This window comes from Blattabacterium cuenoti (genome assembly GCF_014251755.1).
GTDB lineage: Bacteria > Bacteroidota > Bacteroidia > Flavobacteriales > Blattabacteriaceae > Blattabacterium > Blattabacterium cuenoti_AN.
Window position 1 is genome coordinate 440,937 of the sequence record NZ_CP059200.1, and the last position, 57,671, is coordinate 498,607.

General features: G+C 26.2%; 50 protein-coding genes and 8 tRNA genes (2 of these 58 cut by a window edge). 21 read left to right on the top strand and 37 right to left on the bottom strand.

Annotation, left to right across the window (positions count from 1 at the left end):
* Positions 1-370, bottom strand: partial view of a DUF3276 family protein gene (locus H0H57_RS02175; RefSeq protein WP_185863668.1) — the 5' portion only. Its footprint begins 26 nt before the window's first position; 370 of the gene's 396 nt are visible here — the first part of the coding sequence; its start codon is at positions 368-370; the stop codon falls past the left edge of the window.
* A gap of 95 nt (positions 371-465) precedes the next feature.
* Positions 466-2,217 (bottom strand): ABC transporter ATP-binding protein, encoded by a 1,752-nt coding sequence (locus H0H57_RS02180; protein WP_185863669.1) that lies wholly within the window; start codon positions 2,215-2,217, stop codon positions 466-468.
* A gap of 107 nt (positions 2,218-2,324) precedes the next feature.
* On the opposite strand from H0H57_RS02180, the gene H0H57_RS02185 reads away from it, so the two are divergent.
* The 4 genes from H0H57_RS02185 (at position 2,325) to H0H57_RS02200 (ending at position 4,395) form a co-directional block, all read left to right on the top strand.
* Positions 2,325-3,260, top strand: a complete 936-nt coding sequence (locus H0H57_RS02185; RefSeq protein WP_185863670.1) for a transcription antitermination protein NusB — start codon at positions 2,325-2,327, stop codon at positions 3,258-3,260.
* Between the two features lie 120 nt (positions 3,261-3,380).
* Positions 3,381-3,617, top strand: a complete 237-nt coding sequence (yajC, locus tag H0H57_RS02190; protein WP_394798850.1) for a preprotein translocase subunit YajC — start codon at positions 3,381-3,383, stop codon at positions 3,615-3,617.
* A complete protein-coding gene (coaE, locus tag H0H57_RS02195) occupies positions 3,614-4,246 on the top strand; it encodes a dephospho-CoA kinase (RefSeq protein WP_185863672.1) in 633 nt (210 codons plus the stop codon). Before yajC ends, coaE begins: the two co-directional genes overlap by 4 nt.
* A 2-nt stretch (positions 4,247-4,248) precedes the next feature.
* Positions 4,249-4,395, top strand: coding sequence for a 30S ribosomal protein THX (locus H0H57_RS02200; protein ID WP_185863673.1), 147 nt, complete (start codon positions 4,249-4,251; stop codon positions 4,393-4,395).
* On the opposite strand, the gene H0H57_RS02205 is transcribed toward H0H57_RS02200, so the two are convergent.
* Complete coding sequence (locus tag H0H57_RS02205) at positions 4,345-5,055, bottom strand: zinc metallopeptidase (protein ID WP_185863674.1); 711 nt, start codon at positions 5,053-5,055, stop codon at positions 4,345-4,347. The genes H0H57_RS02200 and H0H57_RS02205 overlap by 51 nt on opposite strands.
* A gap of 84 nt (positions 5,056-5,139) precedes the next feature.
* Here H0H57_RS02205 and H0H57_RS02210 point away from each other — a divergent pair, with 84 nt between their 5' ends.
* The gene (locus tag H0H57_RS02210) at positions 5,140-6,426 is read left to right on the top strand and encodes an NAD(P)/FAD-dependent oxidoreductase (RefSeq protein WP_185863675.1); all 1,287 of its coding nucleotides are present in this window, start codon (positions 5,140-5,142) and stop codon (positions 6,424-6,426) included.
* On the opposite strand, the gene H0H57_RS02215 is transcribed toward H0H57_RS02210, so the two are convergent.
* Together H0H57_RS02215 and H0H57_RS02220 are read right to left on the bottom strand one after the other, a co-directional pair.
* A complete protein-coding gene (locus H0H57_RS02215) occupies positions 6,419-7,468 on the bottom strand; it encodes a chorismate-binding protein (RefSeq protein ID WP_185863676.1) in 1,050 nt (349 codons plus the stop codon). The genes H0H57_RS02210 and H0H57_RS02215 overlap by 8 nt on opposite strands.
* Positions 7,469-7,471: 3 nt before the next feature.
* Positions 7,472-7,978, bottom strand: a complete 507-nt coding sequence (locus H0H57_RS02220; protein ID WP_238784305.1) for a hotdog fold thioesterase — start codon at positions 7,976-7,978, stop codon at positions 7,472-7,474.
* A gap of 38 nt (positions 7,979-8,016) precedes the next feature.
* On the opposite strand from H0H57_RS02220, the gene H0H57_RS02225 reads away from it, so the two are divergent.
* The 7 genes from H0H57_RS02225 (at position 8,017) to miaA (ending at position 15,229) form a co-directional block, all read left to right on the top strand.
* Positions 8,017-8,577 (top strand): isopentenyl-diphosphate Delta-isomerase, encoded by a 561-nt coding sequence (locus tag H0H57_RS02225; protein WP_185863677.1) that lies wholly within the window; start codon positions 8,017-8,019, stop codon positions 8,575-8,577.
* The gene (locus H0H57_RS02230; protein WP_185863678.1) at positions 8,558-8,968 is read left to right on the top strand and encodes a 6-pyruvoyl trahydropterin synthase family protein; all 411 of its coding nucleotides are present in this window, start codon (positions 8,558-8,560) and stop codon (positions 8,966-8,968) included. The genes H0H57_RS02225 and H0H57_RS02230 overlap by 20 nt, the downstream gene beginning before the upstream one ends.
* Positions 8,955-10,076, top strand: coding sequence for a glycine cleavage system aminomethyltransferase GcvT (gene gcvT / locus H0H57_RS02235; RefSeq protein ID WP_185863679.1), 1,122 nt, complete (start codon positions 8,955-8,957; stop codon positions 10,074-10,076). Before H0H57_RS02230 ends, gcvT begins: the two co-directional genes overlap by 14 nt.
* Positions 10,077-10,233: 157 nt before the next feature.
* Positions 10,234-11,469: an MATE family efflux transporter gene (locus H0H57_RS02240; RefSeq protein WP_238784342.1), complete on the top strand. Its 1,236-nt coding sequence runs from the start codon at positions 10,234-10,236 to the stop codon at positions 11,467-11,469.
* 121 nt (positions 11,470-11,590) lie between these two features.
* On the top strand, positions 11,591-13,198 hold the full coding sequence (locus H0H57_RS02245) for a DEAD/DEAH box helicase (protein ID WP_185863680.1): 1,608 nt from the start codon (positions 11,591-11,593) through the stop codon (positions 13,196-13,198).
* Between the two features lie 7 nt (positions 13,199-13,205).
* Positions 13,206-14,294 (top strand): chorismate synthase, encoded by a 1,089-nt coding sequence (aroC, locus tag H0H57_RS02250; protein ID WP_185863681.1) that lies wholly within the window; start codon positions 13,206-13,208, stop codon positions 14,292-14,294.
* A complete protein-coding gene (miaA, locus tag H0H57_RS02255; protein WP_185864094.1) occupies positions 14,291-15,229 on the top strand; it encodes a tRNA (adenosine(37)-N6)-dimethylallyltransferase MiaA in 939 nt (312 codons plus the stop codon). Before aroC ends, miaA begins: the two co-directional genes overlap by 4 nt.
* Here the strand turns inward: miaA and H0H57_RS02260 are convergent.
* A tRNA-Val gene (locus H0H57_RS02260) sits at positions 15,189-15,264 on the bottom strand. The two genes, miaA and H0H57_RS02260, sit on opposite strands and share 41 nt — an antisense overlap.
* The gene (locus tag H0H57_RS02265) at positions 15,255-16,538 is read right to left on the bottom strand and encodes a bifunctional folylpolyglutamate synthase/dihydrofolate synthase (RefSeq protein ID WP_185863682.1); all 1,284 of its coding nucleotides are present in this window, start codon (positions 16,536-16,538) and stop codon (positions 15,255-15,257) included. Before H0H57_RS02265 ends, H0H57_RS02260 begins: the two co-directional genes overlap by 10 nt.
* 112 nt (positions 16,539-16,650) lie before the next feature.
* Between H0H57_RS02265 and glnS the strand changes: the two genes are divergently transcribed.
* Entirely contained in the window at positions 16,651-18,318 is a 1,668-nt protein-coding gene (glnS, locus tag H0H57_RS02270; RefSeq protein ID WP_185864095.1) for a glutamine--tRNA ligase, read from the top strand.
* Positions 18,319-18,330: 12 nt separating this feature from the next.
* Here glnS and rpoC read toward each other — a convergent pair whose 3' ends face one another.
* The 17 genes from rpoC to ileS all read right to left on the bottom strand — a co-directional run bounded on the left by rpoC (position 18,331) and on the right by ileS (position 35,622).
* Positions 18,331-22,560 carry a DNA-directed RNA polymerase subunit beta' gene (rpoC, locus tag H0H57_RS02275; protein ID WP_185863683.1) on the bottom strand — a complete coding sequence of 1,410 codons (4,230 nt, stop codon included), beginning with the start codon at positions 22,558-22,560 and terminating at the stop codon, positions 18,331-18,333.
* A gap of 41 nt (positions 22,561-22,601) precedes the next feature.
* The gene (rpoB, locus tag H0H57_RS02280; RefSeq protein WP_185863684.1) at positions 22,602-26,411 is read right to left on the bottom strand and encodes a DNA-directed RNA polymerase subunit beta; all 3,810 of its coding nucleotides are present in this window, start codon (positions 26,409-26,411) and stop codon (positions 22,602-22,604) included.
* Positions 26,412-26,439: 28 nt separating this feature from the next.
* Complete coding sequence (gene rplL / locus H0H57_RS02285; RefSeq protein ID WP_185863685.1) at positions 26,440-26,820, bottom strand: 50S ribosomal protein L7/L12; 381 nt, start codon at positions 26,818-26,820, stop codon at positions 26,440-26,442.
* 45 nt (positions 26,821-26,865) lie between these two features.
* Complete coding sequence (rplJ, locus tag H0H57_RS02290) at positions 26,866-27,408, bottom strand: 50S ribosomal protein L10 (protein WP_185863686.1); 543 nt, start codon at positions 27,406-27,408, stop codon at positions 26,866-26,868.
* Entirely contained in the window at positions 27,405-28,103 is a 699-nt protein-coding gene (rplA, locus tag H0H57_RS02295) for a 50S ribosomal protein L1 (RefSeq protein WP_185863687.1), read from the bottom strand. Before rplA ends, rplJ begins: the two co-directional genes overlap by 4 nt.
* A 27-nt stretch (positions 28,104-28,130) precedes the next feature.
* On the bottom strand, positions 28,131-28,568 hold the full coding sequence (gene rplK / locus H0H57_RS02300) for a 50S ribosomal protein L11 (RefSeq protein ID WP_185863688.1): 438 nt from the start codon (positions 28,566-28,568) through the stop codon (positions 28,131-28,133).
* 3 nt (positions 28,569-28,571) lie between these two features.
* A complete protein-coding gene (nusG, locus tag H0H57_RS02305; RefSeq protein WP_185863689.1) occupies positions 28,572-29,126 on the bottom strand; it encodes a transcription termination/antitermination protein NusG in 555 nt (184 codons plus the stop codon).
* 12 nt (positions 29,127-29,138) lie between these two features.
* Entirely contained in the window at positions 29,139-29,324 is a 186-nt protein-coding gene (secE, locus tag H0H57_RS02310) for a preprotein translocase subunit SecE (protein ID WP_185863690.1), read from the bottom strand.
* 18 nt (positions 29,325-29,342) lie between these two features.
* A tRNA-Trp gene (locus H0H57_RS02315) sits at positions 29,343-29,415 on the bottom strand.
* 14 nt (positions 29,416-29,429) lie between these two features.
* Entirely contained in the window at positions 29,430-30,617 is a 1,188-nt protein-coding gene (gene tuf, locus H0H57_RS02320) for an elongation factor Tu (protein WP_185863691.1), read from the bottom strand.
* 35 nt (positions 30,618-30,652) lie between these two features.
* Positions 30,653-30,724: transfer RNA gene (locus tag H0H57_RS02325), tRNA-Thr, on the bottom strand.
* Between the two features lie 34 nt (positions 30,725-30,758).
* Positions 30,759-30,831, bottom strand: a tRNA-Gly gene (locus H0H57_RS02330).
* A 24-nt stretch (positions 30,832-30,855) separates the two neighbouring features.
* Positions 30,856-30,939 (bottom strand) — tRNA-Tyr (locus H0H57_RS02335).
* Positions 30,940-30,947: 8 nt separating this feature from the next.
* Positions 30,948-31,021 (bottom strand) — tRNA-Thr (locus H0H57_RS02340).
* Positions 31,022-31,108: 87 nt separating this feature from the next.
* Complete coding sequence (locus H0H57_RS02345) at positions 31,109-31,765, bottom strand: lipoprotein signal peptidase (protein ID WP_185863692.1); 657 nt, start codon at positions 31,763-31,765, stop codon at positions 31,109-31,111.
* A 6-nt stretch (positions 31,766-31,771) separates the two neighbouring features.
* Entirely contained in the window at positions 31,772-32,167 is a 396-nt protein-coding gene (locus tag H0H57_RS02350) for a TraR/DksA family transcriptional regulator (protein WP_185863693.1), read from the bottom strand.
* A complete protein-coding gene (gene ileS, locus H0H57_RS02355; RefSeq protein ID WP_185863694.1) occupies positions 32,164-35,622 on the bottom strand; it encodes an isoleucine--tRNA ligase in 3,459 nt (1,152 codons plus the stop codon). The genes H0H57_RS02350 and ileS overlap by 4 nt, the downstream gene beginning before the upstream one ends.
* A gap of 52 nt (positions 35,623-35,674) precedes the next feature.
* Between ileS and mutS the strand changes: the two genes are divergently transcribed.
* From mutS to H0H57_RS02370, 3 genes are all read left to right on the top strand, one after another.
* A complete protein-coding gene (gene mutS / locus H0H57_RS02360; RefSeq protein ID WP_185863695.1) occupies positions 35,675-38,242 on the top strand; it encodes a DNA mismatch repair protein MutS in 2,568 nt (855 codons plus the stop codon).
* A gap of 50 nt (positions 38,243-38,292) precedes the next feature.
* A tRNA-Gly gene (locus tag H0H57_RS02365) sits at positions 38,293-38,365 on the top strand.
* Between the two features lie 16 nt (positions 38,366-38,381).
* Positions 38,382-38,466, top strand: a tRNA-Leu gene (locus tag H0H57_RS02370).
* 4 nt (positions 38,467-38,470) lie between these two features.
* Here the strand turns inward: H0H57_RS02370 and guaB are convergent.
* The gene (guaB, locus tag H0H57_RS02375) at positions 38,471-39,937 is read right to left on the bottom strand and encodes an IMP dehydrogenase (RefSeq protein ID WP_185863696.1); all 1,467 of its coding nucleotides are present in this window, start codon (positions 39,935-39,937) and stop codon (positions 38,471-38,473) included.
* A gap of 195 nt (positions 39,938-40,132) precedes the next feature.
* On the opposite strand from guaB, the gene H0H57_RS02380 reads away from it, so the two are divergent.
* Complete coding sequence (locus H0H57_RS02380) at positions 40,133-40,408, top strand: hypothetical protein (RefSeq protein ID WP_185863697.1); 276 nt, start codon at positions 40,133-40,135, stop codon at positions 40,406-40,408.
* 46 nt (positions 40,409-40,454) lie between these two features.
* Here H0H57_RS02380 and rplS read toward each other — a convergent pair whose 3' ends face one another.
* The 9 genes from rplS to H0H57_RS02425 form a co-directional block, all read right to left on the bottom strand.
* Entirely contained in the window at positions 40,455-40,799 is a 345-nt protein-coding gene (gene rplS, locus H0H57_RS02385; RefSeq protein WP_185863698.1) for a 50S ribosomal protein L19, read from the bottom strand.
* Between the two features lie 14 nt (positions 40,800-40,813).
* Positions 40,814-42,217 carry a phosphoglucosamine mutase gene (gene glmM, locus H0H57_RS02390; RefSeq protein WP_185863699.1) on the bottom strand — a complete coding sequence of 468 codons (1,404 nt, stop codon included), beginning with the start codon at positions 42,215-42,217 and terminating at the stop codon, positions 40,814-40,816.
* Between the two features lie 54 nt (positions 42,218-42,271).
* Positions 42,272-43,498, bottom strand: a complete 1,227-nt coding sequence (locus H0H57_RS02395) for an ABC transporter permease (protein ID WP_185863700.1) — start codon at positions 43,496-43,498, stop codon at positions 42,272-42,274.
* Between the two features lie 15 nt (positions 43,499-43,513).
* A complete protein-coding gene (gene dnaB, locus H0H57_RS02400) occupies positions 43,514-45,085 on the bottom strand; it encodes a replicative DNA helicase (protein WP_185863701.1) in 1,572 nt (523 codons plus the stop codon).
* A gap of 87 nt (positions 45,086-45,172) precedes the next feature.
* Positions 45,173-46,129 (bottom strand): acetyl-CoA carboxylase carboxyltransferase subunit alpha, encoded by a 957-nt coding sequence (locus H0H57_RS02405; RefSeq protein ID WP_185863702.1) that lies wholly within the window; start codon positions 46,127-46,129, stop codon positions 45,173-45,175.
* Positions 46,130-46,145: 16 nt separating this feature from the next.
* Positions 46,146-46,898 carry a succinate dehydrogenase/fumarate reductase iron-sulfur subunit gene (locus tag H0H57_RS02410; protein ID WP_185863703.1) on the bottom strand — a complete coding sequence of 251 codons (753 nt, stop codon included), beginning with the start codon at positions 46,896-46,898 and terminating at the stop codon, positions 46,146-46,148.
* Positions 46,899-46,925: 27 nt separating this feature from the next.
* On the bottom strand, positions 46,926-48,950 hold the full coding sequence (locus H0H57_RS02415; RefSeq protein WP_185863704.1) for a fumarate reductase/succinate dehydrogenase flavoprotein subunit: 2,025 nt from the start codon (positions 48,948-48,950) through the stop codon (positions 46,926-46,928).
* An 11-nt stretch (positions 48,951-48,961) separates the two neighbouring features.
* Positions 48,962-49,615 carry a succinate dehydrogenase cytochrome b subunit gene (locus H0H57_RS02420; RefSeq protein ID WP_185863705.1) on the bottom strand — a complete coding sequence of 218 codons (654 nt, stop codon included), beginning with the start codon at positions 49,613-49,615 and terminating at the stop codon, positions 48,962-48,964.
* A 71-nt stretch (positions 49,616-49,686) separates the two neighbouring features.
* The gene (locus tag H0H57_RS02425) at positions 49,687-50,841 is read right to left on the bottom strand and encodes a cysteine desulfurase family protein (protein ID WP_185863706.1); all 1,155 of its coding nucleotides are present in this window, start codon (positions 50,839-50,841) and stop codon (positions 49,687-49,689) included.
* A gap of 240 nt (positions 50,842-51,081) precedes the next feature.
* Here H0H57_RS02425 and rny point away from each other — a divergent pair, with 240 nt between their 5' ends.
* Genes rny through lpdA form a run of 3 tightly spaced genes read left to right on the top strand, consistent with a single transcriptional unit; the run spans position 51,082 to position 55,096 of the window.
* Entirely contained in the window at positions 51,082-52,653 is a 1,572-nt protein-coding gene (gene rny, locus H0H57_RS02430) for a ribonuclease Y (protein WP_185863707.1), read from the top strand.
* Positions 52,654-52,668: 15 nt separating this feature from the next.
* Positions 52,669-53,643 (top strand): deoxyhypusine synthase family protein, encoded by a 975-nt coding sequence (locus H0H57_RS02435; RefSeq protein ID WP_185863708.1) that lies wholly within the window; start codon positions 52,669-52,671, stop codon positions 53,641-53,643.
* 31 nt (positions 53,644-53,674) lie between these two features.
* Positions 53,675-55,096, top strand: a complete 1,422-nt coding sequence (lpdA, locus tag H0H57_RS02440; RefSeq protein ID WP_185863709.1) for a dihydrolipoyl dehydrogenase — start codon at positions 53,675-53,677, stop codon at positions 55,094-55,096.
* Positions 55,097-55,102: 6 nt separating this feature from the next.
* Here lpdA and ung read toward each other — a convergent pair whose 3' ends face one another.
* Together ung and H0H57_RS02450 are read right to left on the bottom strand one after the other, a co-directional pair.
* The gene (gene ung, locus H0H57_RS02445) at positions 55,103-55,807 is read right to left on the bottom strand and encodes a uracil-DNA glycosylase (RefSeq protein ID WP_238784306.1); all 705 of its coding nucleotides are present in this window, start codon (positions 55,805-55,807) and stop codon (positions 55,103-55,105) included.
* A gap of 9 nt (positions 55,808-55,816) precedes the next feature.
* Entirely contained in the window at positions 55,817-56,158 is a 342-nt protein-coding gene (locus tag H0H57_RS02450; protein WP_185863710.1) for a 4Fe-4S dicluster domain-containing protein, read from the bottom strand.
* Between the two features lie 24 nt (positions 56,159-56,182).
* Here H0H57_RS02450 and H0H57_RS02455 point away from each other — a divergent pair, with 24 nt between their 5' ends.
* Positions 56,183-57,226, top strand: a complete 1,044-nt coding sequence (locus H0H57_RS02455) for an acyl-CoA reductase (protein WP_185863711.1) — start codon at positions 56,183-56,185, stop codon at positions 57,224-57,226.
* Here H0H57_RS02455 and ribD read toward each other — a convergent pair.
* On the bottom strand, positions 57,215-57,671 hold the end of the coding sequence (ribD, locus tag H0H57_RS02460) for a bifunctional diaminohydroxyphosphoribosylaminopyrimidine deaminase/5-amino-6-(5-phosphoribosylamino)uracil reductase RibD (protein ID WP_185864097.1). It continues 575 nt past the right edge of the window; only the last 457 of its 1,032 coding nucleotides appear in the window; its start codon lies beyond the right edge, outside the window; its stop codon occupies positions 57,215-57,217. The two genes, H0H57_RS02455 and ribD, sit on opposite strands and share 12 nt — an antisense overlap.

Sequence of the window (57,671 nt, forward strand, 5' to 3'; positions counted from 1 at the left end):
TAAAATTTTTTATTTCTGATGTTTTTTTTTGAACTTCTTTAGTTTCTTGATTGTATGTAGTATGATGATTTTTAAAATCTTTTTGATGACGTTCTGAAATGACCTCTCTTCCTTTTTCATTAATAATAAATCGAATCATATCATCAAGTATACTTTGAAATTTTGAAAAATCTTCTTTATACAAATAAATTTTGTGTTTTTTATAAGTTACTTCTCCCGTATCAGAAAAATTTTTCTTACTTTCGGTTATTGTCAAATAATAATCACCAGCTCTTGTTTCTCTTGCATCAAAAAAATAAGTTCTACTACCAGTTTTTAGAGTTCGTGAACAAATTTCATTTCTTTCTTTGATATTTTCTTTTTCGTCCATTTCAAAAAATATTATAATCCTAACTCAGCAAATCTAAACAAAAAAAATGGGTCATCCTATTTTTTTATCATAATTATTTAATTAAAATGAATTTTTCATAAAAAAATAGGATGATTTTCTATTTTTGATATTTTTCCGTTTTTTAAAACAATAAATAAATCAAAATCGGAAATAAAAGAAGTATCATGAGTTATAATAATAATAGTGCTATATTTCATTTTTTCTTTAACATAATGAATAATTCGTTTTCTTGTTTTTTGATCTATAGCAGAAAAACTATCATCAAATATAAGAATTTTTGGATTTCTGATAACAGCTCTAGCTATACATATTCTTTGTTTTTGTCCTCCAGATAAAGTAATTCCTCTTTCTCCTATAATAGTTTCATATCCATTTTTAAAATTTAAAATATCATTTTCTATCATAGCTATCCTAGCTGCATCATATACTTTACATGGAGTTATTTTTTTTACACTTCCTAAAGCTATATTATTGTAAATAGAATCTGAAAAAAGGAAAGATTCTTGAGGAACATAACCAATGTTTTTTCTAAAATCATACAAATTGTGATCTTTTAAAGATAAATTATCTATTAATATTTCTCCTTTATGAGGATCATATAAACGGGATATTAATCTTCCTATAGTTGTTTTTCCTGATCCTGTTTCTCCCGTTAAAATTAACGTTTTTCCTTTCATTAAAGTAAAGTTTATTCTACTAACTGTATGATTTTTTTTATGATATTGTTTTGGATTACATTCATTCTTTTGATTACAATAAAAAAAACTTACATTTTTAAATTGAACTTTTCCAAAAATTTTTGTTTTTATTAAATTTTTATTCAAAATTTCAGGTTTTACTTTCAAAAATTCACTAATACGAATTAATGATACTTTAGCTCTTTCTGATATGGAAACAACCCATCCTAATATAATAAAAGGAAAAATTAAAACATTTACATACGTAAAAAATTCAGCTATGGTTCCAATCTCTTTAATTTCTCCTTCAAAATATTTTTTTCCTCCAAAAAACAAAATTAATAAATGACAAATTCCTATGAAAAATATAATAACAGAAGATAGTATAGTGTCAATTTTGGCTAATTCTATATTTTTTTTTTTATATTTTAATATAATTTTTCTATGTTTTTCTTGAAAAAAAGATTCTGATACAAAAGATTTGATAATGTGAATTCCTGAAAAAGTTTCTTGTATAAAAGAACAGATAATAGATTGAAAATTTTGAACTTTTTTGCTTCTATTGGTAACAGAAATACTGATACAGTATATAGAAATAAAAAGAATAGGAATGGGTAAAATAACATAAAAAGTCAGGATCTTATTAATCCGTAACATTTGCATAAGAACCATAAAAAAAAGAATTATAAGATTCAAAAAATACATTATTCCAGGACCTATATATTGTCTTACAAAAGAAACGTCTTCTGTAAGACGGTTCATTAAATCACCTGTAGAATTTTTTTTATAAAAAGACAAACTTAATTTTTGATAATGTGAAAAAATTTCATTTTTTATATCAAATTCTATCATTCTAGACGTGGTAATTATACATTGTCGCATATGATATTTTACAAATCCACCTATAATTGGAACTATTAATATAATACTAGCATAAATACAAATGTCTTTTTTTAAAAAAAAAGAGATAGAATCTGATGAATTTGAAAAATTGATAAATAGATTTTTTATGGTATTAACAGATTTTCCGATATAAGGAATAGGAAATAAAGTTAAAATATTTGATACTAAAATTAATAAAAACCCTATACACAAACGAAATTTGTACTTTCTACAATATCTTTTGCTAAAAGCAAATAAACCACTCATATAACATACAAAAATACAAACTTTTTAAGTTTTGATTTTTTATATTTATATAATTATTGTACAAAAATTTTGTTGTGCATAAAACATCAACATTATTATAATAAAAAATGTCAGTAAGACGACACTTTAGAATAAGAAGTTTACAGTTTTTATATGCTCAACATTTATCAAAAATGGATTCAAATAAAGTTGAAGAAAATATGCTTAGAAGTATTGAATCGTTACATCATCTTTATATTTTTCTTCTTTATTTAATTTTAAAAATTAGAGAAAATGCTATGAAAAAAAAACTCTGTAATCAGAATCATAAAACAGATTTTATTCAAAAATTTGCATACAATTCAGTAATAAAAATACTATCTAAAAATAAATATTTAATAGAGGAATATCGTTCTACAAAAAATTCAGAAAAAATTTTGTGGAACCAACAATACGAATATATTTTTATATTTTTGCAAAAAATGCAAAAATCAAATTTTTGCAAAAAATATTCTATAAAATCCTTTTCTTCTTTTGAAGAGGAAAAAAGATTTATAATAAAATATTATAAAAAGTTTGTTATTCCAAATAAAAAATTAATAGAATATATAGAAGATTTATATTATTTTCATGGAGAAGAGGATTTATACATTGCTCATACTATGGTATGTAAAACTTTACAATTTATCAATTATTCCACTCCTAAAAATTTTAAATTATACAATATTTACAAAAATGATGAAAATAAAAAATTTGTTATTAATTTATATCGAAATACAATTTTTCATAAGGAAGAATTTAATCGTTTAATTAACGATATATCATGTAATTGGGATATCAAAAGAATAGCAATTATAGATTTAATTATATTGCAAATGGCTACTTGCGAATTTTTATATTTTCCAAATATTCCTCCTAAAGCAACTATGAATGAGTATATAGAAATTACGAAAATATTTTGTATGGAAAAAAGCAAAATTTTTATTAATGGTATTTTAGATCAAATATTTAAATTTTTATATAAAAAAAATAGAATATTTAAAATAGGAAAAGGACTCATATAAGTAGTAAGTTTATAATAATTTTACTTAAAATATTATATTATGTTTTTTTCATTACAACAAAATTCTATTACAAACACCATTGTGATGTTTGTATTAATCTTCATCATATTTTATTTTTTCATGATACGTCCTCAAATCAAAAGACAAAAACTTGAAAAAAAATTTCAGGAACATTTAAAAATAGGAAATTTTATTGTAACAAATTCAGGAATACATGGTAAAATCATAGATATTACAAATTATTTTTGTATACTAGAAACTATCACAGGAAAAATAAAACTTGAAAAAAATACAATTTCAAAAGAATTAACCCAATTACGTTATAGTAATAATAATACTAATAAACAAAAATCATGAATGTAATAAAAAAAATAAAATTGATAGGAATAACGGGAAAAATGGGATCTGGAAAAAGTTTATTTTCTTTTTTTTTAAAAAAAAAAGGAATTTCTGTTTATTCTTCAGATCAAAGAGGAAAAATATTAATGAATCAAGTAAAAATTATAAAACAAAATATTATAAAATATTTTGGTAAAGATTCTTATAGAAAAAATAAAATAAATAAAACTTATTTATCTGAAATTGTATTCAAAAATCCTACAGCATTAAAATTATTATGTACAATCGTACATCCATGGATATCACTAGATTTTAAACAATGGATATCATCTATTAAAATACAAAAAAAAACTTTATATGTTATAAAGGAATCAGCTGTATTATTTGAAAGTAATAGTTATAAGGAATGTGATTTTATCATAACTATTACTTCACCTAAAAAAAATATGATCCAAAGAATAATAAAAAGAGATAATATAAATGAAAATCAAATCATAGATAGATTGAAAAATCAAATATCTAATCGACAAAGAGAAAAAAAATCCAATTTCATAATTAAAAATTATTCATACACATACTATCTACAAAAAGAAGCAGATAGAATACATAAACTATTAGAAAAATTAATTACACAAAAAAATCAATAAATATGGGAAAAGGAGATAAAAAAACTAGGAGAGGAAAAATAAGAAATAAAACCTATGGAAACCTTCGTTTAAATCCAAGAAATAAAAGAAAAAAGAAATTAAAAATTATCACATTTTCTGGTACTACTATCACCGGTAAAAACCGATAAAAAATAGATCAATTGAGCTAAACAACCCAAAGCTGAAACAACGTAAGTCATAGCTGCCAAATTTAATGATTCTTTTGCTTTATGATATTCTTGATAATTCACCACATTTTTATTTTTTAACCAAGTCAAAGCTCTATTACTTGCATCAAATTCTATAGGTAATGTGATAAAAGAAAAAATCACAACTAAAAAGAATAATCCTATTCCTAATTTTAAAATCAAAGAATCATTTCCTCCTGAATTATAAAAAATCGTTAATCCAGATATTATCGCTATATTAGTAAATTTAGAACTTAAATTCAAAATAGGAATTAAATGATTCCGTAATTTTAGTAAATTATAACCTAATTGATGTTGCAAAGCATGACCACATTCATGAGACGCCACTGCAATTGAAGCTGCGGTCCTATCATTGTAAACTTTTTCACTCAAATTAATTGTTTTATTCATGGGATTATAATGATCAGTCAATTCTCCTTCTATAGAAATAACATTCACATCATTGATTCCATGGTCTGCTAACATCTTTTCTGCTATTTCCTTTCCACTCATACATGAATGCAAATATAGTTTAGAATAATCTCTAAACTTTTTTTTCAATATTGAATTTACAATAATACTCACCAAAACAGTGATACCTACAATAAAATAGTAAGTCATAAAAATCTATTTTCAAACAAAATTATTAATTTATTGAATAAAATAAAAATATATATAAATTAGCTTGATGTCAAATTTTTGACTATGAATATACCAAGAGTCAACAACCTAAAAAGAGTCGTTATTATTGGTGCTGGATTTGCAGGATTACAAGTAGCAAAAAAATTAAGGAGAGATAAATTCCAAGTGGTTCTTATAGATAAAAATAATTATCATACTTTTCAACCTCTATTGTATCAAGTAGCTACAGCAGGATTAGAACCAGATTCTATCGCACATTCTATTAGAAATATTATAAAAAAAACAAAAAACTTTTTCTTTAGATTGACTATTGTTCATTATATCAATACAAAAAAACAAAAAATATATACAAATGTAGGAAATTTATCTTACGACTACTTAATTATGGCAACAGGATCTGTAACCAATTATTTTGGAAATAAAAATATAGAATCTTTTGCCTTACCCATGAAATCTATTCCAGAAGCTTTAAATTTAAGAAGTCTTATTTTACAAGACTTTGAGTCATCTTTATTAACAAAAGATGAAAAAAAGAAAGTGAGACTTATGACTTTCGTCATTGTAGGAGGGGGTCCTACTGGGGTAGAACTAGCTGGAGCTTTAGCTGAAATGAAAAAATACGTATTACCACATGATTATCCTGATTTAGATATTCAATATATGAATATTCATTTATTACAAGCTACTTCTAGATTATTAGATGGAATGTCTGAGGAATCAGCTAAACAAGCTTATAAAAATTTGAAAGAGTTAGGTGTTATTATTTGGTTAAATTCTTTAGTAAAAGATTATAACGGAGAAATAGTTTTTATGGAAAACAATCAAAAAATAGAATCTTCTAACGTGATATGGGCCGCAGGAGTAAAAGGTGCTATTATTAAGGGTTTTTTAAAAGAAGACATAAAAGGAAATAGAATTTTAGTTGACAATAATCTTAGGACCATAAGATATAAAAATATTTTTGCTATTGGAGATATTGCTTTTATAAATACAAATCGACATTATCCTAATGGTCATCCTATGACAGCTCAACCTGCTATACAACAAGGAAATTGTTTAGCTAGAAATTTGAATTGTTTTTTAGATAATATTGAAATGAAACCTTTTATTTACAAAAACTTAGGTTCAATGGCGACTATTGGAAGAAATAAGGCCGTATGTGATTTTTCCTATATAAAACTAAAAGGCTTTTTAGCATGGATTGTTTGGATGTTTGTTCATTTAGTCAGTTTAGTAGGTTTTAGAAATAGAGTCATAGCTCTAACAAATTGGATTATTCAATATTTCCATTATAATAAAAGTGTACGTCTAATTATAAGACCATTTCATAGAAAAAAAAAAATTATTTAAAAACAAGTTGAGAAAGAATATTTTTTATTTTATTTTCTGTTTCCACATATTCTTGATGGATATTGCTATCCACAGTAATTCCGCTACCAGCATATAAAATCATTTCTTTTTTATCTTTTTTTATTTTTACACATCTTAAATTCAAATATAATTCCATGTTAGTTTTATGAACTATTCCAAGAAATCCTGTATAAAATTGTCTTTCGTATCCTTCATTTTTATGAATAAAATCTAATGACTTTTTTTTAGGGTATCCACATATAGAAGGAGTAGGATGTAACCCATTTAATATTTCATAATAATTAGGTTTTTCATAAAATGAAAAAAGAATTGGAGTTTCTAAATGTTTTAAATGACCTATTTTTATAATTTTTGTATTTTTTATATGAATAGAACCTTTATAAGATTTTAATAAATGAAGAATATATCTTATTACAATTTTATGTTCTTCTGTTTCTTTTTTTGTCCATTTTTTAGATCCCCAAATAGTTCCTGCTAAAGCTGATATGTTTAATTTTTTATTATGACATTCCATTAACAATTCAGGAGAACATCCCATCCAAAATCCATAATGAAAATTATACCAAAGACTAACCAAAGCATTGGGATAAGCATGAATTAATTTTATAAATGTATTTTTGAAATAAAAATTTCGAAAAGAAATTTTTATAAATCTGGATAAAACAACTTTTTTTAGAAATCCTTTTTTTATATTTTCAATAGCATTTTTTATTAATTTTTTATATTTGTAAGAATCTGTTAAAAAAGAAGAGTTTTTTTCCCAAAAAGAAGGAAATATATTTGTCTTGTTATAAAAATTTTGTATATCTACACAATAGATATTTTTTGGATATATTTTTATGGTCTGATCGTGTTTAAAATTTTGAATTAAAAAAAAATTTACGCCAAAAGAATAATCATAGTGGGAATAAAAAAATATTTTTTTATCATAGGGTTTTCTAAAAACAACAAAACTATTATGGTTATAATAATTTTTTAGAATTTTTTTATATAAAGAAAAAACACTAATTTCTATTGACATACTTTATTTTTTCGGAATTATAATATTAGTTAATTTACAAAAACTAATAATATTTTTTTCTTCATCAGAAACATGAACTTGAATAAAATGTAAAATATTTCCTTTATGAAAAATTTTTGCTTTGGCAAACAGAATTCCTTTTTTTATTTTTATGGATCGAATATGATTTGTAGAAATTTCAATACTAAAAACTTTAAAATTGTTTTTTTTTTCATTTATAATATTGATAAAAGAAATAGAACTTCCAACACTTTCAGCTAAAATTATAGTTGCTCCTCCATGTAAAAAACCAAAAGGTTGAAATATTTTAGAATTTATAGGCATTTTTGCTATCAGTGTATCTAAATGATTTGATAAAAAAATAAATTGAATTTGCATTATGTTTATCAATGTATTTTTTTTCAAATCATTTAACTTATTTAATAATTCTTGAGTTCTTTCTCTCATACATACAACATAAAAAAAAACAATCTTAAAACAAGATTGATTATTCTTGTTTATATAAACCAATTTACATTATTATATAAAATCAAAAAAAATTAGTGAATATGAAAAAAAAACAAGATTCTGAAGATCTTATTCCTTTAATAGGAATGGATAATCAAATTATAGGATTTGAAAAAAAAGAAAAAATTCATATAAAAGGATTACGACATAGTGCTGTTTCTGTTTTCATTTTTAATCTAGAAAACGATTTAATGTTGCAAAAAAGATCTTCAAAAAAATATCATTCTTCTTCACTTTGGACGAATACTTGTTGCAGTCATCCTAAAAAAAACGAATCTGTTTTAACAGCAGCACATCGTTGTTTGATAGAAGAAATGGGGTTCGATTGTTTTTTAGAACAAAAATTTAGCTTTACTTATCATGAATTTTTTAGTAATGGATTAATAGAAAATGAACTAGATCATGTTTTTGTCGGTTTGTATGAACAATATCCAATTCTAAATTTTAAAGAAGTGGATAATTGGAGATGGATTTCATTAAATGAATTAATTGAAAATATTCATACTTATCCAGATTCTTATACCATTTGGTTAAAAATTATTATTAAAAATCATTTAAATCAATTAAAATATATAAAAAAATATGATAGCTACTATAAATAGAAAAGGATATTTTAGCGCAGCGCATAGGCTCTATAATAATCATTGGGATTATAAAAAAAATATTGAAATGTTTGGAAAATGTGCACATCTCAACTATCATGGACATAATTACAAATATATTGTAAGCATTACAGGAGAGATAAATCCTGAAACGGGATTTGTTTTCAATTTACAGAAATTGAAATGCATTCTTTCTGATGAAATAGAAAAACTTTTTGATCATAAAAATATTAATTTGGATATTATAGAATTTTCATCTATAAATCCCACTATAGAAAATATGGTTATTTTCATATGGAATCGAATAAAGAAAAAAATATATTCTAATTTTAAATTAGGGATAACTTTGTACGAAACAGAAAATAATTTTGTTGAATATGACGGAAAATAAAAAAAATATTATCAAAAAGACAATCTTGTATGATAATCACATCCGTTTAGGAGCTAAAATGGTTAACTATTCCGGGTTTTATATGCCACTTCAATATACTTCTTCTTTAACGGAACATATGCATGTAAGAAATGATGCTGGAATTTTTGATGTCAGTCATATGGGAAAATTTATCTTAGAAGGAAAAGATTCTGAAGATCTCATTCAATATTTAACCACGAATGATATCTCTAAAATAAGAATTGGACAAGCTCAATACACTTGTTTAATTAATGATAAAGGAGGAATTATAGACGATTTAGTCATTTATAAAATTTCAGAACAAAAATTTTTACTTATAGTGAATGCTGTTAATATTGAAAAAAATAAAAAATGGATCAATGATTATATAAAAAAATATGAATATAGCAATATAGTATTGATAGATACTTCTTTAGAATATTCTCTTTTAGCTATTCAAGGTCCATTATCTTTATTTTATACTCAAAAATTAACAAATATTTCATTAAATAAAATTTCTTTTTATCATTTTGAAATAGGAGAATTTTTAGGAATAAAAAATGTATTAATTTCTAGGACAGGATATACAGGATCTAAAGGAATAGAAGTTTATGTTTCCAATGAAAATGCAAAAAAAATATGGAATGAAATTTTAAAAATAGAAAAAAACAAAATAATTCCTTGTGGAATAGCAAGCAGAAATTCATTGAGATTAGAAATGGGATATCGATTATATGGACAAGATCTTTCTGAAAAAATAACTCCTATAGAAGCCAATTTATCTTGGATAATTAAATTTGAAAAAAAATTTATAGCCAAAAAAATATTACAAAGACAAAAAAAAGAAGGAACATATAAAATGTTTATATCTTTTCTTGTTAAAGAAGAAAAAACAATTCCAAGACAAGGGCAATTATTAATAAATGAAAATGAAAATCCTATTGGTTATGTAACTTCTGGTGTTTATTCTCCAGTTCTAAAAAAAGGTATTGGAATAGGATATCTAACAACAAATCAAAAAAAAGAAAACTCTGTATTTGTTCTTATGAGAAAAAAAAAAATACCCGTTAAAATGGTTAAATTACCTTTTATAAAAATTCAAAGTTGAATAGTTGATTTTATCAAATTATAAAAAAATCATAGTTTTATTAAGAAAAAAAAACAGAATCATATATATAAAACATATTCAAAAAAATTTTTTGTTAGCTATTCCTGTATTTTTTACCCAGTTAGGTATAATATGTATAGGTTTATCTGACAATATAATGGTTGGTTTTTTAGGAAAAAAAGCTTTAGCTTCAGTTTCATTATCTAATGCTGTTTTTTTTATTATGATCATTTTTGGTCTTGGAATATCTACAGCTATTTCTGCTATAATTGCATCTATAGATGCAAAACAAGAGTATAGAAAGGGAGCTATCATTTTTTATCATGGATTAGTTTTAAATTTTTTTTTATCTGTATTAATGTATGGATTAATACAAATTTTTTGCTATATTTTTCCTTATTTAGGACAACCTAAAGAAATATTGAATGAAACTATTTCTTTTTTGAAAGTAGTATCCATTTCTTTCATACCTTGGATGATATTTGAAGTTTTTAGAAAATTTTCAGAAGGATTATCTTTGGTATTTCCTGGTTTAATTGTTACTTGGATTTCCGCTTTTATTAATATTATATTAAATTATATATTTATTCACGGAAGCTATGGTTTTCCGAAATTGGGTATTGTTGGCGTTGCTTATGCTACTCTAATATCTAGAACAACGATGTTGATCGGAATTTTGATTTTATTGTATCAACACAAAAAAATACATAATTATTATAAACAATTCCAATATTTTTTTTTAAAAAAAAAATATTTAAAAAAAATATTAAAAATCGGAATTCCTTCTGGATTACATATGTTCTTTGAAATGAGTGCTTTTTCCATTTCTTCCTTTATATCAGGAAGATGTGGAATCAAAGTATTAGCCGCTCATCAAATAGTTATGAGTTTAGTTTCTTCCACTTTTCTTCTTAGTACAGGTCTATCTGTGGCTGCTACAATAAGAATAGGAAATCAACTAGCTCTAAAAAATTATTTAGAATTAAAAAGAATAGGAATCTCTATTTTTTTTATGGGAATTATTTTTATGTTGATCTGTAGTTTTTTATTTTTTTTCTTTCGAAGTTTCATTCCTTCTATTTATATCAAAAATGATGAAGAAGTGATTAAAATTGCAAAAAAAATGATAGTTATTGCTAGTATTTTTCAATTATCTGATGGATTACAAGGAATTATTCTTGGAGCATTAAGAGGTTTACAAGATGTTCATATTCCCATGTGGATTAGTTTTTTTTCTTATTGGATTATTGCTATACCTACAGCATGGTTTTTGTCTATTAAAATGGGAGGAATAGGAGTATGGATTGGATTGGGTTTTGGTTTAACAATATCATCTATGTTACTTTTTATAAGATATAAAACTATACTTAAAAAAATAATACAGATGAAATAAACATTTCATATTCAAACAAATAATTCATCATAATAATATTATAGTTCGTGTTAAATATATATATTTGTTGTTATACATATGTATAAAATTAAAATTTTAATAGCATTTTTATCATTTTTTCATGAAAACATTTCAAGAATACGATTTTTTTGACGATAATATCATTCAAGCCATAGAAGATATTGGATTTAAATATCCAACACCAATACAAGAAAAAGTGATTCCTTTTTTATTGTCTTCAGAAAAAGATATTATAGCATTAGCCCAAACGGGTACAGGAAAAACAGCTGCTTTTGGACTTCCAATTATTCAAAAAATGAATTTGAAATACACTTTTCCTAAAGCTTTAATTTTATGCCCTACAAGAGAATTATGTATACAAATAACACGTGATCTTTGCCGGTTTTCGAAATTTTCATCATTTATAAAAATTGTTTCTTTATATGGAGGAGCAAACATTAATTCACAAATCCAATCTTTGAAAAAAAAAACTCATATTATAGTAGGAACTCCAGGAAGAATTATTGATTTAATAAAAAGAAAAAAATTATACTTTAATGAAATTCAATATTTAGTACTTGATGAAGCGGATGAAATGCTAAATATGGGATTTAAAGAAGAATTAGATTCTATAATAGAAAAATTACCAAAAAAAAGACAAAGTTTATTGTTTTCGGCAACAATGTCTAGATATATGAATGTTATAGCTCACAAATATTTAATAGATCCTGTAGAAATTGTAACGGGGAAAAAAAATATAGGTTCCGATGATGTAAAACACGTCTATTATATAATAGAAAAATTGAATAAAAAATATTTAGCTTTGAAAAGAATTTTGGATATAAATCCTGATATTTATAGTATTATATTTTGTGGAACTAAAAAAGAAACTAAAGAAATAGCCGAATTTTTAATCAAAGATGGTTATAATGCTGATGCTTTATATGGAGATCTTTCACAAGCACAACGTGAATCCGTTATGAACAGATTCAGAAATAAAAATTTACAATTTCTTGTAGCGACAGATGTCGCCGCTCGTGGATTAGATGTAAATAATATAACTCATGTTATTAATTACAATCTTCCAAAAGAAAGTGAAAGTTATGTCCATAGAAGTGGACGTACGGGAAGAGCTGGAAATACGGGTATTTCTGCTTGTATTATTCAAACCAAAGAAATTAGAAATTTAAAGGATTTTGAAAAAAAAATTGGAAAAAATTTTTACCGTGTTATGGTTCCTACTGGAGAAGAAATATGTGAAAAACAACTATTCTATTTTATAGAAAAAATAAAAAAAGTAGTCGTAAATGATAAATTGATGAAAAAATTTCTTCCTGAAATACAAAAAAATTTAGAATTCTTTGACAAAGAAGAATTAATAAAACGTTTTTCATGGATTGGATTTAATCACTTCATAAATTATTATAAAAATTCTAAAGATCTAAATCCTGTTTTTTATAAACAAAATTATAGTTCCTCGTACAAAAAAAAAAAAACTTTTTCAAAACTATTTTTAAATATAGGATATAAAGATAATCTAACAAAATTAGGATTAATAAACTTAATCAACCAATCAGTTGATAATTTAAATATTTATATTGGTCATATAAAAATTTTATCAAATTTTTCATTGTTTGAAGTAGAAAAACGTTATAGGAACAAAATATTAATAGGAATGAGCAGGATTAATCATTTAGGAAGACCTATTTCGATCGAAATAAAAAACTAGTTTCGTAATGGCAGGAAATATTTTTGGAAATTTGTTCAGAGTTAGTACTTTTGGAGAAAGTCATGGAATCGCATTAGGTGGAATTATTGATGGATGTCCAGCAGGAATAGAATTAAATTTTAAAGAAATTCAATATGAATTAAATAGAAGAAAACCTGGACAATCATCTATAGTAACTCAAAGAAATGAACCCGATAAAGTAATTTTTTTATCTGGAATTTTTGATAATAAAACGACAGGAACACCCATTGGATTTGTCATTTATAACAAAGATCATAAATCATATGATTACCATCATATTCGAGAAGTTTATCGTCCGTCACATTCAGATTTTACATATGAAAAAAAATATGGAATCAGAGATTACAGAGGAGGAGGACGTTCTTCTGCAAGAGAAACAACATGCCGAGTTGTAGCTGGTGCTATTGCTAAACAATTAATCAAAGATATTACAATTGCATCTTATGTTTCTTCTGTAGGTGATATATCTATAAATAAATCTTATAAAGAATTAGATTTGTCCAGAAAATCAATAGAAAAAAATCCTATAAGATGTCCCGATACGGATACTGCGGAAAAAATGATATCCAAAATTCAAGAAATAAAAAATAAAGGAGACACTATAGGAGGTATTATTACTTGTGTGATTAAAAACATTCCAATAGGAATTGGAGAACCTGTTTTTGAAAAATTACATGCTGAAATAGGAAAAGCTATGCTATCAATTAATGCTGTAAAAGGGTTTGAATATGGAAGTGGATTTGATGGAACTAAGATAACTGGTTCTCAACATAATGATTTATTTAAACAAGATGGAACAACCAAAACAAATTTATCAGGAGGTATACAAGGAGGAATTTCAAATGGAATGGATATTTATTTTAGAATAGCATTTAAACCTATAGCTACGATAATGCAAAAACAAAAAACTATAGATAAACATGGGAATGTTGTCCTTATGAAAGGAAAAGGAAGACATGATCCTTGTGTTTTACCTCGTGCTATTCCTATTGTTGAATCTATGACCGCTTTAGTTTTAGCAGATTATTGGATGTATACTAAATTATCTAAATATTCTTCAATAAAAAAAAATTGAATCAAAAACTTATCATTTTTATTGTAGGCCCTACTTGTGTAGGAAAAACTTCTCTTTCCTTATTTTTAGCTGAAAAATTTCATACTGAAATTTTATCTTGTGATTCTAGACAATTTTATAAGGAATTAAAAATAGGAACATCTATGCCTACTATAGAAGAACTATCTCGTATTCCTCATCATTTTATTGGACATTTAAGTATTCATCAGACATACAATGCAAAATTATTTGAAATAGATTCCTTAAAAAAAATTTCAAAATTATTCACTAAACATTCTGTATTAATTATGGTAGGAGGATCTAGTTTGTATGAAAAAGCAGTAACAGAAGGGTTATCAGAATTTCCTAAAATCAATTTTAATATTAGAAATAATTTGATTTATCATTTTAAAAAAAAAGGAATTTCCTTTTTGCAGGAAACATTTTTTAAATTCAAAAAACCAGGCGAATCAATAGATATTGATAACCCTATACGTTTAATTCGATATTTAGAAATAGTTCAGTCTACAGGAAAAAATCCTTCTTTTTTTTACAATACAAAAAAAAAAAGAAATTTTATAATTTTGAAGATAGGATTAACAATGCCAAGATATAAGATTTATTCTAGAATCAATAATAGAGTAGATCATATGATGAAAATAGGTCTATTAGATGAAGCTAGACTCTATTATAATTATAAAAATTTAAATAGTTTACAAACTATTGGTTATCAAGAAATTTTTGAATTTTTTTCAGGAAAAAAAAATGATTTGAATAAAAGTATAGAAAAAATAAAAAGAAACACTAGAAGATATGCCAAAAGACAATTGACCTGGTATAGAAAAGACTCATCAGTTGTATGGTTTGATTCGAAGGAAGAAAATAAAATCTTAGATTTTATTCTAAAAAAAACAGTGGGCAATACTGGATTCGAACCAGTGACCCCCTGCTTGTAAAACAGATGCTCTAAACCAAACTGAGCTAATTGCCCTGTTTACTCAAATGTAAGAAAAAATTTTTATAATATAACAAGATTTCGGATACAACAAACGTACTTCCACTTATTAAAATCAAATCATTTTTATTAGCTTTACTTTTAGCAAATAAAAAAGCCTTCTTTACAGAAGAAAAAAATTTTATTTTTTCATGATTTTTAAATATATTACTGACTAATATTGACAAATCATGTACAGAATATTTTCTATCTATAGAAGGTTGACAAAAATAATAAAAAGATTCAATAGGAAAATATTTTAACAATTGATCTACTTTTTTTTCTTTTACAAAACCCAAAACTAAATGTAATTTTTCATATGATTCTTTTTTTAATTGATTACTAATCATATATATACCTTCTTCATTATGAGCTATATCACAAATAATTTTTGGATTTTTTTCTTGTAAAATATGCCATCTACCTTTGAAATTAGTATTTTTTATTACATTTTCCAATCCTTTTTTTATTGATTGATTAGATACTATGATATTTTTTCTGTAATGTAAAATACTTATAGTTTTTAATACAAGACTTCGATTAAAATTTTGATAATCAGCTTTAAAAGGCATTTTATATTGAAAATCTTTTTTAGTTTTTACGGAAAAATAAATGGGGGAATTTTTTTTTAGGGCTTCTTGAAGAAAAAGAAATCTAACTTTTTTCGATATTTTTCTTCCTATTATTACTGATACGTTTTTTTTTATAATTCCAGCTTTTTCCAAAGCAATTTTAAATTGATTATTTCCAAGTGTTTCTGTGTGATCTAGACTAATATTTGTAATTATAGATATTTTTGGAATTATCAAATTAGTAGAATCCAATCTTCCCCCCATCCCTACTTCAATAATTGCTATATCTACTTTTTTTTCTTTAAAATATTGAAAAGCTAAAGCTGTGTTCATTTCAAAAAATGAAACTTTTTCTTTTTCTAGAAATTTTTTATTTTCATTTACAAAATTTACAATAAAACCTTTTTCTATCAAAACACCGTTATAGGTTATTCTTTCTCTAAAATCTATTAAATGAGGAGAAGTAAATATTCCTATTTTATATTTTTCTTCTTGTAAAATAGAAGACAACATATGTACTGTAGATCCTTTTCCATTTGTTCCTCCCACATGTATACTTGGAAAATAATTTTGGGGATTTCCTAAATGAGAACAAAAATTTTGTATTCTATTTAAACCAGGTTTATATGATTTCAATCCTGTTTTCTGATAGATTGGAAGACGTTTAAAAATCCATTGAACTGTTTCTGTATAATTCAAATATTAACCCTATTAAAATAACATAGTACAAAAATATATTTCTTTTCAAGAAAAAAATTGATTATAATTGATTATATTCGTTCTATAATTAGTTTATAATTCTTTTTTTAAAATAAAGTCACATCTACATTTTATTGAAAAAATTATAGAGGAAGATATAAAAAACGGATTTCCTATAAAAAAAATAAAATTTCGTTTTCCTCCTGAGCCTAATGGTTTTCTTCATATTGGACATATAAAAGCTATATGTTTGAATTTTGAGTTAAGTCAAAAATATAAATCTTCAATCAATTTAAGATTTGATGACACTAATCCTATAGGAGAAAATAAAAATTTTATAGATTCTATAAAAGAAGATATTCTTTTTTTAGGATTTCATTGGGACCATGAAAGTTATGCTTCAGATTATTTTCCTCAACTTTATAAATGGGCAATAAAATTAATTAAAGAAAACAAAGCTTATGTAGATGATCAATCTCAAAATATAATCCAATTTCAAAGAAAAAATCCTTTTGAAATAGGGATTGACAGCAATTATAGAAATAGATCTATAGAAGAAAACCTGTTTCTTTTCGAAAAAATGAAAAACGGATTTTTTGAAGAAGGATCTTGTGTTTTAAGAGCTAAAATTAATATGAGTTCTTCAAATATGAATATGCGAGATCCAATTATGTATAGAATTTTACGAAAAAAACATCATAGAACTAGATACCAATGGTGTATTTATCCTACTTATGATTGGACACATGGATTATGTGATTATATAGAACAAATATCTCATTCTTTATGTTCCTTGGAATTTGAAAATAGACGTCCATTATATAACTGGTATTTAGATCAAATTTATATTGATAATAAAGAAAAAATCAGACCTAAACAAATAGAATTTTCAAGATTAAATTTAAGTCATACTATAACTAGTAAAAGAAAAATTCAATATTTAATTGAAAAAAAAGTTATTCAATCTTGGGATGATCCACGTATCTTAACAATATCTGGATTAAGAAGAAAAGGATATACTTCTGTTGCTTTAAAAAATTTTATTCATCAAATAGGGATTACTAAAAGAAATAATATCATAGATATATCTTTTCTTGAATTTTGGGGAAGAAAACATTTAAACAAAATAGCTTACAGAGTTATGGTAGTATTACATCCAATTCAATTAATTATTGACAATTATGCAGAAGATACTACTGAATGGGTTGAAGTAGAAAATAATCCAGAAAATTCTAATTTTGGAAATAGAAAAATTCCTTTTTCCAAATTTCTATATATAGAAAAAGATGATTTTTTGGAAAAAGAAAAAAAAAATTTTTTTCGTCTTTGTATTGGAAAAGAAGTAAGACTTAAAAATGCTTATATCATAAAAGCAAATTCTGTAATAAAAAATAATAAAGGAAAAATAAAAAAAATACATTGTACTTATGATCCTAAAAGTCAATATGAAAAAAAAACTAAAATTGAAGAAAAAGGAAGAGTAAAAAGCACTTTACACTGGGTATCTATAAAACACTCTTTTCCTATAAATATAAATTTATATAACCCTCTTTTTTTAAAGAAAAATCCAGATATAGATTTTTATAAAAATATTAATCCTAAATCAAAATATAAAATTATAGGTTATGCAGAACCTTCCTTAAAAAAAGCAAAAAAAGGAGAACATTTTCAATTTCAAAGAATTGGATATTTTTATGTGGATAGTAAAATTAAAAATGATCAAATCATTTTCAATAAAACGGTATCTATAAAAAACAAATGGAAAAAAAATGAAAAATAATTTTTCGTCTATTTATTCCAAAATATCTGGAAATATGTTTTCGTATTCTCTTAATCCAGTTCCTGCAGGAATTTTGTGTCCTACGATTACATTTTCCTTTAATCCATGTAAATAATCTATTTTACTACTTATAGCTGCTTCACTTAAAACCTTTGTTGTTTCCTGAAATGAAGCGGCAGATATAAAAGATTTAGTTTGTAATGCTGCTTTTGTTATTCCTTGTAATATAGGTCTTGCTGTAGCAGGAATTGCATTTCGGGTTTTTATTAATTTTTTCTTTTTATATTTCAAAACTGCATTTTCATTTCTTAAATCCCTATAACTAATAATCTCTCCATTTTTAATGATTTCAGAATCTCCGGAATCTTCAACTACTCTCATTTGAGAAATTCTATCATTTTCTTCTATAAAATCATCCTTATATTCTATATTTCCTTCCAAAAATTTTGTATCTCCTATCTCTATAACTTCTACCTTTCTCATCATTTGTAAAACAATAACTTCAAAATGTTTATCATTAATTTTCACACCTTGCAAACGATATACATCTTGTATTTCTTTTATTAAATATTCTTGTACAGCTCTAGTTCCTCTTATATTTAAAATATCATTAGGAGTAACAGCTCCATCTGATAAAGGCATTCCTGCTTTGACATAATCATTTTCCTGAACAAGAATTTGATTGGATAATTTTACAAGATATTTTCTAATTTCTCCTGTTTTGGATTCCACTATAATTTCTCTACTTCCTCTTTTTATTTTTCCATGACTTACTATTCCATCCATTTCTGATACTACAGCTGGATTAGATGGATTACGTGCTTCGAACAATTCAGATAAACGAGGTAATCCTCCTGTGATGTCTCCTGATTTAGCTGTTTTTCTTGGAACTTTTACTAATATTTTTCCTATGTCTATTTGTTCTTCATTTTCTACCATTAAATGAGCACCTACCGGTAGATTATATATTTTTAACTCTTCATCTTTTTCATTAAGAATTTTTAATGTTGGTATGAAATTCTTGTTTCTAACTTCCGTTATTACTTTTTCTTGAAATCCAGTTTGTTCATCAATTTCTACTTGAAAAGTCACACCTTGTTCTAGATATTGATAAGATATTATACCAGAAAATTCTGCAACAATCACTGCATTATAAAGATCCCATTTGCAAATCATATCTCCAGATTTTAATTTATCTCCATGTTTTACATATAAAGAAGCACCATAAGGGATATTATTAACCATTAAAATGGATGATTTTTCTAAATCGAAAAGTTTCATTTCTGTAGTTCTAGAAACTACAATTCCTATCCGATTAAAATCTTGTTTTGTTTTTACAAATTTTAAATCTTCAAACTCTACAATTCCATTATATTTTGCTTTTATTTGTGAAGATTCTGTAATATTTCCTGCTGTACCTCCAACATGAAAAGTACGTAAAGTTAACTGAGTTCCAGGTTCTCCAATGGATTGTGCCGCAATAACTCCGACTGCTTCTCCTTTTTGAACAATCTTTCCTGTAGATAGATTACGACCATAACATTTAGAACAAATCCCCATTTTTGCTTCACAAGTCAAAGGAGATCTAACTTCTACGATTTCAATTCCAGATTTATCAATAATTTCTGCTATTTTTTCATCAATCATCTCTCCTGAATAAATTATCAATCTATCATTTTGATAAATATCATTTAAAGAAATACGTCCTAAAATTCTGTCAAATAAAGTTTCTACAATTTCTTCATTTTTCTTTAATGCAGAAATTTCTAATCCTCGTAAAGTTTTGCAATCTTCTATTTTTATAATAACATCTTGAGATGCATCAACTAAACGTCTTGTAAGATATCCAGCATCTGCTGTTTTTAATGCCGTATCTGCTAATCCTTTTCTAGCTCCATGAGTTGATATAAAATATTCTAATATAGAAAGTCCTTCTCTAAAATTGGATAAAATTGGATTTTCAATGATTTCTCCTCCAGAAGATCCTGCTTTTTGAGGTTTAGCCATTAAACCACGCATTCCTGAAAGCTGACGTATTTGTTCTTTAGAACCTCTTGCTCCAGAATCTAGCATCATGTATACAGGATTAAATCCTTTTCTATCTTCACGCATATATTTCATGACTTTTTCCGTAAGCATAGCATTGGTATTTGTCCATATATCAATTACTTGGTTATAACGTTCATTATTCGTGATCAATCCCATGTTATAATTCATTTTTACATTATCTACTTGTTTAATAGCATTATGTACCATTTTTTTCTTATTATCAGGAATGATAATATCACCCAATCCAAAAGATAAACCACCTTTAAATGCGTTATAAAAACCTAATTCTTTAATATCATCTAGAAAATTAGCAGTAGTAGGGACATCTGTAATATGTAATATTTTCCCTATAATTTCTCTCAAAGACTTTTTTGTAAGAGATTCATTAATAAATCCTACTTTTTTAGGTACTACTTGATTAAACAACACTCTACCTACAGTTGTTTCTATGATTTTATTCAAAAATTTTCCTTTTTCACGAAGAAAAACTTTAACTTTAATTAAAGCATGTAGATCTACTACACCTTGGTTATATGCTATTTCAACTTCTTCCGGAGAATAAAATACAAGTCCTTCTCCTTTTACTTTTTTTTCGATATCTGAAATTAAAGGTTTAGTCATATAATATAAACCCAATACCATATCTTGAGAAGGAACTGTAATAGGAGATCCATTAGCTGGGTTTAATATATTTTGAGAAGCTAACATCAAAAGTTGAGCTTCCAATATAGCTCCATGAGATAAAGGTAAGTGTACCGCCATTTGATCTCCATCAAAATCCGCATTAAAGGCAGCACAAACTAAAGGATGCAATTGAATCGCTTTTCCTTCTATCAATTTAGGTTGAAAAGCTTGAATTCCTAATCTATGTAATGTAGGAGCCCGATTTAATAATACGGGATGGCCTTTTAAAACATTTTCTAAAATATCCCATATCATAGGATTTCTTTTATCAATAATTCTTTTTGAAGATTTTACTGTTTTTACTATTCCTCTTTCAATTAATTTTCGTATAACAAAAGGTTTATAAAGTTCTGCCGCCATATCTTTAGGTAAACCACATTCATGTAATTTCAAATGGGGCCCTACCACAATAACAGATCTTGCTGAATAATCTACTCTTTTTCCAAGAAGATTCTGTCTAAAACGACCTTGTTTTCCTTTTAATGCATCAGATAAAGATTTTAAAGGACGATTAGCTTCTGATTTTACAGCAGAAACTTTTCTTGAATTATCAAAAAGAGAATCCACTGCTTCTTGAAGCATTCTTTTTTCATTTCGTAAAATGACTTCAGGGGCTTTAATTTCTATAAGTCTTTTTAAACGATTATTTCTGATAAGGACACGACGATATAAATCAGTCATATCAGAAGCAGCATAACGTCCTCCATCCAGAGGAACTAAAGGACGCAATTCGGGAGGAATAACAGCTAATACATGAATGATCATCCAAGAAGGATTTCCTCCATTTTTATTTCCTTCTCTAAAAGATTCAACAACTTGTAAACGTTTTAATGCTTCAATTCGTCTTTGTTTAGAAGTTTCATTATGTACTTGATTTTTTAATTCCATAGACAAAATATTCAAATCTACTCGATTTAAAAGATCCTCTATACATTCCGCTCCCATTTTAGCAATAAACTTATTTGGGTCAGAATCTTCTAATTGTTGATTTCCTTTTGGAAGGTTGTTTAAAACTTGTAAATATTCTTCTTCAGTCAGAAAATCTCCTTTTTGAAAAGAAAATCCATCTAAACGTACCCCAAAACCTCCTTGAATCACAACATATCGTTCATAATAAATAATCATTTCAAGTTTTTTAGAAGAAAAACCTAACAAATATCCAATTTTATTAGGAGAAGATCTAAAACACCAAATATGAACAACAGGAACTACAAGACTTATATGTCCCATACGCTCTCTTCTTACTTTTTTTTCAGTGACTTCAACTCCACATCTATCACAAACAATACTTTTATAACGAATTCTTTTATATTTTCCACAAGCACATTCATAATCTTTTACTGGACCAAAAATTCGTTCACAAAAAAGTCCATCTCTTTCTGGTTTATGAGTCCGATAATTAATGGTTTCTGGTTTTAATACTTCTCCATGAGATTCTTTCAATATAATTTCTGGAGAAGCTAATCGAATAGTGATTTTATTGAATCTATTTCTTTTTTTTCTATTCATTTTTGGATTTTATCATAATATAAAAATTTGGAACAAAAAATTTATTCTTCTAAACGGATATCTAATCCTAACCCTTTCAATTCATAACAAAGAACATTAAAAGATTCTGGATTTTTAGGTTCAGGCATTGGTTCTCCTTTTACTATAGATTCATAAGTTTTAGCTCTTCCAGAAACATCATCTGATTTAACAGTTAAAATTTCACGTAAGATATTGGAAGCACCAAAAGCTTCCAAAGCCCACACTTCCATTTCTCCAAAACGTTGTCCTCCAAATTGAGCTTTCCCTCCTAAAGGTTGTTGAGTAATTAAAGAATAAGGTCCTATAGAACGAGCATGCATTTTATCATCTACCATATGACCTAACTTTAACATATATATTATCCCTACAGTAGCAGGTTGATCAAACCTTTCTCCTGTACCTCCATCAAATAAATAAGTAGTTCCGAAACGAGGAATTTTAGCTTTATCTGTATATTTACAAATTTCTTTGATAGTCGCTCCGTCAAATATAGGAGTTGAAAATTTCATGTTTAATTTCTGTCCTGCCCATCCTAATACAGTTTCATATATTTGTCCTATATTCATTCTAGAGGGAACTCCCAAAGGATTTAAAACAATATCTACAGGACTTCCATCTTCTAAAAAAGGCATATCTTCTTCTCTTAAAATTCTAGCCACTACCCCTTTATTTCCATGTCTTCCTGCCATTTTATCTCCTACCTTTAATTTTCTTTTTTTAGCAATATATACTTTTGCCATTTTAATAATACCTGAAGGTAATTCATCTCCAACAGTAATAGAAAATTTTTTATGTTTAAAAATACCATTTAAATCATTTACCGATATTTTATAATTATGTAAAATTTCTGATATCAAATTATTGATTTGAACATCATCAGTCCAATTACTAGAATCGATTTCTATATAATTCTGTATATTATTCAATATTTTTATAGTAAATTTTTTTCCTTTTTTTATTATTTCCTGTTTCTTTTCATTCAAAACAGAATTATGACATAATTTTTCATTTAAAATAGATTGCAATTTATTAATCAATAAATTTCTGATAACTGAAAATTTTTTTTCATATTCTTTTTCTAAACGTGATATTTTAATTTTATCCTGAATTCTAGATGTTTTATCTTTTATACTTCTAGTAAATAGTTTTGTATCTATAACTACTCCAAATAATGATGGTTCAGCTCTTAAAGAAGCGTCTTTAACATTTCCTGCTTTATCTCCAAAAATAGCTCTTAATAATTTTTCTTCTGGTGTAGGATCAGATTCTCCTTTTGGAGTTATTTTTCCGATAAGAATATCACCAGGTTTTACTTCAGCTCCTACTCTTATAATTCCATTTTCATCTAAATCTTTAGTAGCCTCTTCACTGACGTTAGGAATATCGTTGGTAAATTCTTCCATGCCTAATTTTGTATCACGAACATCTAAAGAATATTCATCTATATGTATAGAAGTAAACCAATCTTCACTTACAACTTTTTCGGAAATTAAAACAGCATCTTCAAAATTATACCCGTTACATGGAATAAAAGCTGCTTTTAAATTTTTTCCTAAAGCCAATTCTCCATTTTCTGTGGCATACCCTTCGCATAAAATTTGTCCTTGAGTCACCCTCATCCCTTTTCTTACAATAGGTTTCAAAGTTATACATGTATTTTGATTTGTTTTTCTAAATTTTATCAAATTATAAACCTGAACTTCAGAATCAAAACTCACTAAAATTTCTTTTTCTGTTTTATCAGAACGAATCACTATTTTTCTTGCATCAACATATTCTACAAATCCGTTTTTTTTGGCATTAATCAATATACGAGAATCTATCGCTACTTGTTCCTCTAATCCAGTTCCTACAATAGGAGCGTCAGGCTTCAATAATGGAACCGCTTGACGCATCATGTTAGAACCCATCAAAGCTCTATTTGCATCATCATGTTCTAAAAAAGGAATTAGAGAAGCGGATATAGAAGCTATTTGATTTGGAGCTACATCTATATAATCTACTTGATTTGATTTTACTATAGGAAAATCTCCATCTTCACGAGCTATAATTCTATCAGATAAAAAATTACCATATTGATCAATCGCATTGGCTTGTGCTATAATTTTTCCTTCTTCTTCTTCTGCGCTTAAATATTTGACTTCATATTTTAAATTTACTTTTTGATTAGAAACAACTCTATAAGGAGTTTCAACGAATCCCATATGATTTATTTTTGCAAAAACAGAAAGAGAAGAAATTAATCCTATATTAGGACCTTCTGGAGTTTCTATTGGACATAATCTTCCATAATGAGAATAATTTACATCTCTAACTTCAAATCCTGCTCTTTCTCTAGACAATCCGCCAGGACCTAATGCGGAAAGCCTTCTTTTATGAGTGATTTCAGACAAAGGATTTGTTTGATCCATAAATTGAGATAATTGATTTGTTCCAAAAAAAGTATTTATAACGGATGATAAAGTCTTAGCATTAATAAGATCTACAGGCATAAAAACTTCATTATCACGAACATTCATTCTTTCTCTTATAGTTCTAGCCATCCTAGCTAAACCAATACTGAATTGGGTATAAAGTTGTTCTCCTACTGTTCTTACTCGTCTATTAGATAAATGATCAATATCATCTACTTCTCTTTTAGAGTTAAATAATGCATTCAAATGTTCTACTATTGCAATAATATCTTTTTTAGTTAAAACTAAATAATTAGAATCTATATTTAAACCAAGACGTTTATTTAAACGATATCTTCCTACAGGTCCTAAACTATATCTAGTATCAGAAAAAAAAAGTTTCTCTATAACTCCTCTAGCCGTTTCTTCATCTGGAGGTTCAGTATTTCTGAGTTGTCTGTAAATATATTCGACTGCTTCTTTTTCAGAATTAGTTGGATCCTTATGTAAAGTATTATAAATAATAGAATAATCTTTTTTTCTTTCTCCTTCTTTATGCAATAAAATCGTTTTTATTTCATGATGAATCATAAGATCAAGATGTTCTTCTTTCAAGAGTACATTTCTATCTATAAGAATCTCATTTTTTTCTACAGATAAAACTTCTCCTGTATCTTCATCAACAAAATCCTCATGCCAAATTTTCAATACTCTAGCTGCTAAAGTTCTATTTAAAATATTTTTTCCGTTTCCTTTGATTTCCATTTCTTCAGCTAAATCAAATATTTCCAATATATCTTTATCTCTTTCATATCCTATTGCACGTAATAAAGTTGTCATAGGTAATTTTTTCTTTCTATCAATATAGGCATACATTACATTGTTAATATCTGTAGCAAACTCAATCCATGATCCTTTAAATGGAATGATTCTAGCGGAATAAAGTTTAGTTCCATTAGCATGATGAGACTGACCAAAAAAAACACCAGGAGAACGATGTAATTGAGATACAATGACTCTTTCTGATCCATTAAAAATAAAAGAACCGGATGGAGTCATATAAGGATATGTTCCTAAATAAACATATTGATATACAGTTTCAAAATCTTCATGATCTGGATCAGTACAATATAATTTTAATTTAGCTTTTAAAGGAACACTATAAGTCAGACCTCTTTCTATACACTCTTCTATTGAATATCTAGGAGAATCTATAGAATAACCTTTAAATTCTAAAACAAAAGAATTTCTGGCATCAGAAATAGGAAAATTTTCTGTAAAAGCTTTGAATAATCCTTCGTTTTTTCTATTTTCTGGTTTTGCATCTAATTGAAAAAATTCTTTAAATGATTTAATTTGAATATCCAAAAAATCCGGATATTTTACTTGTTTTGCTACTGAGGCAAAAGTGATTCTTTTTTTTTCTGTATACACCAATTTTGGACAATTTAAAAAATGAAAATTCTTATTTTAATTCCACTTCAGCACCTATTTTTTCAAACTTATTCTTCAAATCTTCTGCTTCTTTTTTATTTACAGATTCTTTAAGAACACTGGGAATATTATCTACTATATCTTTAGATTCCTTAAGTCCTTTTCCAGTAATTTCTTTAACCAATTTTACGACAGATAATTTAGAATTTCCTGAGGATTTCAAAATGATGTTAAAAATACTTTTTTCCTTTTTTTCAGATGTTTTTTCTTTTTGAAGTGAAGTATTTTCCACATTTTCCACTTTGACTGAAGTAGATGGTTTTATTCCATATTTTTTTTTTAAAAGAGTAGCTAATTCCGTAACTTGTTTTACGGTTAAATTAACTAATTGTTCGGCTAACTTTTTTATCATTTTATTATTTATATTTTTTTTTAAAAAATAGGATATTGATATTTTTTATTTTTTAGATAGGGTTTCTAAAATTTTACCTATTTTATTATATGTTGAATTTAAAAGAGATAAAATAATCTCCTTTATAGAAAATTGAAGTATATTGAAAATTTCAATAATGAGATCTTCTTTAGATTTAAGATGGAGCAAAATATTTAAATCTTTGTTTCCACCACCAAAATAAAAAGATTCTTGAGCATAAGCCCCTTTTAAATAGGGTTTATTAGTCTTATATCGAACATGAAAACTTTTTATAATTTTTGAAGTAATATTTGTTACATTCAAATTTGAAAATAATACAGTTGTATTTCCATTTAAAATAGGAAAAAAAGAAATCCATTTTTGATTATTTATTTTATTCATCGCTTTCTTCAACAAAGTATTTTTCACTACTTTCATTTTAATACTATGTTCATAAAAGCTTTTTCTAAGAATAGATATTTGATTAGAATTTAAATCGGATATATCAACCAAATATATTGTGATATTATTAGATAATATAGAAACTAATTCCGATAGTTCTTTTTTTTTACTTTTTTTATTCTTCATTTATTCACAAAACTTTTTAAATCTAATGGTACACCATAACTCATGGTACTAGATAAATAAATACTCTTGATATAAGATCCTTTAGATGAAGAAGGTTTATTTCGAATAATTATTTTCATAAATTCTCCGATATTTTCTAATAAATATTGATTTGAAAATGAAACTTTTCCTATCGCAGCATGAACAATTCCATAACGATCTGCTTTAAAAGTGATTCTTCCAGATTTAATTTCTTTTATAGTTTCTTCTGGATTTACGGAAACAGTTCCCATTTTAGGATTAGGCATTAATCCTTTAGGACCCAATATTTTACCTATATCACCCAATTGATTCATAACAGAAGGAGTAGCTACTATAATATCAAACTCTGTCCAACCAGATTGAATTTTTTCAATATAATTTAATCCCACATAATTAGCACCTGCTTTTTTAGATTCTGTTTCTTTATCTTTAGAAACTAAAGCTAAAATACAAATATTTTTACCCGTACCATGTGGTAACAAAACGGATCCTCTTACCATTTGATTAGGAATACGAACATCTATACCAAGATGGACTGAAATATCCATAGATGCATCAAATTTTACAAAATTAATTTCTTTCACAAGAACTATTGCTTCTTCTAAAAAATACTTTTTTTTAGTAGAAATTTTTTCTAAAATTTTCTTTTTATTTTTAGTTAATTTTTTTGACATATTGTGGTGAAACAAATGAAATTTTTATTATTTATCAATTTCTATTCCCATAGATCTAGCAGTACCGGAAATCATAGATATAGCAGATTCAATCGAAAAACAATTTAAATCTTCCATTTTATTCTTTGCAATGGTTTTCATTTCATTAAAACTTATTTTTCCTATTTTAGAACGATTAGATTCTTTAGACCCTTTATCTTTTTTTACTACATTTAACAACTGAATAGAAACCGGAGTTTTCTTGATCAAAAAAGAAAATGATTTATCTTCATATACAGTTATTACGACTGGACATATTTCTCCTATTTTATTTTGAGTAACAAAATTATATTGTTTACAAAATTCCATAATATTAACTCCAGCACTTCCCAAAATAGGACCAATGGGAGGAGCTGGACTTGCTTTTCCTCCATATATTTTCTGTATTTTAATTTTTTTTACTGATTTTTTTCTGATTTCAACCATGATTTAAATCTTTTCTATCTGTGTAAAGTTCAATTCTAACGGAGTTTTTCTTCCAAAAATTAAAACGGCTAATTCTAATTTTCTTTTTTCTTCATTGATTTTTTCAATTGTTCCATTAAATCCTGTAAAAGGTCCATCTATAACTTTGATTGTTTCTCCTACTACAAAAGGAATATTAATACTTTCATAATTTTCAGAGAGTTGATCTATTTTTCCTAACATCTTATTTACTTCTTCTTTTCTCATAGGAATAGGAATAGCGGAAGCTCCTTTTCCTTCACTTAAAAAATTGATAACACCCGGAACATGTTTTATCGCATGAACAGCTTCTCCTTCTAAATTTGCTTCTATCATGACATATCCAGGATAATGAACTTTGTCTCTATGAATTTTTTTTCCTTTTCTCATTTGTATAACTTTTTCAACAGGAACTAATACTTTTCCTATATATTCTTGAAACCCATTATCTCTAACTTCATTTTCAATATATGATTTTACCTTGTTCTCTTGTCCACTCATGGTTTTTATTACATACCATTTTCTTTCCAAATCACTCATTAATATATAATTTTATAAAGAAAATAATCTTTTAATTAAACAAATAAAAAAACCATCTATTCCATATAAAAATATGGATAGAAATATGGAAAAAAAAAACACAATCATCGTTTGATATTGTAAATCATTCCATTTAGGCCATGTAATACAATGAAAAAATTCGTGATAAATTTCTAAAAAAAAATGATTTTTTTTCATGTATATACGAAATTAATGCACGGATGGTAAGAATCGAACTTACGACCTTCGGTTTTGGAGACCGATGCTCTCCCAACTAAGCTACATCCGTTTTTGAATTTTTATTCAATCCATTATATGTATTACTTGTCCCGCCCCTACTGTTTTTCCTCCTTCACGAATAGCAAAACGTAAATTTTCACTTAATGCTATAGGTTGATGTAATTCAACCTCCATAGAAACATTATCTCCAGGCATAACCATTTCTGTTCCATCCGGAAGATGAATTTCCCCTGTAACATCCGTCGTTCTTAAATAAAACTGAGGACGATATTTATTATGAAAAGGAGTGTGTCTTCCCCCTTCTTCTTTTGTAAGAATATACACTTCCGCCTTAAATTTTTTATGAGGTTGTACAGATCCTGGTTTCCCAACTACCATTCCTCTTTTAATATCTTTTTTTTCTATTCCACGTAACAATAACCCTACATTATCTCCTGCTTGACCTTTATCCAATATTTTTCTAAACATCTCAACTCCTGTTACGGTAGATGATAATTTATTTTCTCCCATTCCAATGATATCTACTAAATCTCCTGTATTAATAATTCCACTTTCAATACGACCTGTGGCTACTGTCCCTCTTCCTGTTATAGTAAAAACATCTTCTATAGGCATCAAAAATGGTTTTTCCATTTCACGAATTGGTTCAGGAATATAATCATCCAATACTTTCATCAAATCTTTTATTCTTTCTATCCATATTTTTTCTCCATTTAAAGCGCCTAAAGCGGATCCTTGTATAATAGGAATATTTTCTCCATCATATTCATACTTAGAAAGTAACTCTCTAATTTCCATTTCTACTAACTCTAATAATTCTGGATCATCTACTTGATCTACTTTATTCATAAATACCACAATTTTGGGAACTCCTACTTGACGAGATAATAGTATATGTTCTCTAGTTTGAGGCATGGGTCCATCTGTAGCAGCTACAACTAAAATTGCCCCATCCATTTGAGCCGCTCCTGTTATCATATTTTTTACATAATCTGCATGTCCAGGACAATCAACATGAGCGTAATGTCTATTTTTTGTTTCATATTCTACATGAGATGTATTAATAGTAATTCCTCTTTCCTTTTCTTCAGGAGCATTATCTATTGCATCAAAACTTTTTTCTTCTGCCAATCCAAATTCTGATAAAACTTTTGTAATTGCAGCAGTTAGAGTCGTTTTTCCATGGTCTACATGACCTGTGGTTCCTATATTTACATGTGGTTTGTCTCTTTTAAATTTTTCTTTTGCCATGATAAAATTATTAAAAAATACTGATTCAAAAAAAAAGCCAACGGCGGGAATTGAACCCGTTCCCTCTTCCTTACCAAGGAAGTGCTCTACCACTGAGCTACATTGGCCATATCATATTATTCTATTCTCATTTCTTAATAGAGCGGAAGACGGGATTCGAACCCGCGACATTCAACTTGGAAGGCTGATGCTCTACCAACTGAGCTACTTCCGCTATTATTATGATACTATTATTATATGGGGAGAGCAGGATTCGAACCTGCGAAGGCATAGCCAACAGATTTACAGTCTGTCCTCGTTAACCAGACTTGAGTACCTCCCCTAAAAAAAAGCCGATGGAGGGATTCGAACCCACGACCCCGAGATTACAAATCACGTGCTCTGACCAACTGAGCTACACCGGCAATTTCAATTATTTTATTCGTAATAATGAAAATCAGTTCAATACAAATCTATAGAGATTTTTATAATTCTCAAAAAAATAATAAATGTTATAAAATTTTTACATTTTTAATTTTACGATGAAATACGAATAATGAAAATACACCAATGAATATTACTACATCAGATAAATTAAAAACGGGTTTAAAAAATTGAAAATGAAAACCTCCAAAAAATGGAATCCAATGAGGAAAATAAGTATTCATTATAGGAAAATAAAACATATCTACAACACACCCTTCCATAAAAGAAGCATATCCTATGAAATGATTTTTTTGAAAAAAATCGAAATTTATTTTCGATATTCCAAAATAAGGAATCCATTTTTTGGATTCTATACTATAAATTGTTCCTGTATTAAATAACAATCCATATAGAGCACTATCCAAAAAATTACCCATAGCTCCCGAAAAAATTAAACTGATAGGAATAGTCAAATATTTAGAAGCTCCTTTTTTTATATTTATGCAAAAAAAAATAAAAATGAAACAAACCAAAATAAACCGGAAAATACTTAGCAGGATTTTTCCATGATATCCAAATCCAAAATTAACACCATAAGCCATTCCTGGATTTTCTACAAAACAAATTCGAAAAAAATGAAATATGGAAAAACCACCTCCTAATTCAAAATGGGTTTTAATATAAATTTTTAAAATTTGATCTATTGATACAAGAAAAAAAATGATCAGAAAAAATTTTTTCAAAAAAATTTATTTTTTGATTTTTTCTATCAATTTTTTTCCTTCAATACTCAAAGTCGTGTGAGGTACTGCCATAAGACGTTCTTTCGGAATTAATTTTTTAGTTATACGACAAATTCCATAATCTTTATTTTCTACCCTAATTAAAGCAGAATTTAAACTTTTTATAAATTTCTGTAATTGTTCTACAATTTGAGCATTTTGTTCTTTACTCAAAGTTTCTGATCCTTCCTCAAAAGCTTTAAAAGTAGGATAAGTGTCATCTGTTCCATTATTTTGATCATTATAAAAATAATCCTTAAAAATAGATAAATCTTTTTTTGTTTTTTTCAATTTTTCAAGTATAAGTCTACGAAACTCTTTTCTCTCTTCCATAGAATATCTCTTTTTTACTTCTCCTTTCATGTTTTTATATTTTCTACTTTTTGAATCTGCATATATAATATGAATTTTTCTTCAAAATAGATTTTTTCTACCTTTTCTTCATCTCCCGTTATATTTTCTTGTAATAAAACATCTAAAGAAAGAGTTTCTTTACAAATAAGATCTTTTTTTTTCTGTAAAATAATTTGTACTTTATTTTTGAAATCGTAATTTCCTTTGAAACTTACATATACAAGTATTCTTTCGGTTACATCATATTTACGATTTTTTCTGAATTTTTGTATATGTCTAATTAATTCTCTGATAAACCCTTCTTCCCAAAGAAGATCTGTGATTCGTAAATCTAATGCAATCGTGAATTTTGTATCAAACAAAACAGACCATCCTTTAATATATTCAGTACTAATTTTAACATCTTCTAAAGAAAGAAGAACTTTTTCTTCTTCCATAAAAAAAACACATGTTTTGTTTTTTTCTATTTCTTTAATTTTTTCTTGACTAAATTTTTTTATAGAATCAGAAATGCTCTGAATTTTATTTCCAAATTTAGGTCCTAAAGATTTATAATTAGGTTTGATATGTTTAATAAATTCAAGGTTTTTATAAGAGGAAGGAAATTCTATTTCCTTAACATTAGCTTCTTGAAATAGAATTTCAGATGATTGTTCCAATTGAAAACGCATATTTTTATTAGAAACAAGAATAAGTAATTTTTGCAAAGGTTGACGAATTTTAATTCTATTTTTCTTTCTTATAGAAAAAACCATTGTAATGATTTTCTGAATCCAAAGCATCCTATTTTCTAATGTTTTATTAATGAAATTAGAATCATAACTAGGAAAACTTGTCAAATGAATACTTTTGGTTTCTTCTTTTTCAGTAACAGAATTTAAATCCACATATAATTTTTCAGAAAAAAATGGAGTAATAGGAGAAATTAACTTGGCTACAACAATTAAACATTTATAAAGAATTTGATATGCAGATATTTTGTTTTTTGTATATTTTTCTTTCCAAAATCTTCTTCTACATAATCTGATATACCAATTGCTTAATTTATCTATAACAAAAGAAGAAATCAAACGCGCCGCTTTAGTTGGATTATAATTAGAATAATAATCATCTGTTTTTTGAACAAGAGAATTTAATTCAGAAAGAATCCAAAAGTCTAATCCTGTATAATAATCAAAATTTTCTTTTTCTTTATAAGAAAATCCATCAATATTCGCATATAAAACAAAAAAAGAATAAATATTATATAATGTTCCAAAAAATTTTTTCATCACAGTATAAACCTCATTGATATTAAATTTTAAATTGTCCCAAGGTTCAGAATTGAATATAATATACCAACGAATAGCATCAGGTCCATAATTATTGATTAAATCAAAAGGATTAATAGTATTTCCTTTACTTTTCGACATTTTACGACCATTTTGATCCAAAACCAATCCTGTTGATACAACGTTTTTATATGCTATTGAATTAAATAACAAACTACTAATAGTATGCAAAGTAAAAAACCATCCTCTTGTTTGATCTATTCCTTCCGAAATAAAATCAGCGGGAAATAATAAATTTTGATCTATATATTCTTTATTTTCAAATGGATAATGAAATTGAGCATATGGCATTGCTCCAGAATCAAACCATACATCAATTAAATCAGATTCTCTTTTCATAGGATATCCTTTCGAAGAAACCAATATGATTTTATCCAAAATATGTTTATGCAAATCTATTTTATTATAATTATTATCACTCATATCATCTAATATAAAATCTTTAAATACATTTTTGGACATAAAACCATATCTTATAGATTTTTGAATTTCCAAAAACAATTCTTTCATTGATCCTACCACAATTTCCTCATCTCCTGTTTTCGTTCTCCAAATAGGAAGAGGACTCCCCCAATATCTAGAACGTGAAAAATTCCAATCTTTTGTATTTTTTAACCAAGAATCAAAACGTTTCTTACCTGTAAAATCAGGATACCATTGAATTTTTTGATTCAAACGAATCATTGTTTCCTTCATCTCTGTAGTTTTTATAAACCATGAATTTAATAGATAATAAAGTATTGGTTTTTCTGTTCTCCAACAATGTGGATAAAAATGAATATGCTTTTCCGTTCTAAATATTTTTTGTTCTTTTTCTAAAAAAAGAATGATCTCTTGATCTACTGAAAAAAATTTTTCTTGATTAGTATTAAATTCATCTTTCACATATTTTCCAGAAAATCCGTGAGGAAAATTCTCTAAAAATTTTCCTTGAAAATCAACTAAAGGAACAGGTCTATTTTCTTTATTTAAAACTAACATTGGAGGAATATTATATTTCTTAGCTATTATAAAATCATCCATTCCAAATGTAGGAGAAATATGAACAATTCCTGTTCCTTCATTCACATTAACAAATTCTCCTTCTATAATTTGAAATGCATTTTTTTCGTTATAATAAGGTTTAAACCAAGGTAATAATTGTTCATATTTACTGAATATTAATTCTTTTCCTTTAAATTTTTCTATTATTACATAAGGAATTTTATGATTTTTTTTATCATAAATATCAAACTCAATAGAACTTGAAACAGGATAAAACTGATGGGATAATAATACTTTATGAATTGATTTTTCAGAAAAAACAATATTTTCCTTTAAAAAAGTATGCGGATTATAAGTTTTAACTAAAATATAATCTATATTTTTACCAAAAGCTAATGCAGTATTTGAAGGAATAGTCCAAGGAGCAGTTGTCCATGATATAAAATATACATCACCTAAAATATTTTTAAATTTTTCAGGTAAAGTACTTTTAATGGCTTTAAATTTTAAAAATGGAGATAATTGTTTTACTTCTTTATAAGTACCCGGCATATTCAATTCATGATAACTTAATCCTGTTCCTGCAGCAGGAGAATAAGGTTGAATTGTAAAACCTTTATAAATTAAATTCTGATCATATAATTTTTTGATTAACCACCAAACACTTTCTATATACTTTGCATTATAGGTAATAAATGAATTATCTAAATCTATGAAATATCCTATTTTTTCTGTAAATAATTTCCATTTTTTCAATGATTTATTGACAAAATTTTTACAAAAATGATTATATTTTTCTATACTAATTTTTTTTCCTATATCATTTTTAGTAATTCCCATTTCTTTTTCAACATTTAATTCTACTGGAAGTCCATGAGCATCCCAACCAGCCTTTATAAATACTTTTTTTCCTTTAAGAGCATGATATCTACAAAAAATATCCTTTATAGTTCTAGTTAAAATATGATGAATACCAGGATTTCCATTTAAAGATGGAGGACCTTCGTATAAAATATATGAAATTTCTTTTTTCTCCTTAGAAAAAGAAGATCTATTTTGAAAAATCTTATGTGTTTTCCAATATTGAGATATTTCCATAGTTATCTGATTAAGATTCAATTTTTTATATTCTCTAAATATTCTTGACATAATAAGGCTATAATAAATTAATAATCTTCTATTTTAATAATTATATTTTGATATGAATAAAAATAAAACCTTTGATTGCAAAAAAAAAGAAGAAACTCCACTAATTAAGCAATATAATGATATAAAAATTAAATATCCAGATACAATTTTATTATTTCAAGTTGGAGATTTTTACGAAACTTTTGGAGAAGATGCCATTAAATGTTCTCAAACATTAAATATAGTCTTAACCAAACGATCTCATATACATTTAGCAGGTTTTCCTTACCATTCTTTGAATACATATTTACCAAAATTGATACGTTCAGGATTTCGTGTCGCAATTTGTAATCAATTAGAAGAACCAAAAAAAGGAAAAAGTATAGTCAAAAGAGGAGTCACAGAACTTGTAACTCCAGGAATATCCATAGATGAAAATATCATCAAACCAAAATCAAATAATTTTTTAGCTTCTATTCATATAGGAAAAAATCAAAATTTTGGATTGAGTTTTTTAGATATTTCTACTGGTGAATTTTTTGTTACAGAAGAAACAAAAGATAATGCTTTACAATATATAAAATATTTTCATCCTAGCGAAATTCTTTTTCAAAAAAAGGAAAAAAAATTTTTTGATCAATTGTTAAAAGGAAAATATTATACTTTTTTGATGGAAGATTGGATGTTTGATTATTCATTTGCATATGAAAAATTAACATCTCACTTTAAAATTAATTCTTTAAAAGGATTTGGGATTAATGATTTAAAATTAGGAATTATTTCTTGTGGGGTTATTTTATCTTATTTACACAATACATTACATTTTAATATAAAACATATTTCTAATATACAAAGAATCAAAAAGGAAGAATCTATGTGGATAGACGATTTTACTTTTCGTAATTTAGAAATATTTCATCCTTTGAATAAAGAAGGAGTTTCTTTAATAAAGATACTAGATTATACCATGACGCCCATGGGGGGAAGGTTATTAAAAAATTGGATTCTTTTTCCTTTGAAAAATTTATTTTATATAAAAACACGTCATCAAATAGTACAAGAATTATGCGATCATAATGTAATACGTACTTTTATAAAAACAAAACTAAAAAATGTTTATGATATAGAAAGAATAATATCTAAAATAGCCATTGGAAAGATAACTCCACGTGAAATGTATACGTTATATAGGTCATTAATTTCCATAGAAAATATACAAAAAAAATTTTTATCTCAAGAATCTAAAATTTTTATAAATATTGGAAACTCTTTTCAAGATTGTAATTTTATATGTAAAAAAATCGCTAGTACAATACAAAAAGATCCTCCACATCAAATTGAAAAAGGAAAAGGAAATGTTATAATTAAAGGTTTTTCTAAAACATTAGATGAAATTCGTGTAATGTATTTTTCTCAAAAAGAATATTTAGAAAAACTCTGTTCCATAGAACAGGTAAAAACAGGAATTAATAATTTAAAAATTGGGCATAATAATATTTTTGGATATTTTTTTGAAGTTAAAATTTCTAAAAAAAATAAGGTCCCATCTCATTGGATACAAAAACAAACATTGAAAAATTCTATTCGATATATTACTGAAGAGTTAAAAAATTATGAATTAAAAATTTTTAATGCAGAACAAAAAATATTTTTTCTGGAAAAAGAGATATTTAGTAATCTTATCAATCAAATATTAGAAAAAATAAAACCCTTACAAAAAAATTCAAAAATAATTGCAAAACTAGATGTTTTATGCTCTTTTTCTAATTTAGCATTAGAAAATAATTATGTAAAACCGAAAGTAAATGATTCCTTAAAAATATCAATAATAAAAGGAAGACATCCAGTTATTGAAAGACAATTCATTGATAAAACTTCATACATCCCTAATGATATTATTTTAAATAAATTAAATCAACAAATATTAATCATAACAGGTCCCAATATGTCAGGAAAATCTGCCATTTTGCGTCAAACGGCTATTATTATATTGATGTCTCATATTGGAAGTTTCGTTCCTGCTAAATATGCAGAAATAGGATTAATAGACAAAATATTTAGTAGAGTTGGAGCATCCGATAACATTTCTTTAGGAGAATCTACTTTTATGGTAGAAATGAACGAAACAGCAAATATACTAAATAATCTTTCCAAAAGAAGTTTTCTCATTTTAGACGAAATAGGAAGAGGAACAAGTACTTATGATGGAATTTCAATAGCAAAATCCATCATAGAATTTTTACATGAAAAAAACTTACGTCCTCTAACCTTATTTGCCACACATTATCATGAATTAAATGAAATGAGTTTCTTTTTTCAAAGAATAAAAAACTATCATGTATCTGTAAAAAAAACAAATGATAATATTATTTTTATGCGGAAACTAATATCTGGAGGAAGTAAACATAGTTTTGGAATTTATGTAGCTAAAATATCAGGAATGCCCATAGAAATCATTGAAAAAGCAAAAAAAATATTAAACACATTAAAATCAAAAAAAAATCAAACAAAAATTAATAAAAAAAAAGTTTTTTATTTATTAAAAAAAATAATTTATTCTTTAAAAACAATTAACAATGTTGATTCTTTGAAAGATGTATTTCTCAAAATTCACGAGATTAAAAATTTATTAGATTATTAAAATTTGCTATATATATAAAAGTGTATTTAAATTGGTCATTCAAAATCAACGCGAGAATAGCTCAGTTGGTAGAGCACGACCTTGCCAAGGTTGAGGCCGCGGGTTCAAACCCCGTTTCTCGCTTTTCATTAAAAAAAAAGCCCGGGTGGTGGAATTGGTAGACACACAGGACTTAAAATCCTGTGATCATTGTGATCGTACGGGTTCAAATCCCGTTCCGGGTATTTTTTATTGACTATAATTAAAATAATTAGGGGACTCTTTAGTAATATTTACACTGTGTGGATGGTTTTCTTTTAATCCTGAGTTAGTAATTCTTACAAATTTACCTGTTTCCATAAGCTCTGTAATAGAGGAAACACCACAATATCCCATTCCGGAACGCAATCCTCCACAAATTTGATAAATTACATCTTTCATTTTTCCTTTGTAGGGGACTATAGCTTCTATTCCTTCCGGAACAGATTTTTCATTAAATTGAAAATAGCGATCTTTACTTCCTCTTTTCATAGCTATTAATGATCCCATTCCTACATAAGTTTTAAACTTTCTTCCTTGAAAAATTACTTCTTCTCCTGGAGCTTCATCTGTTCCAGCAAATAAACTTCCAATCATAACAGAACTAGCTCCAGAAGCAATCGCTTTAACCACATCTCCTGAATATCTAATTCCTCCATCAGAAATAACGCTAACATTTCTTTTTTTAGCATATTCATATACATCATTAATGGCTGTGATTTGTGGCATCCCTACTCCAGCTATGACTCTTGTTGTACAGATAGATCCAGACCCAATTCCTACTTTTAAAACGGAAGCCCCAGCATTTATCAAATCTTTAGCTCCTTCCATTGTCACTACATTTCCTGTTAATAATGTTATTTTTGGAAAAGAATTTCTGATTAATTTTATGGTTTTTAATACTTTAGATGAATGACCATGTGCCGAATCTATAGCTATAATATCTACTCCTATTTTTACCAATGATTCTACTCTTTCTATGGTTTTTTTATCTGTTCCAACAGCTGCACCTACACGTAAACGACCTCTAGAATCTTTACAAGCATTAGGATATTCAATCAAATTATCAATATCTCTAATTGTGATTAATCCTACTAACTTATGAAAATCATCTACAATAGGCAATTTTTCTATTCTTTCTTTCAATAAAATATCTTTAGCTTTTTCTAAAGTTATATTTTTTTTGGATGTAATTAACTTTTCTTTTGTCATTACTTCTTCAACTAAAGAATCTAAATCTGTACGATATTTTATATCTCTCCTGGTGATAATTCCTACTAATGAATAATCTTTTTCTATAACAGGTAATCCAGAAATTTTAAATTTTTTCATAAGATATTGTGCATATCTTAATGTTGAATTTCTAGAAAGAGTAATAGGATCATCTATCATTCCACTTTCACTTCTTTTGACTCTGTAAACCTCTTCTGATTGATTTTCTATATTCATATTTTTATGAATAATTCCGATTCCTCCTTCTCTAGCTATAGAGATAGCTAAAGAAGATTCTGTTACTGTATCCATAGCCGCACTTAATATAGGAATGTTCATAGTAATATCAAGTGTCAGAGATGTTTTAAGAGAAACTTCCGATGGAAGAATTGAAGAATAAGAAGGAACAAGCAAAACATCATCAAAAGTAAGAGCCTCTTTTAAAATCTTTTTATTTAAAGACATAATTTTATTTTAATAATATATAATTTTATTTGTTATATCTTAACGGATACATAATATTCTTATTTTCAAACTACAAAAAAAGAAAATCTAGTTATATTTTATTTAAAAAAAAAATACAGATAATGATCTATTTTTTCATTCCAATTTTTTATATAAATTTGTCCAGAATATGTAATAACTGAAATACTATCGATTATGATGAAAAAATTAAGAATTACAGTCACCACAATCTTGTTAGCAATATTTTTGTTTACTATTAGTTGCAACAACAAAAATAAAAATGAAAGCAATTCCCCTACAACAGAAGAGGAAAAAACAGCTAATAATAATGAAAATCAAACAGATAACACTAACAACACCAATACCCCTCCTACAACGAGTGAGGATTCCTCAAAAAACACTAATGAGGAAAATAATAACAATACATCTGAAAAAGAAAAAGGAACACCTGAGGAAAACGATAAAAAATAATAAAAAAGTAGAAGTAAAAAAAGTGTAAACACACTTTTTTTACTTCTCAGCTTTTGACTCTTGCCTTTTTACCTTTTAGAGTCCTAAAATAATAAATCTTTGATCTTCTCACTTTACCTTTTTTATTCACCTCTATTTTCCGTATATTAGGTTGATGGAAAATAAATATACGTTCTATTCCTATTCCTGCACTTATTTTACGAAGAGTGAATGATTTTGTTAATCCTTTACCTTGTTTTTTGATTACCACTCCTTTAAAAGATTGAATTCTGTTTTTTTCTCCTTCTTTAATTTCGAAAAAAACAGTGATTGTATCTCCTGAATGAAACAATGGAAAATGATTTTTAGATAAAAATTGATTTTCCGTATATTTTATAATATTTTGAAACATGATTTGATTATTTATTATAATTCTTTTATTTCATATCTAATTTTTTTAGATAGAAAATCAGCTCTTTTTTTTGAAGGACTTTCTGTATGTATTCTAATAATATTTTCAGTATTTGATTTCCTGATATGTATCCATTCATTAGATTTGAAATAAATTTTAATTCCATCACTAAAATCCATTTTTTTTCCTTTATATCTTTTTTTTATTGTTTTTAATAATATTTCCATCCGTTTATATCGTTCATGAGAATGAAAGAAAAATCGAATTTTTTTTTTAGACATAAAATAATTGGAATATCTTTTTTTTAATTTAGATAATGGAATATTATCTAGTTTAGATACTTGAGTTAAAAATAATGCAATTCCAATCAATGCATCTCTTCCATAACGGAATTTAGGATAAATAATTCCTCCATTTCCTTCTCCTCCAATAACAGCATGAACTTCTTTCATTTTTTTTACAACATGGATTTCTCCGACAGGAGTTGAATAATAAGGAACACCTTTTTTGATAGAAAGATCTTTCAATGCATGAGAAGATGATAAAGTAGAAACGATAGGTCCTAATTGATTTTCCAATATATAATCTGCTATGGATACTAAAGTATATTCTTCTCCAAAAAAATCTCCGTTTTCGCAAATAAACACAACACGGTCTACATCAGGATCTACGGATATTCCTAAATTTGCTTTTAAATCCGGTACTTTTTTACAGATTTCTCTTAAGTTTTTTTCAATAGGCTCAGGATTATGAACAAAATCTCCATGAGGATCACAATACATTTTAACAACATGAACCCCTAAAGATTTTAACAAAATAGGAACGGCTATTCCTCCTGTAGAATTAATTCCATCTATCACAATTTTTAATTGAGCTTTTTGAATAATTTTTTTATCTATAATAGATAATGAAAGAATCTTTTCTATATGTTTATGAATATAATTTTCTTTATAAAAAAGATGACCTAATTTTTTATATGAAGAAAAATTAAAATATTTTTTTTCTGCTATATATAACATTTTTTCAAAATCTTTTTCAGATAAAAATTCTCCATAAGAATTAAACATTTTTAATCCATTCCAATTTTTAGGATTATGACTTGCCGTTAACATGACTCCTCCATCAGCTTTTTCATTCATCACAGCAATACCAACAGTAGGAGTTGTAGATAACCCTATGTTTATTACATCTACTCCAAGACTTTGAAAAGTAATTATTAAAAATTTTTGAAATAAAATAGAAGAAACTCTTCCATCCCTACCCAATATTAAAACAAATTTTTTTTTATTTTTATGTTTTTTTTTCATCCAAAAAACATATCCTGCAGCAAATTGAATGAGATCTATGGGAGAAAAACCTTTTCCAACTTTTCCTCCCAATGTTCCTCTTATTCCAGATGAAGATTTTACAAGTGTCAAAAATAATTGAATTTTTTTATTACAAACAAAAATACAAAAATTAAATTGTTTGAATTATTCAAATTCTATCACTTTTATGGGATGGGTTTTTTTAATAAAAAATAAAGAAGGAAAAAATATTGTTATAAAACAAATAAAAACAATAGATAAATTGATAATGATCAAATGGAAAATATTAATGAAAATAGGAACAAAATCAACAAAATATTGTGTTTTGTTTAATGAGATTAAATGAAATTTTTTTTGCAATACCAATAAAGTGATTCCAATGCTATTTCCTATAATTAATGAAGGGATCAATATTTGTACGATATAAAACAAAAATATTTTATGTATGACTTGATTTTTAGCTCCTAAAGTTTTTAAAATACCTATCGTTCTAATTCTTTCTAAAAGAAGAATCAGAATAAATACAATCATATTAATAGTCACAGATGTAAATATAATCAGACTAATAACAACAATATTTACATCAAAAATATTTATCCATTTGATGAGATCATGATTACTTTTAATATTTTGAACTAAAAATTCTTTAGGTTTTTTCTTAAAAATTTCTTTTTTTAGATTCTCATAAGAAACAAAAATTTCCAATTTTTCTACTAAATTTTTTTTCCATCCGTAAATTTTCTGAATAGATTTTATATTTCCAATAATATATACATCATCAAATTCTGGTATTCCAGTTTCATATAAACCAGAAATTATAAATGTTTTTTCAAAAAAAATAGGATTTCTTTTTTTATCAAAAGATAAAAAATCTATTTTAATATTTGATCCAACATTTAATCCTAATGATAAGGATACTTTTTTAGATACAAGAACATTTTGATTACATAAAAAATTTTTTGAAAAAACATTTTTTGTTATTAAAAAATTTTGAAAAAAAGCAGGATTATAATCTTCATATAATCCTTTAAATATATATCTGTCTATTTTTTTATTGGTAGAAATAATCACATTTTTTTCAGAAATTCCATGAATTTGTTTAACTAAATCAGATTTGAAAAACTTTTTCAATAAACAATTTTTTTTTATTCTATAAAAAAAAGGAGAATTTGTTTTTGAATTTTCCTTATGAATAAGAATCTGTCCTCTAACATTTAATAGTTTATCTTTTATAATTTCTTTAAATCCAAATCCTATAGAAAAAGTTAAAAAAGATATAATCAAACCGAAAATTATTGTTGTTTGTGTTATGATAACTATTGTTCTAAGAGTTTGATTTTTTCTACAATCCTCCCAAACCGTCTTTTGGGAAAAAAACCATTCAAAATTCAATTTTATTTTTTAATTCTAAATTTCTTTTTTCAAAGAATTTTCATCGTTAAAATCTATTTCATTATTAAAATTAGATTCTGATAACGTATGATCTTCAAAATCATCATAAGAAGAAGACATAAAAAAATCTTTTTGATCAATAACATTTTTTTTGTAATCTTCTTCCCAAACTAATGAAACATGTTTTTTTTCTTCTAAGTTTACAAATTGAGCTTGATCACTTATAAATTTTAAACGAAATTTATCTAATCCTCCATTTCTATGTTTAGCAATTATAATTTCTGCTTGACCTATACAGGAATCATTATTTTCATCCGAATCCCAAATTTTAAATCCATAATATTCAGGTCTGTAAATAAACAAAACTATATCTGCATCTTGTTCAATCGCTCCTGATTCCCGTAAATCAGATAATACAGGACGTTTATTTCCTCCTCTTGTTTCTACTGCTCGAGAGAGTTGAGATAAAGCTATTATTGGAATGTCCAGTTCTTTCGCTATAGATTTCAGACTTCTAGAAATAACCGATATTTCTTGCTCTCTATTTTGTAATTTAGAACCATGATCATGTATACCCATCAATTGCATATAATCTATGAAGATTAATTTAATTCCATGTTGAGATATCAAACGACGACATTTTGCACGTAAACTAAATATAGATAAAGAAGGAGTATCATCTATAAATAAAGGAACATTTTTTAAATTTTTTGTCTTATGTAACAATCGTTTCCAATCTAATTGAGATAAATTTGCTTTTTTAATTTTTTCTGAAGAAATGCCAGTTTCTGAAGAGATCAACCTTGTAATTAATTGAATTGAAGACATTTCTAATGAAAAAATTATAATTGGAATTTTTTGGTTTACAACTATATTCTTAACCATAGATAACATAAAAGTGGTTTTACCCATTCCAGGTCTGGAAGCTAATATGATTAAGTCAGAATTCTGCCATCCAGAAGTAATATAATCCAGTTTATGAAATCCAGAAGGAATTCCACTTAATCCTTCTTTTTCTGTTTTTTTAATTTTTTCAATAGCTTTTTGTATAAGACATTGAGTGGTTTCATATTTTTTTTCTATTAAATATTTTTGATGAATTTCAAAAAGTTTTGATTCTGCATGATCTAAAAGATCAAAAACATCTGTACTTTCCTCATAACATTTTTGTATAATATGAGAAGATATACTGATTAATTTTCTTAGAATAAATTTTTGTACTACTATACGGCTATGATACTCTATATGTGCAGAAGAAATAACTTTTTGTGTTAATTCAATTAAATATAATTCTCCTCCTACTGATTCCAATTTTCCGATTTTTCTAAGTTCATTTAAAACAGTGTATATATCTATAGGTTTAGAATTATGATATAATTTTTGTATTGCAAAAAATATTTCTTGATGTTCCTTCTTATAAAAAATTTCAGGAAAAAGTATATCAATAACTTCATCTAATCCTTTTTTATCAATCATAATAGCTCCTATTATGGCTTCTTCTAAATCTAATGCTTGAGGAGGAATTTTTCCACCTTTTAAGTTTTTGAAACGAAATTGATTGGTTTCTTCCTGTATAATATTACTCATAAAATCATTTTAAAAAAATAAACATAATAAGAATGAAGTTAATCTAAAATAGATGATCGGTATAAATAAATAATAAATCATAAAACGTTATTCATCGAAAAAACCAATAGAAATATACTTATTTTTTCTTTGCTTAAGAAGAAATTCTATATTAATTTTAGATAATTGCTTATAATGTTCAACAATTTGTTTTTTGACAAGTTTATAAGCTTTTTTAGGACAAAAATGAGCTCCACCTAAAGGTTCTTTTATGACATTATCTATAAGATTTAATTTATGCATATTTTCTGCTGTTAATTTCAATGCTTCTGCTGATTTTTCTTTATGATCTCGACTTCCCCAAAGTATGGTAGAACAACTTTCCGGAGAAATTACAGAAAACCAAGAATTCTCCATCATGGAAACCTTATCTCCTATTCCAATACCCAAAGCTCCTCCACTAGCACCCTCTCCTATAATTAAAACAATAATGGGAACTTTTAAACACATCATTTCATAAATATTTTTACCTATGGCTTCTCCTTGCCCCCTTTCTTCTGCTTCAACTCCAGGAAAAGCTCCTGGTGTATCAATAAAAGTAATAACAGGTTTTTCAAATTTTTCTGCTAATTTCATAAGACGCAAAGCTTTTCTATATCCTTCTGGATTAGGCATTCCAAATCTTCTATACTGTCTATCCTTAGTATTCTTTCCTTTTTGAGTTCCAATTAGCATAAAAGTATGATCCTCTATTTTTCCAAATCCTCCTACTATAGCCTTATCATCACCAAAATGACGATCTCCATGTAATTCAATAAAAGAATCTTCTTTTGTTATGGAATGTATATAATCTAAAGTATAAGGTCTATTTGGATGTCTAGATAATTGTACTCTTTGCCAAGGTGTAAGATTACTGTGTAATTTTTTAATAGTTTTTTCCAATTTTAATTGCAATTGATTGCAAATTTCTTTCATATTGATCCCACTTTTTTTTTCTATTAGTACACAATTCACATATTGATCCTGAATTTCTTGGATCGGTTTTTCAAAATCTAAATATTCCATATTTAAACAAAAAAAATTAAATAGTAAATGATTGAATATATTCACGATTTATAAAAGAAATATATTCTGTGGAGATCCCTTTTGGACATTCAACTTCACATCTTTTAGTGTTAGTACAACTTCCAAATCCTTCTTCATCCATTTTTTTTATCATATTCACAACTCTTTTTTTTCTCTCTATTTTTCCTTGCGGTAATAAAGCAAATTGTGAAACTTTTGCTGAAACAAATAACATTGCCGATCTATTTTTACATACAGCTACACATGCACCACAACCAATACATGTAGCCGCATCAAAAGCTTTATCTGCTTGATCCTTTGAAATTGGAATCATATTTCCATCTATTGTTTTTCCAAATGTATTTACAGAAATATATCCACCTGATATAATAATTCTATCAAAAGATGATCTATCTACAATAAGATCTTTAATTATAGGAAAAGGTTTAGCCCTCCAAGGCTCTACATATATAGTTTCTCCATCATGAAAATGACGCATATGAAGTTGACAAGTAGTAATTAAACTATCTGGACCATGTGCTCTCCCATTAATATATAGAGAACACATTCCACAAATTCCTTCACGACAATCATGATCAAATGATATAGGAGAAGAATCTTTTTTTTTACATAAGATGATCTGATTGTTTAGAATATCTAACATTTCTAAAAATGAACTATTAGAAGATATATTATAGATTTGATAAGTTTTAAAAAACCCCTTTTCCTCACTATTTTTTTGTCTCCATATTTTTAACTTAAAATTCATAAGTTTTTTTCTTTAATATGTTTTTTTTTATTTATAAGAACGTGACTGTACTTTTACAAAAGTAAAATTTAAATCTTCTTTATGCATAATTTCATCACTTATAGGATGATTATCCCTGTATTCCCATATAGAAACATATTTATAATGAACATCATCACGAAGAGCTTCTCCTTCTTTTGTTTGATACTCTTCACGAAAATGACTTCCACAAGATTCTTTTCTATTTAAAGCATCCATAGCCATTAATTCTCCTAATTCTAAAAAATCCGCTACACGTCCAGCTTTTTCTAATTCAGAGTTTAATCCATCATCAATATATCCGGGAACAAAAACATTTTTCCAAAATTCATATCGAAGTTCTTGTATATTTTTTATAGCTTTATATAACCCTACATGATTTCTACTCATTCCTACATATTTCCACATAATATTTCCAAGTTTTTTATGAAAGAAATCAGCAGGCATATTTCCATTATTTTGAATAAGTTTTTGAATTCTATTTTTTACATTTGTTTCTGATTTTTGAAAAGCTATATGTTTTGTAGATATTTTTTCTGTGATACATTTAGATAAGTAATCCGCTATAGTATATGGTAAAATAAAATAGCCATCAGCTAATCCCTGCATTAATGCAGAAGCTCCTAGTCGATTTGCTCCATGATCAGAAAAATTAGCTTCTCCTATAACATAACATCCAGGAATAGAAGTCATTAAATTATAATCAACCCATAAACCTCCCATTGTATAATGGACTGCTGGATAAATTTTCATAGGAGTTTTGTAAGGATCTTCATTGGTAATTTTTTCATACATATGAAATAAATTTCCATATTTAGATTCCATTATTTCTTTTCCTAATTTTTTTTTATCCAATGAATTGGATCGTTGAATTCCAAGTTCATTTGCTTTTTCTTTTCCATATTTTTCTATAGAAAAACTAAAATCTAAAAATACGCCTTCTTTGTTCTCATTATTTTCTATTCCAAATCCTTTATCACAACGTTCTTTCGCAGCTCTAGATGCAACATCTCTTGGAACAAGATTTCCAAACGAAGGATAGCGTCTTTCAAGATAATAATCTCTATTTTCTTCACTTATATCCTCAGGTTTTTTAGAACCATTTCGTAAGAATACAGCATCTTCTAATTTATTGGGAACCCATATTCTTCCATCATTTCTTAATGATTCAGACATTAATGTTAATTTAGATTGATAATTTCCATGTATAGGAATACAAGTGGGATGTATTTGAGTGTAACAAGGATTAGCAAAAAATCCTCCTTTTTTATGAACTTTCCATATAGCACTTGCATTAGATCCCATTGCATTGGTAGATAAAAAAAATATATTTCCGTACCCTCCTGAAGCTATAACTATAGCATGTGCTGCATGTTTTTCTATTTCTCCGGAAATTAGATTTCTTGCAATAATCCCTTTAGCAATCCCATCCACAGTTACTAAATCTAACATTTCATGACGATTATACATCTTTATTCTTCCTTTTCCGATTTGTCTAGCCATAGAAGAATAGCATGCTAATAAAAGCTGTTGTCCTGTTTGTCCCTTTGCATAAAAGGTTCTAGAAACTTTTGTTCCTCCAAAAGATCTGGTTTCCAAGTATCCTGCATAATCACGAGCAAATGGAACTCCTTGGGCTACACATTGATCTATGATGTTTGAAGAAATTTCTGCTAAACGATAAACATTTGCTTCCCTAGATCTATAATCTCCACCTTTAATTGTGTCATAAAATAATTGATAAATCGAATCGTTGTCTCCTTTATAATTTTTAGATGCATTAATTCCACCTTGTGCCGCTACAGAATGTGCTCTTCTTGGAGAATCTTGGTAACAAAAAGCTTTTACTCTATATCCTAATTCTGATAAAGAAGCGGCAGCTGCCCCTCCAGCAAGTCCTGTTCCAACAACAATAATTTCTATATTAGATCTGTTGTTAGGAGATACTAATTTTAAAGTAGATTTATAATCTATCCATTTATGAGTTAACGAACTGACTGGAATTTTCGAATGAAATTTAAAGGAATCTTTCATTAAAAAAAATATTAGTGATCATTAAAAAAAAACCAAATAGCAATAAGAGAAAAACCAGAACAAATCAACCATAAATATAAAAATCCAAATTTTTGGATCCAAAACCATCTTTTTTCATTGGATAAACCCAAAGATTGAAAAGAAGATTGAAATCCATGATTTAAATGAATGCCTAAAATAAAAAATGAAAATACATATATAAATGTATAAACAGGATTTTTGAATAAAGAAACAACTATATGATAATCAGAAATTGAATGAAAATGATTTGAATATTTCATGGGGATCATGAAATTGATAAGATGTAAAATTAAAAAACATAAAATTAAAATTCCTGTATATACCATTGTACGACTACTAAATGAACTAGTAGAATAAGAATTCACAGCATAATCAATTTCCCCCTTTCTTTTTTTATTTTCTAAATGTAGTTTAATTCCTAATAAAATATGAATTACAAAACCTATGGCAAGAACATATTCCATTATTCGAATAAATATATTTTGTCTCATAAAAAAAACAGCTTCGTTAAAAGCTTTTTCTCCTGAAAAAAGAAATAAATTTACACTCAAATGCAATAACAAAAAAATCATTAAAAAAACTCCTGTAGTCGCCATGACCACTTTCTTTCCAATAGAAGATTGAAGAAAATTGGAATGATTCACTGTAATTCACAATGTTTATTTAAGTAAATATAAAGAAGATATATGAAATATTTTTTTATATAACATCACCATTATTTTCTAATTTTTTTAAGAGTATTTACAAGTAAATCTATATCTTTTTTTTCATTAAAAATTCCAAAAGAAATTCTAATAGGCATTGTTTGTTTTAATAAATATTCATCTGTTATAGATTGAATTACATGAGATATTTTCTGATTCTTTCGATTGCAAGAACTTCCTTTAGAAACAGAAACTCCCATTAAATCTAAATGAAAATAAAACAAATGATCCGGTTTTATGGGATACAAAAAATTTAATATTGAGGGGATGCTTTTTTCAGGATGATATGATAATCCATTAAAAATGATATTGGGAATTATTTTTTTTAATTCTGAAATACAATAAGATTTTAAATCTTGTATTTTTTTTATATGACTTGTAAAATTACAAGAAGATAATCGTAAAGCTTCTGATAATCCAGCAATTCCATGTATGTTTTCCGTACCTGAACGAATTCCATATTCCTGAACTCCACCAGTCATAAAAGGTTTCATTTTTTTTAAAATATGATGTCTTACAAAAGCAAACCCAATTCCTTTTGGTCCATAAAATTTGTGTGCACTTGCAGTAGCAAAATCACAGGATAATTTTTCCATATTAATAGGAAGATTTCCTATCCCTTGTATAGTATCCGAATGAAAATAAGCATTATATTTTTGACATAAAAAAACTACTTGATCTACCTCTAACAAATTTCCAATCTCATTATTAGCATACATTAAACTAACAAGTGTTTTTTTATATATATTTTTTTTCAAAAATTTTTCCATGTTATTGAAATCTAATATTCCTTTTTTATTAATTGAAATAAAATCTACAGATATTTTGTATCTAATAGATAGATCTAAAATTGTTTGTAATACGGATAGATGTTCTAATTGTGAGGTTAGAATATGTTTGATACCTAAATCTAATACTGAAGATCTTAATACGAGATTATTGGCTTCAGTTCCTCCTGAAGTAAAAATAATCTCAGAAGGAGATGCTTTAATATTTTTTGCAATACAAATCCTAGATTCCTCTAAAATTGAACGAGTTTCTCTTCCATAACTGTGCTGTACAGAAGAAGGATTTCCTAATGAGGATTTTAATGTATTCATTATTACTTTCAAAACTTCATTTCTTATAGGAGTGGAAGCTGCGTTATCCAAATATGCTCGTTTCATTTACTATTAAAAATTTTTACATATACATACAAATATATAATGTATTCAATTTCCGTTTGTTAAAAATATATTTTAATAAAAAATCTCATTTTTAATTTTGTATATTTATCATAATTATATTGGGGAATATATTTTAAAGTCTTCATAAAAAAAAACTTTATAGCTTTTGTTAAATAAATATTTGTTGTTTTAATAATGTGATTAAAATGTCTATTTTATTTTTATTTAAATTGAGTGAATATGGAAATAAATGTTGGATTTTCGGTCCTAATGGGGTTTGTGATTGGAATTATTACATGTTATTTTTTTGGAAAAAAAACTATATTAAAAAAATATATCCAATTATTGAAAAAAGCTAATTTTCAATCAAAAAAAATCATAAACAATGCAGAAAAAGAAGGAGAATCCATAAAAAAAAAGAAAATGATTCAAGCAAAAGAGAAATTTATAGAACTTAAATCTAAACATGAAAAAGACGTTTATTTGAGAGAAAAAAAAATAATTGATATAGAAAACAAAACAAAAGAAAAAGAAAATAGATTGTCTAAAGAAATAGAGATTTATTTTAAAAAAAATAATCGTTTAGAATCACAAATACATGATTACGAAAAAAAATATAAAATTCTTAAAAAAAAACAAGAAGAATTTAAAAATATGCATTTACAACAAGTAGAATTACTTGAAAAAATATCGAATTTTTCTTCTGAAGAAGCTAAAAATGAATTAATTGAAATTCTGAAAGAAGAGGCAAAAATAAAAGCACAAACTCACATACAAAACATTATAGAAGAATCACAATTAACTGCAAAAATGTCGGCAAAAAAAATTGTAATTCAAGCAATTCAAAGAATTGGAACCGAACAAGCCGTAGAAAATGCTGTATCCGTTTTTAACATAGAATCAGATGATGTTAAAGGTCGTATAATCGGAAGAGAAGGAAGAAATATAAGAGCTCTAGAAAAAGCAACGGGAGTAGAAATTATTGTAGATGATACTCCAGAAGCCATTCTTTTATCTTGCTTTAACCCTATAAGAAGAGAAATAGCTAGATTATCTCTTCACAAATTAGTTATAGATGGACGTATACATCCAGCTAGAATCGAAGAAATAGTAGAAAAAACAGAAAGACAAATTGAAGAGGAGATTATAGAAGTAGGAAAAAAAAACATTATAGATTTAGGAATTCATAGAATTCATCCAGAATTAATCAGAATGATAGGAAGAATGAAATATCGTTCTTCTTATGGACAAAATCTTTTACAACATTCTCGTGAAGTTTCTCATTTATCAGGAATATTGGCCTCTGAATTGGGATTAAATTCAAAATTGGCAAAACGTGCTGGATTATTACATGATATAGGAAAAGTACCTGAAAACGAATCAGAACTACCTCATGCTATTTTAGGAATGCAGTGGGCAGAAAAATATGGAGAAAATATGGAAGTTTGTAATGCCATTGGTTCACATCATGATGAAATAGAAATGAAAGTACTATTGTCTCCCATAATACAAGTTTCAGATTCTATTAGTGGAGCCCGTCCTGGAGTAAGAAGAAATTCTTTTGAATCTTATTCAAAAAGGCTAAAAAATTTGGAGGATATAGCGTTGAGTTTTGATGGAGTTAATAAAGCTTTTGCCATACAAGCAGGAAGAGAATTACGTGTATTAGTTGAAAGTGATAAAATCGATGATAAAAAAGCTTTTCAATTATCTTGTGATATAACAGAAAAAATAAAAAACGAAATGACTTATCCTGGTCAAATTAAAGTAACAGTGATAAGAGAAACTCGAGCTGTACAAATAGCTAGATAAAAATTGATAAAAATTATGAAAGACTCTCCTATAACTTCTTTTATTAAAAAATACTTCCTTCATTTTAATGCTTTAACTTTATCAGAAGCCGCTAAAGCGTATAAATATCATATTCAAAATAATGGAAAAATGATGGTAACACTAGCCGGTGCAATGAGTACTGCTGAATTAGGAAAGATATTATCTGAAATGATCCGAAAAGATCAAATTCATATTATTTCTTGTACAGGAGCAAATTTGGAAGAAGATCTATTGAATTTGATAGCTCATTCTCATTATAAAAAGATACCTAACTATAGAGATTTAACTCCTGATGAGGAAAAAAATTTCTTAAAAAAAGGTTATTACAGAGTAACTGATACTTGTATTCCAGAAGAACAAGCTTTTAAAAAATTACAAAAACATATATTAAAAATATGGACAAGAGCGAAAGAAAAATCAGAACGTTATTTTCCTCATGAATACATTTATCAATTATTATTAGAAAATATTTTAAAACCCTATTACGACATAGATTCAGAAAACAGTTGGGTATTAGCTGCAGCAAAAAAAAATATTCCCTTAATAGTTCCAGGATGGGAAGATAGCACAATTGGAAATATTTTTGCCTCATATTGTATGAAAAAACTATTTCAACCTTTTCTTGTAAAGAACGGAATTGAATATATGATATTTTTAGCAAAATGGTATCAAAAAGAATCTATCAAACATAAAATAGGTTTTTTTCAAATTGGAGGAGGTATTTCAGGAGATTTTCCTATTTGTGTGGTTCCCATGTTATCTCAAGATATAGGATTTCATTCTACTCCGTTTTGGTCTTATTTTTGTCAAATTTCTGATTCAACAACCAGTTATGGATCTTATTCTGGAGCTATTCCCAACGAAAAAATAACTTGGGGAAAACTTGATAAAGATACTCCAAAATTTATCATTGAATCAGATGCTACTATAGTTGCTCCGCTTATTTTCGCATATATATTAAATATGTAATTTATTGATTAATAAAAAAAATATAAAATTGATGAAAAATTTATATGATCTTGTTGTTATTGGTTCTGGACCAGGAGGATATATTTCCGCTATCAGAGCAAGTCAATTGGGTCTTCGTACTGCTCTTATAGAGAAATATCAGGAACTAGGCGGAACATGTTTAAATGTAGGTTGTATTCCTTCTAAATCTCTTTTAGATTCTTCTAAATATTTTTCATTAGCTAAAAATAATTATTCTTCACATGGAATTTTTTTTGAAAAATTATTTTTTGATTTCCAAAAAATGATGGATAGAAAAAATGAGGTAGTAAAGAACATAAATAATGGAGTGAAATATTTAATGAAGAAAAACAAAATTGATTTGTATCAAGGAATCGGTTCATTTAAAACCAAAAATATTCTGTTTTTAAAAGATAGAAAATCATTGAAAGAAAAAAAAGAAATACAATTTCAATATTGTATCATATCTACAGGATCTAAACCTTTATGCTTATCTCATTTAAATTTTCATCTAGAAAATAGAATTCTTTCTTCTACAGAAGCTCTTCATTTAAAAGAAATTCCAAATCAATTAATCATAATTGGAGGAGGAATCATTGGATTAGAATTAGGTTCTATTTTTAATAGATTAGGAAGTAAAATTATCATCATAGAACCTATGGACAAAATCATATCAAATATGGATGATTCTTTAAGTCAGGAAATGCGAAAAATATTAGAAAAATCTTCTATTCAAATAGAAACCTCTTTATCTGTTTCCAATATTTTTAAAGAAAATCATGAAAAAATATCTGTTTTTGCAAAATATCATAATGGAAAAGAAGTGAAGTTTATAGGAGATTATTGTCTTTTATCAATAGGAAGAAGACCATATACAAAAAATTTAGGTTTAGAACATATAAATATTCAAACAAATAAAAAAGGATTCATACTTGTAAATGATGATTTACAAACTTCTGTAAAGAATATCTATGCAATAGGAGATGTTATAGGAGGAAAAATGTTAGCACATAAGGCTGAAGAAGAAGGATTATATGTAGTGGAACATATGGTGGGACAAAAACCAAATAAATTAAATTATGATTTAATCCCATCAATAATTTATACTTACCCTGAAGTAGCCAGTATTGGACGTTCAGAAAATGAAATTAAGAAAAATAAAATAGAATATAATATAGGAATTTTTCCTATGAAAATATTAGCTAGGGCTCGTACAAGTGGCTGTACAGATGGTTTTTTAAAAATGATTTCTCACAAAAAAACAGATGAAATATTAGGAGTCCATATCATTGGAGATCATGCTTCAGATATGATTATGGAAGCATCTGTAGCTATGGAATTCCGATCCTCTTCAGAAGATATATATAGAATATGTCACCCGCATCCTACTTTAAGTGAATCATTTAAAGAAGCCGCTTTATTAAATTTTGAAAATCGTTCTATACATATGTAAAGACTTTTAATGCCAAAAATTCCAAAATATAGTTTTCTTTCCTTTTTTTTTCAGAAAATTATTGGTTTTTTCAAAATGTTTAGATCCTAAAAAACCCATATGAGCAGAAAAAGGAGATGGATGTGAGGTTTTTAAAACGTAATGATCATGAAAAGAATTGATTAAAGGTATTTTTTTTTGAGCATACTTTCCCCATAAAAGAAAAACAATATTTTTTTTTCGATTGGAAATAGTTTGTATGATTTGATCTGTAAAAAGTTCCCATCCTATATTTCTATGAGACATAGGAAAACCTTTTCTGACTGTTAATATTGAATTTAATAATAACACTCCTTGCTTTGACCAATAAATTAAAGATCCACTCATAGGATAACAACTTGTTTTTTTTAAATTCAAACAATTATTCACTTCTGTAAAAATATTTTTTAATGAGGCAGGAATAGGTATTCCATTAGGAACAGAAAAACAAAGACCATCCGCTTGATTTTTTTCATGATAAGGATCTTGTCCTAGAATAACTACTTTTAATCTTTGAAAAGAACAATATTTTAAACAAAAAAATATATTTTTTTGTTTAGGAAAACAAATAAAACGATTATATTCAATTCTAAGAATTTTCAATAATTTTATAAAATAAGGTTTATGAAATTCATCTTTTAATAAAGAAATCCAATCAAAATTGATCTCTGATTTTTCTCCTAGTATCATCATAAAAATAAACTAAAGATTTCCATGCAAAAAATTCTTTTTTTGAATAAGCTCCCCTTTATTTTCATAATTTTTTGTATCTGGAATACAACATTGAACTGGACAAATTATAATACATTGAGGTCGATCATAAAAACCCACGCATTCTGTACATTTTTCCGGAACAATAAAATATATATCCTTTTTTTTGGGTTCTTGAAATATAGTTGGATCTAGATCTAATATTTTCTTCTTTTTCAAAGAAGTTCCATCTGACATTCTCCATTTTTTTCCTCCTTCATAAATTGCTTGATTAGGACACTCAGGTTCACAAGCTCCACAATTTATGCATTTTTCTGTAATTTTTATGGACATTGAACTTTAAAAAAAATTTAAATAATGATTAAAACTTTTGATAAATTAGGATCTTTTTTAAGGGAAGTTAAAAAATTTTATCCACATAACAAGTATTTATCCAAACATTATAAAAAGTTTTTTTTTTCTTTTCTAAAAATTATTAAAAAAATAACTATTGAAAATCAATGGTTTAGAATAGAGGATTTATTAATAACTTTTGATCAATGGGGAAAAACTCTTAAAAAAGAAAAGTTAGAATCTTGGATGAGTAAATATTATTTTCCAAAAAAAAAATATAAAAAAATTCTTGTTATTATGCCTGGAAATGTTCCAATGGTTGGATTTCATGATTTTTTGTGTGTGATTTTATCAGGACATAAAATCATAATTAAATTATCTGAAGAAGATAATTTATTACTTCCATTTTTATGTAAAATAATAATACATGAAAAACCCATGTTAAAAAATAAAATCAAATTTACAAATAACATTTTTTATGAAAAATTTGATTATGTAATAGCCACTGGAAATAATAATACATCTCGTTATTTTGAATATTATTTTAGAAAATATCCTGTTTTACTTAGAAAAAGTAGAACTTCTGTAGCTGTGTTACAAGGAAGGGAAACAGAAGAGGAATTAATTCTTTTGAATAAAGACATGTTAACTTATTCGGGAAGGGGATGTAGAAATGTAGGAAAAATATTTATCCCTCATGATTATAATGTTCATTGGATTTTAAAAAAATCATTTATATCCGAATATATTACAAAAAATTACAAGTATACAGACAATTATAAGTATTATCTCTCTATCTATACTATGAACAAAGTTAGCTTTCAAAAAAATCATTTCGTTCTTTTGAAAGAAGAAAAAAATTATCGTAGTCCAATATCTGTAGTTTATTATGAATTTTATAATAATTTAAATCAGTTAAAAAAAATAATTGTAGAAAACAGTAACGATATACAATGTATCGTTTCTAAAAATTTTTTAGAAAAAGAAACACTTTTCGGAAAAACACAATATCCAAAATTAGAAAACTATGCAGATGAAATAGACACAATTCAATTTTTAAATGGGTGATTTAATAAAAAGCTGATCTTTGTTATCCAGATTCATTTTTGTAGATATCATTCCTCCTATTTTAGGCGCTTCTAATCCACTTTTTAATACAATTTTGCATATAAAAATACGGCATTCATCCCAAATATCTTCTTTTATAAAATTTTCTAAAGTTTTTTTTCCTCCTTCCACTATTAAAGATAAAATTTTCTTTTTATGCAAACAATCCAATATTTGATGGATAATTTTTTTCTTAAAAGAAATTTGAATATATTCTATATTTTTTTGATTTTCTTTATTTTTATCTGTAAACACAATAGTATGTTGAGATCCATCCAAAATAAAATGAGAATTAGAAATACTTAATTTTTGATCAATAAAAATTCTAATCGGATTCTTACCAAACCATTTTCTAACATTTAGCTTTGGATTGTCATTTAATACAGTTTTTTTTCCTACCAAAATT

Bases quoted from the DNA above. Each gene is read 5' to 3' on its own strand.
- gcvT (WP_185863679.1), top strand. From the start codon at position 8,955: ATGACGGAAAATAAAAAAAATATTATCAAAAAGACAATCTTGTATGAT.
- H0H57_RS02210 (WP_185863675.1), top strand. From the start codon at position 5,140: ATGAATATACCAAGAGTCAACAACCTAAAAAGAGTCGTTATTATTGGT.
- aroC (WP_185863681.1), top strand. From the start codon at position 13,206: ATGGCAGGAAATATTTTTGGAAATTTGTTCAGAGTTAGTACTTTTGGA.
- lpdA (WP_185863709.1), top strand. From the start codon at position 53,675: ATGAAAAATTTATATGATCTTGTTGTTATTGGTTCTGGACCAGGAGGA.
- H0H57_RS02185 (WP_185863670.1), top strand. From the start codon at position 2,325: ATGTCAGTAAGACGACACTTTAGAATAAGAAGTTTACAGTTTTTATAT.
- H0H57_RS02215 (WP_185863676.1), bottom strand. From the start codon at position 7,468: ATGTCAATAGAAATTAGTGTTTTTTCTTTATATAAAAAAATTCTAAAA.
- H0H57_RS02415 (WP_185863704.1), bottom strand. From the start codon at position 48,950: ATGAAAGATTCCTTTAAATTTCATTCGAAAATTCCAGTCAGTTCGTTA.
- H0H57_RS02450 (WP_185863710.1), bottom strand. From the start codon at position 56,158: ATGTCCATAAAAATTACAGAAAAATGCATAAATTGTGGAGCTTGTGAA.
- H0H57_RS02350 (WP_185863693.1), bottom strand. From the start codon at position 32,167: ATGAAAGGAGAAGTAAAAAAGAGATATTCTATGGAAGAGAGAAAAGAG.
- H0H57_RS02435 (WP_185863708.1), top strand. From the start codon at position 52,669: ATGAAAGACTCTCCTATAACTTCTTTTATTAAAAAATACTTCCTTCAT.
- H0H57_RS02200 (WP_185863673.1), top strand. From the start codon at position 4,249: ATGGGAAAAGGAGATAAAAAAACTAGGAGAGGAAAAATAAGAAATAAA.
- ileS (WP_185863694.1), bottom strand. From the start codon at position 35,622: ATGTCAAGAATATTTAGAGAATATAAAAAATTGAATCTTAATCAGATA.
- H0H57_RS02245 (WP_185863680.1), top strand. From the start codon at position 11,591: ATGAAAACATTTCAAGAATACGATTTTTTTGACGATAATATCATTCAA.
- H0H57_RS02230 (WP_185863678.1), top strand. From the start codon at position 8,558: ATGATAGCTACTATAAATAGAAAAGGATATTTTAGCGCAGCGCATAGG.
- H0H57_RS02205 (WP_185863674.1), bottom strand. From the start codon at position 5,055: ATGACTTACTATTTTATTGTAGGTATCACTGTTTTGGTGAGTATTATT.
- yajC (WP_394798850.1), top strand. From the start codon at position 3,381: ATGATACGTCCTCAAATCAAAAGACAAAAACTTGAAAAAAAATTTCAG.
- tuf (WP_185863691.1), bottom strand. From the start codon at position 30,617: ATGGCAAAAGAAAAATTTAAAAGAGACAAACCACATGTAAATATAGGA.
- H0H57_RS02455 (WP_185863711.1), top strand. From the start codon at position 56,183: ATGATTAAAACTTTTGATAAATTAGGATCTTTTTTAAGGGAAGTTAAA.
- coaE (WP_185863672.1), top strand. From the start codon at position 3,614: ATGAATGTAATAAAAAAAATAAAATTGATAGGAATAACGGGAAAAATG.
- H0H57_RS02180 (WP_185863669.1), bottom strand. From the start codon at position 2,217: ATGAGTGGTTTATTTGCTTTTAGCAAAAGATATTGTAGAAAGTACAAA.
- rplS (WP_185863698.1), bottom strand. From the start codon at position 40,799: ATGTTTCAAAATATTATAAAATATACGGAAAATCAATTTTTATCTAAA.
- dnaB (WP_185863701.1), bottom strand. From the start codon at position 45,085: ATGAGTAATATTATACAGGAAGAAACCAATCAATTTCGTTTCAAAAAC.
- ung (WP_238784306.1), bottom strand. From the start codon at position 55,807: ATGATGATACTAGGAGAAAAATCAGAGATCAATTTTGATTGGATTTCT.
- rny (WP_185863707.1), top strand. From the start codon at position 51,082: ATGGAAATAAATGTTGGATTTTCGGTCCTAATGGGGTTTGTGATTGGA.
- rpoC (WP_185863683.1), bottom strand. From the start codon at position 22,560: ATGAATAGAAAAAAAAGAAATAGATTCAATAAAATCACTATTCGATTA.
- H0H57_RS02425 (WP_185863706.1), bottom strand. From the start codon at position 50,841: ATGAAACGAGCATATTTGGATAACGCAGCTTCCACTCCTATAAGAAAT.
- H0H57_RS02225 (WP_185863677.1), top strand. From the start codon at position 8,017: ATGAAAAAAAAACAAGATTCTGAAGATCTTATTCCTTTAATAGGAATG.
- H0H57_RS02405 (WP_185863702.1), bottom strand. From the start codon at position 46,129: ATGGAATATTTAGATTTTGAAAAACCGATCCAAGAAATTCAGGATCAA.
- secE (WP_185863690.1), bottom strand. From the start codon at position 29,324: ATGAAAAAAAATCATTTTTTTTTAGAAATTTATCACGAATTTTTTCAT.
- guaB (WP_185863696.1), bottom strand. From the start codon at position 39,937: ATGTCTTTAAATAAAAAGATTTTAAAAGAGGCTCTTACTTTTGATGAT.
- rplJ (WP_185863686.1), bottom strand. From the start codon at position 27,408: ATGAAGAATAAAAAAAGTAAAAAAAAAGAACTATCGGAATTAGTTTCT.
- H0H57_RS02240 (WP_238784342.1), top strand. From the start codon at position 10,234: ATGGTTGGTTTTTTAGGAAAAAAAGCTTTAGCTTCAGTTTCATTATCT.
- rplL (WP_185863685.1), bottom strand. From the start codon at position 26,820: ATGATAAAAAAGTTAGCCGAACAATTAGTTAATTTAACCGTAAAACAA.
- rplK (WP_185863688.1), bottom strand. From the start codon at position 28,568: ATGGTTGAAATCAGAAAAAAATCAGTAAAAAAAATTAAAATACAGAAA.
- rplA (WP_185863687.1), bottom strand. From the start codon at position 28,103: ATGTCAAAAAAATTAACTAAAAATAAAAAGAAAATTTTAGAAAAAATT.
- mutS (WP_185863695.1), top strand. From the start codon at position 35,675: ATGAATAAAAATAAAACCTTTGATTGCAAAAAAAAAGAAGAAACTCCA.
- nusG (WP_185863689.1), bottom strand. From the start codon at position 29,126: ATGAGTGATTTGGAAAGAAAATGGTATGTAATAAAAACCATGAGTGGA.
- H0H57_RS02410 (WP_185863703.1), bottom strand. From the start codon at position 46,898: ATGAATTTTAAGTTAAAAATATGGAGACAAAAAAATAGTGAGGAAAAG.
- H0H57_RS02380 (WP_185863697.1), top strand. From the start codon at position 40,133: ATGATGAAAAAATTAAGAATTACAGTCACCACAATCTTGTTAGCAATA.